Below are 57,671 nucleotides of genomic sequence, written 5' to 3'. Positions count from 1 at the left end.
GGTTATCATTTCCGCCTTGGTTGTCGTTTCCGCCTTGGTTGTCGTTTCCACCTTGGTTGTCGTTTCCGCCTTGGTTGTCGTTTCCACCTTGGTTGTCGTTTCCGCCTTGGTTATCTAACGGTTTAATGCTATCTTTATCAAATGCAAATTGAATATCATAGAAATGATGGTAATTCATTGAATCGATATCGACTTTTACTTTTGCGTTCAATTTTTTCGATAAATCTGCTACTTCCACTTCCACTACACGCGTATCAGCTTTCGTATCTTCACTCAATACACTCGCATCAACAAACGAACCATTTTTATCAAATTCAAACTTTGTAATCCAAGCGCTATTCGTTAATGTGAATGATACATATTTTTTACCATCTTTCACTTTTAACACGCCTGGACTCTTTGTATACGTGTTCATCATTGAAATTTCTTCTGTTTGATCTTTTAAAGCTTTGAAATTGATACTGTATTCACCATCTTTAATTGTTTCAGCATCTGGATTTTTGTTTCCATCTGGTTTTTCTACTTCTGATTTTTCTACTTCCGGTTTCTCTACTTCTGGCTTCTCTACTTCTGGTTTCTCTACTTCTGGTTTCTCTACTTCTGGTTTCTCTACTTCTGGTTTCTCTACTTCTGGTTTCTCTACTTCTGGTTTCTCTACTTCTGGTTTCTCTACTTCTGGTTTCTCTACTTCTGGTTTCTCTACTTCTGGTTTCTCTACTTCTGGTTTCTCTACTTCTGGTTTCTCTACTTCTGGTTTCTCTACTTCTGGTTTCTCTACTTCTGGTTTTTCTACTTCTGGTTTCTCTTCATTTTTAATTTGTTCAAGCTTATCTTGTTCAAATAAAAGTTGCACATCATGTGTTTGCTTATAGTTTCTTGATGCCATTTCGATAAATACTTTTGTATTTAGTTTTTTAGATAAATCGTTTACTTCAAACTCTACTACTCTTGTATCTTTTTCTTTATCTTCACTCACTACTTTTGCATCAACAAACGCACCATCTTTTTCCGTTTGGAAATTTTTAATTAATGAGCTACTTTTTAGTGTTACAATTGCTTTTTTCTTACCATTTTCTACTTTTAATACCCCTGGATTTACCATGTAAGTATTCATCTTAGATTCTTCATCTGTTTGATCTTTTAACACTTTAAACGGAACGCTGTACTCACCATCTTTAATTGTTTCAGTATCTGGTTTTTCTACTTCCGGTTGTTTCTCTTCATTTTTAATTTGTTCAAGTTTATCTTGTTCAAATAAAAGTTGTACATTATGTGTTTGCTTGTAACCTTGTGATGCCACTTCAATAAATACTTTTGTATTTAGTTTTTTAGATAAATCGTCTACTTCAAATTCTACTACTCTTGTATCTTTTTCTTTATCTTCACTCACTACTTTTGCATCAGCAAATGCGCCATCTTTTTCCGTTTGGAAATTTTTAATTAATGAGCTATTTTTTAACGTTACAATTGCTTTTTTCTTACCGTTTTCTACTTTTAATACCCCTGGATTTACCATGTAAGTATTCATCTTAGATTCTTCATCTGTTTGATCTTTTAACACTTTAAATGGAATGCTGTACTCTCCATCTTTAATTGTGTTAGAATTTGGTTGTTGATCTGGGTCAGGCTTTTGGTCGGGCTTCTGACTCGGATCCGGATTTTCATTTGGATCTGGCTTATTAGCTGGGTCCTCTTTTTCATTTGGTTGTTCTACATGAATCGGTGTAATACTATTTTGATCAAATGCAATACGCACATCATAGTCATGATGATAATTTAAAAAATCAATGTCTACTTTTACTTTCGCATTTAATACCTTCTCTACATCGTCCACATCGAATTCTACGACTCTTGTATCTTTTTCTTGATCTTCACTAATTACATTTGTCGCAACAAACTGACCACTTTTTTCCGTTTCAAACTTTGTAATCCATGAACTATGTTCTAACGTAAAGGATACTTTCTTTTTCCCATTCTTCACTTTTAAAGTTCCTGGACTTACAGAGTATTGATTCATCATGGATTCTTCATCTGATGTGTCTTTAAGAACTTTGAAACCGATTGAATATTCACCGTCAGCTAGTTGACTAGCAGCTTGAACTGCAAGGGGTTGTAATGTTGATGCGAATGTAAATACCATTAAAAACATCGCAACAACAATTTTAAGATATTTATTCAATAGAATACCGCTCCTTTATTTAGTTTTGACGTACTTTACGAATTAAGAAAACACCTGAAATAAGAAGTAATGCTGCAAATAATCCGATACGTGCTTCATCACTTGTTTTTGGGTTATCTGTTTTTTCAGCTTTCCCACTTTCATTTGTTCCTTTATTTACATCTTTATTTACATCTTTGTTTGTTTCTTTGTTTGTTTCTTTGCTCTCTTCTTTCTTCACTTCTTCTTTTACTTGTGTATTTTTTTGAGTTTGATCTTCATTTTTTGTTGCAGCAGTTGCCTTATTCTCTCCACCTACCGCTTTTACATTTGCATCAAACGCAAAGCGAATTGTGTAGTTATGGTCATAATTTACGTTCGGTACAACAACATGAATTTTTACAGCTGCTGGTTTAGATAAGTCGTCTATTTTAAACTCTACAGTTCTTTTATCTGCAGATTCATCTTTACTAACAACTTTTGCATCAACAAAGTTCCCGTTCTCTGGTGCTTTAAATTCTGTAATCCAAGCACTATGATTCATAGGAATTTGTACTCTCATCTCACCATTTTTTACAATTAACTTAGCTGGTTTTTCAAAATAATCATTTGCCATTGAAGCTGAATCATTTTCTGCTTTTTGTATGACATAGTTAATATCGTAAGTACCGTCAGCTACATTTGCCGAAGCTTGTCCGAATGGTACTACGAGAAAAGCTAGCATACATACGAATGTCATAATAAAAGCGGGTAATACCGAAAACTTTCTCATTTACCTTACTGCCTCCTTGTTTTTCTTTTTGAAAATGATAATTATTCTCAATATATAAGAAAAAAATAATCTTTCTATCTCTATTTTATAATGAGTAACACTATGTAGTTAGAAATGTATTGATTATCATTCTCATTGATAGACAAAAAAATAATCCCACCAATTTTTCCTATAAGAATAAACATAAAACTCTTTCATCATTTTATTGATTATCATTCTCAACGAATTTCAAAAAAAATAAACCGCCTAATTCTATCGTTTTATCACCTCTTCTTACAAAAATGATATAGTCATAGAAAACCTCTTCCCTTCCAATATTTCCACAACTAAGTCAATCTTAGCCTACTGGTAATTTTTTTGTCAACTATATTACGTATAAAATTTTTAATATCTGAATTCTTCTATATATGATTTTTCTACAAAAAAAGAGGCTTTCTTTTAAAGAAAGCCTCTTTCCCTTATTTTTCTACAGCAATTTCTTGCTTTTGAAATAAAGAAACTACATATCCAATTGCAATTCCAATGATACCCGGAACTAACCAACCAATCCCTACACTATATAATGGAATTTTATCTAAAATAGGAGCAAGGGCCGCTACTTGAAGATTGGCATTATGCAATCCATCAAAGAAGCTAATTGCAAATGCGCCTACAATACCGCCTACATACATAGCTAATGGAAGACGAATATAGTTTTCAACAAGTGATAATACGATCAGTACGATACCAATTGGGTAAATTGCAATTAAGATTGGTAATGCTAATGCGTTTAACTGAGTTAAACCAAGATTTGCTACCATAAATGCTAATAAAGAGAAAATGAAAATGACTTTTTGATAAGAAAGCTTTGGTAATAACGAAGAAAAATATTCTCCACAAGCTGCAACAATACCGACAGAAGTTGTTAAGCATGCTGCTGTAATTGCGATCCCTAGTAATAATGTTCCGTAGCTACCAAATAAATGATTCACGACGTTTGTTAAAATAATTCCGCCGTTTGCTCCCATTCCAAGTGAAACACTAGAAGCTCCAAGGTAAGCAAGTGCTAAATAAACAAGAAGTAAGCCAAGTGCTGCAATAAATCCTGCAAAGATTGTTACTTTTGCAATACTGTTCTTATTTGTAATGCCTTTTGCTTTTAAAGCATTGATCACAACATTTCCGAAAACAAGTGCTGCAAGTCCATCTAAAGTTAAATATCCATCAATAAAACCTTTAAAGAGCGGGGCACTATACGCTTCTGTAGGGGCACCAAACTCCCCCATTGGAGTCATAATTGCTTTCGCTACAATAATTGCAATAACAGCTAATAAAATTGGAGTTAACACTTTACCAATGCGCCCCACTAATTTCGATGGGTTTAATGCTAAATAGAAAGTTACTGCAAAGAAAATAAATGTAAAGATAACAAGTGGATACGATTGACCAGCTATCTCACTTGGTAAAAACGGTGCAACACTCATTTCATAAGCAACAGTCCCTGTACGTGGCACACTAACAAATACGCCTAAACATAAATAAATTGCAGTAATGAAAATTAGCGCGAATACAGGATGTACACGTCCTGCTAATTCATTAATATCTCCCTTTAGAGCTATAACAATAACTCCTAATAAAGGCAGTCCTACACCTGTTACGATAAAGCCAAATAACGCGATCCATACATCTGTTCCAGCACCTTGCCCTAACGCTGGTGGGAAAATCATATTACCGGCACCGAAAAACAGTGCAAATAACATTAAGCTTATTGCAAACATCTCAGAAAACTTTAAAGATGACTTCATTTCTACTACCTCCTAATTATTTTATTGACAAAATATTCTGAATTAAAATCCGTCACATATCCTCTTTCAAGCATACTTCCCCGTAAAAGAACGCAAAAAACACCCGTCCCTAACAAAGGGACGAGTGTTGAAATCGTGGTTCCACCCTTATTCTAATAAAATGAATTTATAACGAAATAAGCTCATTTTATAGCTCGTGTAAATTGATAACGGTTTTATCCGCCAAGAATTACAATGCATCTGCAGTTCACTCTTGAAGTTTAGAGGTGGTAAGTTTGTCTTTCCGTATTAGGAAGCTCACAGCCTAAGGCTTCCCTCTCTGAGAATCGTCAAAAACAACTCATGTCCTCATCATTACTTTTATAAAATATGTTGTCGAAACTTGTTGTTTTTTATTATATGGGCTATTTTTTAAAAAATCAATAGTTTTATTTTTTCTGACAAAAAAATATAGGGAGAAAACTTTCCTCCCTATAACTGCCCTATTAATATTTCTAATTCCTTAGGTGTAATGTCTCGCCATTTTCCAGCTTCAAGCTCATTTAGCTCTATATTCATAATGCGTACTCGCTTTAGCTTTGTTACAGTAAATCCGAAAGCACGACTCATTCTACGAATTTGCCTATTCATTCCTTGCGTTAAAACGATGCGGAATGTAGACTGATTAACTCTCGTCACTTTACATGGCTTCGTCATTCCATCTTTAATCTTTACACCGCTGGACATCTCATCAATAAACCAATCTGTAAACGGCTTATCAACAGCGACAACATATTCTTTCTCATGCTCATGATCACCGTGCAAAATTTGATTCGCAATCGCACCGTCATTCGTTAATAAGATGAGTCCTTCCGATGCTTTATCTAATCGTCCAACAGGAAAGATTCGTTCTGGATAATCGATATAATCAATAATATTATCTTCAATATGTTTGGCTGCTGTACAAGTAATTCCGACTGGTTTATGGAAGGCAATATACACCTTTTCTTTCTCTTCTTTTGCAATAACTTGCCCATCAATTGTTACAATATCACCTTCATTAACGAGTGCACCGTGCGTACATACTTCACCGTTAATACAGGCACGTCCTGCTTTAATGAGACGGTCTGTTTCACGTCTTGAGCAGGATTTTGCTTCGCTTATGTATTGGTTGATTTTCATGTTTTGTTCCTTTTCTTATAGATTAAAAGCGTCAATCCATGGCAATATCATTATGCCAAGATTGACGCTCCTTTACTTCGCAAAAACAACTAAATAAATAACCCCAATTACCAAAAATATTCCGCAACAAGCTAACAATACTTTTGCAAGTTTGTCCATAAACATATAATGGTTTCCCCTTTTGTTTGGTTGTTTGCTATTTTAATTCGACAACTGTTACGCCTAGGCCTCCCTCGCCCATGTCACCGTAGCGGTAGGTTTTCACACCGCGATGTTTCTTCAAGTAATCTTGTACACCTTGGCGAAGCGCTCCTGTTCCTTTACCGTGAATAATTGATACACGAGGATAGCTTGCAAGCTGTGCATCGTCTAAATATTTTTCAACGCGCATCATTGCATCTTCATAACGTTCGCCGCGAAGGTCTAGCTCTAACGACACGTGATAATCTCTACCCTTCACACTTGCGACTGCTTTTTTCTCAGTTTGCTTCGGTGTATTAATGTATTCCATATTGGATTCTTTCACTTTCATCTTCAGAATACCAATTTGTACGCTCCACTCTGTATCACTTACTTTTTCAAGCAATTGACCTTTTTGACCGAACGTTAACACTTTTACTTCATCACCTGATCGTAACTGTTGTTTTGGCGCTGTGTTTTTCACGTTTACTTTTTGTTTCTTCACAAGCTCTGGCGCCGCACCTTCTAGACGGCTCTTCGCTTCAATAAGCTCATGGTCTTTCACGTTTATAAGCTGTGCTTTACGCAATTGACGAAGTTCTTGAATAATGCCTTCTGCTTCTTGCTTTGCAGCTTCGACTTTTTCTTCCCCTTCTTTTTGCGCTTTTAATAATTTTTCATCGCGCTCATCGTTAAATTCAATAATTTGACGTTGTAATTCACGATGAAGTTTTTCAGATTGCTTACGATGTTCTTCCGCTTCTTTTCGTTCGCTCTCTGCATTTTTTTGGCTTTCTTCTAGCTTTGCAATCATATTTTCGATTTTGTTCGTATCTGTACTAATATGGTTACGAGCGCGATCAATAACGCGATCAGACAAACCAAGACGCTTCGAAATTTCAAAGGCGTTACTACGTCCTGGTACACCGATTAATAATTTGTACGTTGGGCTTAATGTATTCACATCGAACTCAACGCTCGCATTAATAACTTGCTCACGATTGTATCCATATGCTTTTAATTCTGGGTAATGCGTCGTTGCAACAACGCGAGCACCACGGTTACATACTTCATCTAAAATAGAAATCGCTAGTGCAGCCCCTTCTTGCGGATCTGTCCCAGCACCTAATTCATCAAATAGAACTAAACTTTCAAAATCAGCTTTTTCTAAAATATCTACAATGTTTACCATATGAGAAGAGAATGTACTTAAATTTTGTTCAATCGATTGCTCATCACCGATATCAGCAAATATGTTTTTAAATACACATATCTCTGATTCATCCATTACTGGAATATGAAGACCAGATTGCGCCATTAAGACACAAATACCGACTGTTTTCAGTGTAACTGTTTTACCACCTGTATTCGGTCCTGTAATAACGATTGTTGTAAAGTCTTTACCAAGCATAATGTTATTTGGCACGATAATTTCCGGATCAATAAGCGGATGGCGTGCTTGTTTTAAATCCATGTAGCGTTCATTATTTACGATTGGCTTCGTCGCTTTAATTCGCTTCGCATAAAGAGCTTTCGCAAAAATAAAATCAAGATTTGCAACTACTTCTACGTTTGATAAAACAATATCAGCTTCCACTGCTACTTCTTCCGTTAACATCATTAAAATGCGTTCTACTTCTTGTTTTTCTTTCACACGTGCTTCTTGAAGTGCGTTATTTAATTCCACGATTACTTGCGGTTCGATAAATAATGTTTGTCCAGAAGCAGATTGATCGTGAACAATACCACCATATACGCCGCGGTATTCTTGTTTTACCGGGATTACGTAGCGTTCGTTACGAATCGTTACAATTGCATCTGATAACATTTTTTGCGCGTTTGAAGAACGCGTCATGTTTTCTAATTTCTCACGAATACGGCTTTCCGCAGTACGAATTTGATTACGAATACCACGCAATTTGTCACTTGCGCTATCGACTACTTCACCGCCGTCACCAATACAATTTGTAATCTTCTTTTCTAAATCATATAAAGACACAATTTGTGCGACATGTGTTTCTAAAATTGGAAGCTCAACACCGTTGTCAATCATATCGTCAATGAAACGTTTCATTTGGCGACTACCGTACATCGTACTTGCGATTTCAATTAATTCATGAGGACTTAACATACTTCCAATTTTCGCACGCTTAATATTTGCACGAATATCAGAAATCCCTCCAAGTGGTGCATGTCCTTTTAAACGGATGACTTTCGCTGCCTCATCCGTTGTTTCTTGCAATTCCACAATTTCTTCAAAATCTGTGCTTGGCACTAAATTCTTCACTTTATCACGACCAAGTGAAGATGCTGTATGTTCAAGTAATTGTTCTTTTACTTTATTGTATTCTAATACACGCAACGTTCGTTCTAACATGTTGCAGGTCCCCCCTGTATTACTTATTACGTTTAATATAGTCTAATAAACGTTCAATATCCCATGTGTTAATCACGTTATCTTTTTGAATCCAACCTTTACGCGCTGCTGCTACACCTGTTTCCATATCTTCTAACATTTCAAGTGTATGGGCATCCGTATTAATCGCTACTTTTACACCAGCATCTTGTGCTTGTTTTAGTAATTTCGCGCTTAAATCTAGACGGTTTGGATTTGCATTTAATTCTAAAACTGTATTTGTTTCTTTTGCGAGCTGGATTAATAAATCTGTATCTACATCGTAACCCTCACGGCGCCCAAGAAGACGTCCTGTCGGATGAGCAATCATTGTGACATGCTTATTCTCAAGTGCAGTGCGAAGACGCTTCATAATCGTTTCACGGTCTTGTGAGAAGCTAGAGTGAATGGCTCCAATGACATAATCTAGTTCTGCTAATACTTCATCGTCAAAATCAAGTGTCGCATCTGGTAAAATGTCCATTTCAATCCCGCGCAAAATTGTAATGTCTGGATACTTTTCATTCATACGTTCAATTTCTTTCGCTTGTTCACGAAGACGCTCTTTCGTTAAACCGTTTGCTACTTTCAAGTATTGCGAGTGATCAGTAATTGCCATAAATTTATATCCACGAGCGCGGCACGCTTGCACCATTTCTTCAATTGAAAAAGCACCGTCACTCCACGTTGTATGCATATGTAAATCACCCTGTATATCAGAGAACTGAATTAAGTTCGGATACTCTTTAATTAATTCAATTTCTTTTCCATCTTCACGCACTTCTGGTGGGATGAATGGAAGGCCAAAGTGGGCGAAGAATGCTTCTTCTGTTTCGAATGTTTTCACTTCACCTGTCTCTAAGATTTCCACACCGTATTCACTAATTTTCTCGCCTCTATCTTTCGCAATTTGGCGCATTTTTACGTTATGGTCTTTTGATCCTGTGAAATGGTGAAGAGTTGTAATAAATTCTTCTGGTTTTACTAAGCGGAAGTCAATTGAAATATCATATTCATATTGAAGACGAACAGATACTTTCGTATCTCCACTTGCAATCACTTCAATCATATTATCAAATTGTAGTAAATGTTCACGCACTACTGCTGGCTCTGTCGTTGCAATGATGAAATCTAAGTCCTTCACTGTCTCACGAACACGGCGTAAACTACCAGCGCGTGAGAAACGAATTATTTCAGCAACATTCGACAATTTCTCCTCTATTTCCCCGGCAATAGGCAATACCATCGCAATTGGTAAACGCTCTGGACGAGAGCCTACTTGATCAATTGCTTCTAATATTTTCTCTTCTGTTTTCTTACCGAAACCTGCTAAAGCTTGTACTTTATTTTCCTCACAAACCGCTTTTAGCGATTCCATATCAACAACACCAAGTTCTTTATATAACTTAGCTACCTTTTTACCACCAAGGCCTGGTAATTTTAATAACGGTAATAAGCTACTTGGCACTTCTTTCTCAAGCTCTTGTAATACTTCAGATGTTCCCGATTCTATATATTCTTGAATAACTGCTGCTGTTCCTTTTCCAATGCCCGGAATCTTCGTGAAATCTTCAATCTCAGAAAGACTACGATCGTCACTTTCTAATGCTGCCGCCGCTTTACGGAATGCAGATATTTTAAATGGATTCGCGCCCTTTAGTTCCATAAATAGGCCGATTGTCTCTAGTAATTTGATAACTTGTTTTTTATTCACTTTCATCATTGCCCCGCCTTTCTTTCATAGAAAAAAACTTCTCTTTCCGAAAAAAGAGAAGTTACACTCTGCTACCTGTCTGCCATAGTTCCTTCACCTTTTCAGAAAGAATCGGTGTATCGTCTACAATTATTTTGCTAATTGATGATTTTTGTAATGGTGTTTGTATTTGTTCAATTGGAAGAATTGTTCCAACAATAATTAAGACAAACAGAATGATATACACTTCTAAAAAGCCAAGAAGTGCCCCAGCAACCGCATTGACTTGCTTTAAAACTGGGATTTCTGCAAACATATTCAGTAAATTACCAAGTAGTGAAAGTGCGATTTTTGTAATAATAAATAATACAATAAACGCAATTGCTTGATAGAAGACACCCTCAATATTATTCGCATCTATCCATTCTGGAACAGATACATTCTTATCGAATGGATACGGAATAAATTTCGCAAGCGTTGGCGCTAAATCTTTACAGTACCAGTATGCAACGAGGTATGCGATAATAAAGCTTGTTAACTTTACAAGTTGCAAAATAAATCCTCTGCGTAAACCGAGGAAAAATCCCATAACAAGCAATAAAATGATAATAATATCAATCATGTTTATTCCATTCCTTTTTGTGTCATACTTTCTTTCAACTTCTCATGTTCTTCTTTTAATTTTATGTAATCGTGTATGACGTTTACCGCCGTCAATACCGCTAGTCTACTCGTATCAAGCGAAGGATTCTTGGCATTGAGTTCGCGCATTTTATCATCCACAATCGCTGCTACCATGCGGATATGACTTGTACTTTCATCGCCAACAACTGAATACTGTTGGCCATATATTTCTACATTAATTCGACTTTTATTTCCCTTTTGTTGTGACAACTCACCGGCCTCCAATCACGTACAGAATCCTAAAGTTTATCATACCATGAACCATCATAATATGGAAACAGAAAGAACAATCCGATATGATAAAAATAACAACATAAAAAAGGAGCGACCATTTTGTCAAATTCTATCGTAATACAAACAAGTTCTACAGTAATTGAAGACATGAAACAACAATACAAACAAGCACTTAGCCCCAAAATTCCGCAAGGCGGTATCTTTATGGCAAAGGTTCCATCTTGCACAATTACAGCCTATAAATCAGGGAAAGTAATGTTTCAAGGTGGACGTGCTGAAGCAGAGGCTTCTCGTTGGCAAACTGTCTCTCAAACACCAAAATCCGCTGTAAAAAAATCGGTCAATTCGCATCAATATGCACCACCTTCTTCTATTGGTACAATGTCGATTTTAGGGTCCGATGAAGTAGGTACTGGTGATTACTTCGGACCGATGACAGTTGTTGCTGTATATGTGGATGCGAAGCAAATTCCACTTTTAAAAGAACTCGGTGTAAAAGACTCCAAAAACTTAAATGATGCTCAAATTGCTGAGATTGCAAAACAACTCCTTCACGTTGTTCCTTACAGCTCCCTCGTTCTTCATAATGAAAAATATAACGAGCTATTTGATAAAGGAAACAACCAAGGTAAACTAAAAGCTTTACTACATAACAAAGCCATCACAAACTTATTGGCTAAAATTGCACCTACAACACCTGAGGGTATCTTAATCGACCAATTTACACAGCCTGATACATACTATAAATATTTAGCGAAACAAAAACAGGTACAGCGTGAAAATGTTTACTTCGCTACAAAAGGTGAAAGTGTCCATTTAGCAGTAGCCGCCGCTTCCATTTTAGCTCGTTACTCATTCGTAAAACAATTTGACGAACTAAGCAAAAAAGCTGGTATGCAACTTCCGAAAGGTGCTGGTAAACAAGTTGATATTGCCGCTGCTAAATTAATTCAAAAAGTCGGTAAAGAAAGACTACCTGAATTTGTGAAAGTGCATTTTGCTAATACAGAGAAGGCGTTTCGCTTATTGAAAAAATAACTACTTTTTAGTATCGACAGGATATGGATGAACTAAACAAGGCGAAAAGAATTGAATTCTTTTCGCCTTTTATGAATGAAAAATGGATAAATAGGATCTCACACGTTCCTATTTTTGTCGCACTTCTTCGTTATATCGATATATATTTAAATTTAGGACAATATATTCACTATTCAACTAAAAAAAGAGAGTCTCCATGACTCCCTTTTTATGTTTAACTTCGTTTCTGCTTCTTATTTGATGAAGGTACTTTATAAGAACCCGTTTCATGCGTAGTCGTTCCTTGTCCTTCCACTTCCGGAGAACCTAAGCTTGATCTAGAATGGTCTGTTTTCACTTTCTTACTCATTACAATCACCCCCAAGATTACTTTTCACTTAAGAGTAAAAAACTATTCAGCATAGCCATCTGAACATATACTGGCTACTCTTTTATCCTCCTGTCTGTTTTTCACTAATGTCCCATAGACGTTTTGCGGCATCCTTATCTAAGGCAGCTTCAGACATTTTTCCTATTTGCTTATCGGCATAGTAATAACCACTATGATCAGTAAATTCAGTTGATTCTGCTAGCCATATTAGAGTTTTAGCACCTTCCTCGGGTGTACGAGAGAAAGGTTTCATTGCTGCCATAGTTAAGCGAGCAACCAGACCATTGTCCTGGTTAAAATTCGTATCCACTAGCCCTGGATCAAAGCTATAGGCACTAACACTCGTTCCCTCCAACCGCTGTGCCAATTCAGAGGTGAATAAAATGTTAGCCAGTTTTGTTTGCGCATAACGCATTGTGGGACCGCCCATGAACTTCTTAACACCGCGATAAAGTTGTTCTGCATCTAGATCACCGAAGTCAATTCCCTTTTTAGCCATTTTGTGACCGTGAGATGCAGTGGTAATGACACGAGCAGGAGCACTTTCTTTTAAACGCTCCAACAACAAATTAGTGAGTAAGAATGGACCTAAATGGTTTACCGCCCAGGTCATCTCCAAACCGTCCTTCGTAAGCTGCCTTGTTTGAAATAAAGCACCAGCATTATTCACTAATATATCTATTCTCGGACACCTTTCTAAAATATTAGTAGCTACCCGGCGTATAGATTGTTGGGAAGCCATATCAGCTAAAAATATATCTACCACTGCATTCCCATTCGTTACATTTTTAATTCGAGTCATAACATCATTCGCTTTTGCTTCGTTACGTGCAATGATTCCTAGTTTGGCACCGCGTTCTGCAAATACCTTAGCTGCCGCTAATCCAATACCACTTGTTGCACCAGTGATTACTATATACTTGTCACGCAATGTCCACTTTGTATGACTTGGAATTTCTCCCATTGTACAAAAACCCCTTCCCTATAAATGTCGCATTCGTTTTACTTATATATGAAGTGGGAAGGGAACTATGAACAACATCTTTTCCAATCGTGAAATACTTTATAAAATTCGGCTTGTAGTTACACCCTTTCCAATAAAAAAAGCGAGAGGAAACCCTCTCGCTTTTTTCATATTTTAGAACTCAGAAGAACCTGGAGTTCTTGGGAATGGAATTACGTCACGGATGTTAGCCATGCCAGTAATGTACATTAGGAAGCGCTCGAAACCTAGACCGAATCCAGCGTGTTTTGTACCGCCGTATTTTCTAAGTTCTAAGTACCACCAGTAGTCCTCTTCGTTCATACCTAATTCTTTAATTCTGTCTACTAAAACGTCCATTCTTTCTTCACGTTGGCTACCGCCGATTAATTCGCCGATGCCAGGAACTAGAAGGTCAGTAGCAGCTACTGTTTTACCATCTTCGTTCATACGCATGTAGAATGCTTTAATGTCTTTCGGATAGTCAGTTACGAATACAGGGCGTTTGAAGATTTCTTCTGATAAGTATCTTTCGTGCTCTGTTTGTAAGTCAATACCCCATTCTACTGGGTATTTAAATTCAGCACCTGATTCTTGAAGTACTTTAATTGCTTCTGTATAAGTGATGCGACCGAAGTCAGAGTTGATCACGTTGTTCATACGCTCTAGAACTGTTTTATCAACGAAGCTGTTGAAGAAGTCCATTTCTTCTGGTGCATGCTCTAGTACGTATTTCATTGCATATTTCAGCATATCTTCTGTAAGATCCATTACATCGCCTAACTCAGCGAATGCAATCTCAGGCTCAACCATCCAGAACTCAGCTGCGTGGCGAGTTGTGTTTGAGTTTTCTGCACGGAATGTAGGACCGAATGTGTACACATCACGGAATGCTAACGCATAAGCTTCAGCATTAAGCTGTCCACTTACTGTTAAGTTTGTTTCTTTACCGAAGAAGTCTTTTGATTCGTCAACTTGTCCGTCTTCACCTTTAGGTACGTTGTTTAAATCTTGCGTTGTTACGCGGAACATTTCGCCTGCACCTTCTGTATCACTACCAGTGATGATTGGTGTGTGAACATGTACGAATCCACGCTCTTGGAAGAACTGGTGAATCGCAAATGCTGCGATAGAACGCACACGGAACGTTGCAGAGAATGCATTTGTTCTTGGACGTAAGTGAGCGATTGTACGTAAGTATTCAAACGTATGACGCTTCTTTTGAAGTGGGTAATCAGAATCTGATAAGCCCTCGATATCAATTTTTTCTGCTTTAATTTCAAATGGTTGCTTCGCTCCAGGCGTTGCAATTACTTTACCTTCTACTTTAACTGAAGAGCTTAGTGGAAGCTTTGCAATTTCTTTGAAGTTCTCTAATTCTGTATCGAAAACGATTTGAACACCTTTGAAGAAGCTACCGTCGTTTAATTCGATGAAACCAAATGCTTTTGAATCACGTAAGTTACGAATCCAACCCGATACTTGTACTGTTTGATCTGCGTATTTATCTGTATCTCTATACAGACTTTTTACTAATGTGTTTTCCATAGTAAAATTCTCCTTTACTCATATATTTAAATACAAAAAAACCTTTCATCCATAAAGGGACGAAAGGTTAAACTTCGCGGTACCACCCAATTTGTCATAAAGACCAACTTTAACTCGTATGTAATACATACTTCCCGGTTTGTAACAGGCCGGATTCCCGTCTAAGTCTACTCTTGAATACAAGTTTCAATTTCGGTTAGCAACTCCAAGGTGTTCTTCACATATACCGCCTCATCAGGCTCTCACCGTCCCTGACTCGCTTTGGATTATAGTATATACTACTTTTCCTTATCATCGTCTTTCGTTTTGTTAAACTAAAATTAATGTACTACATTCGAGAGAAAGATGCAAGATGCCAGAAAATATATCAGCGATTTTTATAATATATCGACTTACCGACATTTTCCGACAATCGTGCCATAAAAAAAATTGCCGGACTTAATCCGGCAATTTTTTATTACTTACGTAACTCCGCACCAAATTTCTCTTCTACCACTGTTAATACACGGTTATGTGCTTCTGTTACTTCTTCGTCTGTTAATGTACGTTCTGCATCGAAGTAGTTCATAGAGAATGCAAGTGATTTCTTGCCTTCTTCCATTTTTTCACCTTCGTATAAGTCGAATAGTGCTACGTCTTTCAGAAGTTCTCCGCCAGCTTCAGCAATGACTTGCTTCATTTCACCAGCTTTTGTTTCTGTTGTTACTACAACAGCCATATCACGTGTCATAGATGGGAAACGTGGAATTGCTGAGTAGTAAGTTTCCTCAGCGTCTGCACCGAATACTTTTGCAAGAGATAATTCGAATACGAATGTATTTTTCACATCTAATTGTTTTTCTGTTTCCGGGTGCAATTGACCGATGAATCCGATTGCTTCACCATCTAATACGATGTCAGCTGTACGGCCTGGGTGCATACCTTCACGTTTTGCTGGTGCATAAGTGATTTGATTTGCCACGCCAAGTACGTCGAATAATCCTTCTAATACACCTTTAACAACGAAGAAGTCTACAACTTTCTTCTCACCTTGCCATGCATGGTGAAGAGCAAGACCTGTCATAACACCTGCAAGATGTTGTTCTTCTTTCGGAAGTTCTCCTGCTTCTGTTGGTAAGAAGATAGAACCTACTTCATATAATGCAACGCTGTCGTTTTTACGTGCAACATTGTATGAAACTGCTTCTAACAATTGTGGCACTAAGCTTAAACGAAGTTGGCTACGCTCTTCGCTCATTGGAAGCGCAAGATTTACAGGAGCTTTTTCGTTCGGCTCAACCATATATTGTTTCGCCTTGTCAGCGCTTGTTAATGAATATGTGATTGCTTCATATAAACCAGCACCTTCTAGGAAGCGGCGTACTTTACGACGTTTCGTTTGTGCTGATGTTAATTTACCACGTGTCATTGTTCCAGATGGTAATGTAACTGGAATGTGATCATAACCATACAGACGACCTACTTCTTCTACTAAGTCTTCTGAAATTGTAATGTCAGGACGACGTGCTGGTACATTTACATGGAATGTTCCTTCTACTTCTGTGAATGGGAATTTTAAGTTTGTGAACATTGTACCCATTTCACTCGCAGAAATATCTGTACCTAATACACGGTTTACTTTTTCAGCTGTAACAGATACTGTACGTTCTTGTACTTGTAAGTTATCAGCTTCTACTACACCTTCCAGTGCTTCTCCACCAGCGTATTTTGCCATTAAAGCAGCTGCATGTTGAATTGCTTCAAATGTACGTGTTGGGTCGATTCCTTTTTCAAAACGTGCACTTGATTCGCTACGAAGACCTAAGTCTTTTGATGTACGACGCACTGTTTGACCTGCAAAGTATGCAGACTCAATTAGAACGTTTACTGTCTCGCTATCAACTTCAGAATCCGCTCCGCCCATTACACCAGCAACAGCTAACGCTTTTGTGCCGTTTGTAATTACAAGATGGTGGCTTTGTAACGTACGTTCTTGAGCATCTAATGTTTGAATCTTTTCGCCTTCTTTTGCAAGACGAACAACGATTTCTTTTGAACCTAATTTATCGTAATCGAATGCATGTAACGGTTGACCGTATTCCATTAAAATGTAGTTTGTAATATCAACTACATTACTAATTGGACGAATGCCAGCTGCCATAAGACGAGTTTGCATCCACATTGGTGATGGACCAATCTTTACGTTCTTCACCATTTTTGCAATATATAATGGGTTTTCTTCTTTCGCTTCTACACTTACAGAAATGTAATCAGAAGTTTTTTCTGCTGTTTCTTGTAAGTCGATAGCTGGAAGTTTTACTTCACGGCCGTAAATAGCAGCTACTTCATATGCAACACCTAACATGTTTAAGCAATCTGCACGGTTTGGTGTTAAACCAAGCTCAAGTACTTCATCATGTAAATTTAAAATTTCAAGTGCATCTGCACCAACTTCAGCATCACTTGGGAAGATGAAGATACCGTCTGCATATTCTTTCGCAACGAATTTCCCATCAATACCAAGCTCTTGAAGAGCACAAACCATACCGTGAGAAGCTTCCCCGCGTAGTTTTGCTTTTTTAATTTTGAAGTTACCAGGAAGTACAGCGCCAACTTTTGCAACTGGTACTTTTAAACCTTTTGCAATGTTAGCAGCTCCACAAATAATTTGAACCGGCTCTTCTTCACCGATATCGATTAAGCATTTGCTTAATTTATCAGCTTCTGGGTGTTTTTCACATTCTAATACGTGACCAACTACAACACCCTTTACACCTTTATTTAATACTTCAACACCTTCTACTTCAATACCACTTTTCGTGATTTTGTCTGCTAGTTCTTGTGCTGTTACATCTTTAATATCTACATACTCTTGTAACCAACGATATGATACGAACATATTTATCCTCTCCTTCCCTTACGCTCGTTTGAATTGTTGTAAGAAACGTACATCATTTGTATAGAAATGACGAATGTCATCTACGCCGTATTTCAACATTGCGATACGCTCTGCGCCCATACCGAATGCGAAACCTTGATATTCTTTTGAATCATAACCAGCCATTTCAAGTACGTTCGGGTGAACCATACCTGCTCCTAAAATTTCGATCCAACCAGTCCCTTTACAAGTGCCACAACCTTTACCGTGACACATCATACAAGAAATATCCATCTCTACAGACGGCTCTGTGAATGGGAAGAAACTTGGACGAAGACGGATTTCACGATCTTCACCGAACATCTTTTTCACGAATACTTGCAGTGTACCTTTTAAGTCACTCATGCGAATGTTTTTATCAATCACAAGACCTTCAATTTGCATGAATTGGTGTGAATGCGTTGCATCATCGTCATCGCGGCGATACACTTTACCAGGACAAATAATTTTAATCGGTCCTTTTTCTTTATTCTTTTCCATCGTACGTGCTTGCACAGAAGATGTATGTGTACGTAGTAACGTTTCTTCTGTAATGTAGAATGTATCTTGCATATCACGCGCTGGGTGATCTTTCGGTAAGTTTAATGCTTCGAAGTTGTAGTAGTCTTTTTCTACTTCTGTTCCTTCAGCTACTTCATAACCCATACCGATGAATACATCTTCAATTTGTTCAACAACTGCTGTTAACGGATGGTGACAACCTGTTTCAACAGGACGACCTGGCAGTGTAACATCAATTGTTTCAGTAGCTAATTTCGCCTCAATTACTGCTTTTTCTAAGTTACCAATTTTGTCTTCTAGACGCGTTTGAATCGCTTCACGTACTTCATTTACTAATGCTCCCATACGTGGACGCTCTTCTGCTGATAATTTTCCCATGCCGCGTAATACTTCTGTAATTGGACCTTTTTTCCCTAAATACGCTACGCGTACGTCGTTTAAGCCCTTTAGCTCTTTCGCTTCTTCAATAAGCTCTAACGCTTTTTGCTTTAGCTCTTTTAAACGTGCTTCCATTTGGAACCCTCCTAATTTTAAAAATAAAAAAACCCCGCTCCCAAAAAGGGACGAGGTAAATTCGCGGTACCACCCTAAATTGACAGAACAAGTCTGCCCACTCATTAGTTATAACGATCAATTCTGACCGGAACGCCTTTACATATAAATGGTCCTGGCGCCAACTCCAGAGGTGAATTCACTTCCATCTACCATAAGAATGCTTTCAGTCTACGGCACTCTCTCCCTATATGGCGATTTTGTAAGCTACTCTTCTCTATCAACGTTTTTCATTAATATACTTTTATTATATGTTCAAAAAAGTTCGATACTCATTTCACCACTTTTTTATGAACATGCACTTCAACTTATTATAAGAAGTTTTTTATCGATTCGCAACTGGGCTTTGTAAATAATACGTTAAAATCCCTGCTGCAACCGCAACATTTAATGATTCTGCCCCGCCGTAAATCGGAATATACAAGTTTTGATCACTTTTCGCAAGAATTTCTTGGCGTACGCCGCTTCCTTCATTCCCTACAATTAATGCAAAACTTCCAGCCGGGGTTACTTCACCAAATGGAACTCCATTTTCAAGAGCTGTTCCATATACAGGGACGTTATTTTCTTTTAACTTGTCTACCCATTCTTCTAAGTTCCCTTTTACAACCGGTAAGTGGAAAATAGAACCTTGTGTAGATCGTAGTACTTTACTATTATAAACATCAACGCACCCTTCTCCAAGCACAACGGCATGAATACCAGCTGCATCCGCTGTACGAATAATCGTTCCCAAATTACCTGGGTCTTGAAGGCCGTCTAATAAAAGAAATTTCCCATCAGTAAGAGCTACTTCTTTCTCATGTTTCTCACAAACAGCAAATACACCTTGCGTTGTTTCTGTTTCGCGAAGTACTTTTACAATTGCTTCAGGCACAATATACATTTCAACATCATTAACTGTCCAATCTTTCGGAAGATCTGTCTGATCTGAAACGATAAGTTCTGTTACAACTCCTGCCTTTAACGCTTCCTCTACTAAATGGAATCCTTCTACAAAAAATAAAGCTTTGTTATCGCGCTCTTTTTTCGTCTGCAGCTTTTTCCACTGCTTCACACGCGGGTTTTGTACTGAATCAATGTTTTTCATAATATGTATTTCCCTCTCTTCTTGTCTTATCATTATAGCCTATTTTTCATACATATTTACATAAAAAAGAACAAAAACTAACGTCAGTTTCAATTCTGAAGAAGAGGTGAAGATAATGAGTTTTAATTTACGCGGCGCGGTATTAGCGAATGTATCTGGAAATTCACAAGATCAATTACAAGAAACGATTGTCGATGCAATTCAAAGCGGTGAAGAAAAAATGCTTCCAGGTCTTGGCGTTTTATTCGAAGTCATTTGGAAAAATGCTGATGAAAATGAAAAACACGAAATGTTAGGAACACTGGAGCAAGGATTAAAAAAATAAGCAATAAAAGGTCACCTTAGAAAAAAACTAAGGTGACCTTTTATGTCTATAAAATTTTTCTTCTCCTAAACATTTCTACTTTACTAACGCTACCCCGATGGAGTACAATGTTCAAAATACATTTAAACCGATCGATTTTTCTTCATGTACATCATTAGATAAAAGGAGTGAATGTTTTATGCAACGTATTACGCTTGAACAAGTTTTTAAACATCACATTACACAAAAATATGTAAACTGTTCTGGAATGGTCCACGCGATTGCTGTCGCTTACCATGCGTTTCACTTAGCCAAAAAGCATCACGCCTCAGTCGATGCTGCGACAAAGGCTGGCTTCCTTCATGATATCGGACATCATACGTGGTACACAGGCGGCGAATGGGACTATGACTTGTATAAAAAGAATGATATACATGCGATTAAAGGGGCAGAAAGATCTCATAAATTGCTTATTAGATTAGGAGAACATCCTAAACTAGCAAAAGAAATTTCTATTGCGATTCTTCTTCATACAGATTCTTTCTTAGTACAGCAAGAAATTGAAAGAACATCTCTTCAAAACATTATTAAATGGGCAGACGAAGCAGATGAAGAACCGGGCGGAGCGCACCATTATAGAACGATTTCTTATGAAAAAGCACTTAAAGCTATTCAGCAATTAGACCGATTGGTAGAGCGTGAATTACAAATAGAGCAAAAGAAATTGAATGACAAGGCAGAACATAGTTATCAATGAGAAAGAGGCATCACTATAGGGTGATACCTCTTTTATTATTTTGCGAAAAATACACCTTTGTATGTAATATTTAAATGTTACACTCAAAAGCAAAATACTTTATAATTAAATATACAAATATAAAGAGGTGATTTTACAAATGCAACCCGCTACACAACTTTCTAATGAACAGAAATACTCTATGTCATGGGGACAATTTATTAGCTCCGTTTTATTCGCTTTTTTCGGAACCGGACTTATTACTGTGTTCCTCGCAATGCCCTTAACAATTTATACAGCCGGTCTTACAGATAAAAAACAAATTGCCCTGTATGAATCTATTGCAAATACTGCAAGTATCGTATTACAACTAGCCGTGTTGTTATTCTTCATTTTTAAATTCGAACCCGCAAAAAAATTACTACTAAAATCTTTTAACTTTAAAGTACTTAAAGAATGGCGTACATACGTATACTTACTTCTTTTCTTCGCTATAAACATTATACTCAATTACATCTTGTTAAATTATGTGTTCCAAGACGCAACAAAGCAGCAATCTTCCGCACTAAACTTAGACGTTTTTAAGCAGTATCAAATATTATTACTTCTCGGCTTCGCTATACTCACACCAATTTTTGAAGAGCTTATTTTCCGTGGTTTTATACTTCGCTTCTTCTCAGAACGCTTTCCATTTTGGATTGCAGCCATCATAACAAGCTTCTTCTTCGGTATCGCTCATACATACTCACTTGGAGTAATGGTAATTACTTTCTTCATGGGATTATTAATGGCTATTTTATGTAAAAAAACAAAATCCATTATTCCAGCTATGTTATTTCATATTATGAATAATATGTTAGCATTCTTGAGTTAGAAAGAGGTGTCATCGCGATACCTCTTTTATTAATTCGTATCATCACTTCTCATTTCTATCAATTTATACATATTTATTAATAATATCCAAAATAAACCTCATGTAGTAAAATATAACTCATCACCATAGAAGGAGATTATTTATGTCGAGCTTACTTTGGATTTTTTATATGCCACTTCTTGTTTTATGCGGATTTTTCGGTGGTATTTTTTTAATTATTACTAGCATTAAACATCTTAAATTATTTGTGGGTTTAATGGGGCTACTTAGCCTATCTTTTGTCACACTACCTTTTGTTTTTTGGGGCATGGGGGTGAATAGCGATACGATCCTCCCTATTTCAACTACTTTATATTGGATACTGTTTTCTTTAACTGGATTATTGGCAGGATTAAATGGATTACAGGCAAAGATTAAAAGTATACGTAATATGGGATTCATTATTTTTATCGCTGGCATATTAGGGGTTATTTTCTGGGTACTTATGTCTGTAGGGGATTCATTCTATATATAATATTTTATCGGAGGTAATACAGAAGTGTTTGGAATATTAACTTGGATGATTTTGGCTCTTACTTTGATGTTATGCCAATTCATCGTTGGCATTTTTTTAATTATTGCTGGCATTAAATATCGTAAATCACTTACTATTATAGCTGGTTTGATTAGCATATCGCTTATCGTTGTTCCTATCATTTGTATAAGTTTTGGAATAGATTTAGAGGGGGTGGTTCCAATTTCAGGAACTTTATATTGGTGTTTCTTCTCTTTAGCTGGACTATTAGCTATTATAAGCGGAGGGCAAATATCGAGTATTCGTTCTATGGGGACAATTTTGTTTATAACAGGGCTGTGCTCCGTAACTGGTTATCATTTTTTATATCTCACTCTTTAAAAAGACAAAAAAGCAGGGAAATTAATTCCCTGCTTTTCTATTTGGTTTATTGCCTGATGGTAAGAAGAACGATAACACCCAAGCAATACCGGCTAATATAGTTGCAATTAAGAAGGCATCGTTAATACCGTTAATTGCAGATAGCTTTGAAATTTGTCCGAATAATAGTTGTGTACTCATCGCATCTCCTGCTTGAGCTGATCCGGCTAATGCCGCTAAGCTTTGGCCCATACCGTGTACTTTATCAACTAAAATCGGGTTTGACGTTGTTAACATATTGCCGTAATCCGCTACGTGAGCAGTAGTTTGTTGCGTCATAAGCGTGATTAATATCGCTGTTCCAATTGAACCAGCTACTTGTCTTGACGTATTTTGCGTTGCTGTACCGTGAGAAATTAATTTCATCGGCAGTGCATTCATACCAGCTGTCATAATTGGCATCATAATGAATGACATACCAATTGAGCGTATAATATAATCCGTCATAATAACGCTATACGGTGTATCCATCGATAACGTTGTAAATTTATATGTCGCAAATGTTGTAATGGCTAATCCGACAATTGCTAACGGACGAATACCATACTTATCAAATAGTTTACCTGCAACTGGTCCCATGATCCCCATAATTAATGATCCTGGAAGTAATAATAAACCAGATTCCATCGGTGTAAAACCGCGAATGTTTTGCAAGTATACTGGAAGTAATAACATACCTCCGAATAAGGCCATCGTTACAATCGCGTTAATTACTAATGTGAAAGTGAACGTCGGATATTTAAACACTTGTAAATCAAGCATTTTATTGTCTGTTGTTAACTCTCTCCAAATAAATACAGCTAAACCAATGACACCGATGATAAGTGTTATAACAACTTCTGCACTAGTCCAGCCATTATTTCCAGCTTCACTAAATCCGTACAGTAAGCTACCTAGTCCAATACTTGAACTAATAACACCGAATACATCTAACTTTGTTTTGGACACGGGCTGAGCTAGTGTAAAGAATTTAAAAGATAAGAACGTAATAATTAAACCGATAACAAACATCCCATAGAACATTAAGTTCCAGCTATAGTTTTCAATTACCCAACCTGTTACAGTTGGTCCGATAGCTGGTGCTAAAATCATCGCTACCCCAAGTAACCCCATAGCTGCTCCGCGTTTATTAGGCGGGAATAATGTCATGAAGATATTCATACCAACTGGCATTAAAATACCTGCGCCAACCGCTTGAACAACACGGCCTGTCATCATCATTGTAAAGTTTCCTGATGTAGCACAAATGATAGATCCTACAGTGAAGAATAACATTGCTGCTATGAATAATTTACGATACGTAAATCGTGAAACTAAAAATGCACTGATTGGTACTAAAATTCCGTTTACAAGCATGAAGCCTGTAATTAACCATTGTGCTGTTGAAGTTGATACGTTAAATTCATTCATTAATGGAGGCAGTGCAACATTAATGATCGTTTGGTTTAAAATAGAAACGAACATACCGAGAATTAATACAGCTACAACTGCCTTTACATTCACATTCTCTACCGGCAATTGTCTCTTCAGCATTTCTTTTTCCTGTTTTACTTGCTCTTGCTTCCCTGTTTCTAATTCCACTACGTTAGAAGCTTCTGTTTCTTGTTTTTGTTCAAGTTCTTTCTCTACTGTTTCTGCTTGACTTACTTCTATCTTACTTACGGCTGGGACTTGTTCTTCTCCCACATTCGTTTTTTTCTTTCGTAAAAGACGATTTACAAGGAAGAAGACGATTATACAAAATAGTGCATATCCTACAATTGCAATTGAGGACATCTCATCTCCCCCTTACTTATGAATACGAACTGACACATTCATTCCAGGAACAATATTTACTGATTTACTATGATCTAAAGAAACTTTAACTGGTACAACTTGCTTTACTTTCGTATAGTTCGCTGTTGCGTTACTTGATGGTAACATCGAGAATGTATTCGCTGTTGTTAATCCAACTTGTTCTACTTTTCCCGTTAACGTTGTATCTGGGTATGCGTCTACATACACATCTACTGTTTGGCCTTTTTGAACATCATCAATATTTGTTTCTTCAATATTTGCTGTTACCCATAAATTGCTCATATCAAATGCATAAGCAATTGGGCTACCTGCCCCAACGAACGCATTAGTTGTTGCATTTGATTGTACAACTGTTGCATTTTGCGGAATTGTTACATCTACTGTTTGCTCACCATTTGCTCCTGCTACAGTAACCGCACCTAATTTATCGTTCTCATTGTAATTTTTTCCGACTTCAGCTTTCCAGTCTGTTAATTTACCTGCTACTGGTGATGCAATTGGGATTACTTTCCCGTCAATCTTTGCATTTTCTGTTTTTAAATAGTTTTCCGCTTGATTGTAATAGTAATAACCGCCAATACCGCCGCCAACTAATACAATTAATGTGATAATGTTGATAATTACCATTCTTCGAAACTGATTCATTGCATTCCTCTCCTTATATCGCATATAATTTTTTTCTAAACTATTTACATCCTTAGTGTTTATATTGTTTAATTGTTAATTATATTAACCTTTAAACAAAAAAAGCACACCTTTTACGACGCAAACTATGTTTTGTCTGCATCCTAGCGGTGCTGATTTCTAAAGGACTATCGTTTATAATTATAAATAATTATCCCGAATCTACAACCAACAATTTAAACCTATATGTTGTTTAAACAACATCACACTATACATGTGTTGTTTAAGGTTAAAAAATTAAACGAGGTGAAGTAAAAATGTCTATTAAAAATACAAATGATCCACGTGTAAAACGAACAAGACAACTCATACAGGATGCTTTTGTCGCTTTAGTAGGCGAAAAGGGCTTCGAAAATGTAACTGTGCAACATATCGCGGAACGCGCTCCTGTAAATCGTGCTACATTTTATAGCCATTACCATGATAAATATGATTTATTAGAAAAAAGCATAGAAGAAATGTTAGAAAAACTAGCTGCAGTAATTAAACCACAAAATCGAAATAAAGAAGATTTTCAGCTCACTTTTGATTCACCGCATCCAACTTTTTTAGCTTTGTTTGAGCATATCGCAGACAATACTAATTTCTATAACGTTATGCTCGGCGATAAGGCAGCTGGAAACTATTCTTATAAAATGATGAAAACAATTCAAACACATTTAACATTAAGCCTATCTATTTCCCAGCCAGATGATGAAGACCTTATGGTCCCTCGTGATATTCTTATTAGTTATGTTACAGGCGCTCATATCGGAATGATTATGTCATGGTTAAAAAGAGGCATGATTTATACCCCACATTTCATGGCAATGCAATTAACTCGCTTAATTATTTTAGGAGCTCATACTGCAGCAGGATTAGAAAGACCGTTTTAAAAATGAAAAAAGCGAAGGAGGTTATCCTTCGCTTCTTTCTATTAATTAAATGTAATGTTATGTACAGCCTCTTTATCAAGACGTTTAATAACTTCTACAATTAACTTCACTGCGTTTTCATAATCATCACGATGTAACATCGCTGCATGAGAATGAATGTAGCGTGTCGCAATCGTAATTGCCATAGATGGGATACCATTTACAGAAATGTGAATTGCTCCTGCGTCCGTTCCCCCGCCCGCTACAGAATCATACTGATATGGAATTTGTAATTCATCCGCAACATCAACAACGAAATCACGTAAACCTGTATGACCAATAACCGAAGCATCATATAGAATGATCTGCGGACCATCACCCATTTTACTTTGTGCTTCTTTTGCCGTTACACCTGGTGTATCACCAGCAATACCTACATCTACTGCGAATGCGATATCTGGCTTAATATAGTTTGCAGATGTTTTCGCACCACGAAGACCAACTTCTTCTTGTACAGTCCCAACGCCGTATACAACGTTTGGATGCTTTTCATCTTTTAATTGTTTTAATACGTCAATTGCAATTGCACAACCAATTCGGTTATCCCATGCTTTTGCAAGTAACATCTTTTCATTCTTCATCACTTGGAATTCGAAGTACGGTACAACTTGATCTCCTGGTCGTATGCCCCACTCCATCGCTTCTTCTTGGCTAGAAGCACCAATATCGATGAACATGTCTTTAATTTCAACTGGCTTTTTACGAGCTTCTGGAGGTAAAATGTGCGGTGGTTTTGAACCAATTACACCTGTTACATCTCCTTTACGCGTTACAATCGTTACGCGCTGTGCAAGCATAACCTGCGACCACCAGCCACCCACCGTTTGGAAACGAAGGAAGCCTTTGTCATCAATTTGCGTAATCATAAATCCGACTTCATCTAAATGACCTGCAACCATAATTTTCGGGCCGTTTTCTTCCCCAACTTTTTTCGCAACTAAACTTCCTAAATTGTCAGTAGAAAGTTCATCTGCAAACGGCTCAATATATTTCTTCATTACTTCACGTGGTTCGCGCTCGTTACCCGCAATACCGCGTGCGTCTGTTAATTCTTTTAGCATTGTCAATGTCTCGTCTAATTTTATCATTGCCAACACCCTCCTTTTTCTTCAGTCACTTTATTATACAAAAGGAAATTGAAATATTCAAAAATTAAATTAGTATCCTTGTGTTTGACGCTGATGATTTACTTCATTTTTATCTAAATATGCTTTTTCAATTTCATCTTGTTCAAATTCAAGCGCTTGTCCAAGGCGAAGATAGCTTGTAAATAGTTCAATATAGTTCGTAATAGAAGGTTGATCTGTAAAACGAATTACTTTCGCATATGTGTCTAAGAAAATTTCCACTTGTGTTTTATTCGTTTGCGCACATTTATAGAATAAGAAGTTTTTATCAATTCCTAAATCGATTCCGATTGATAAAATAAAATGTAAACCATCTACGTATTCTTCTAATATTACTTCACGTTCTGAAGCTGGTTTATTGCTCCAATATTTAAAACAACGTGTTTCATTTGCAAGTTCTCCAATTTCTACAAGAAGAGCTAACATTTTTTCTTTTAACAATTTTTTCGGTTGTAAGTCATGTTCTTTCACAATACGGTCATCTAATTCTTTTTGTAATTTAAATAGTTGTAGTAAGTCCATTCTATTGTCCTCCTCCAACATCGCATTTTCCGCAACAATGTTGTTTCATCTCAAAGTTCATTATTATTTTTCGTTTCTTATTAACAAGTCAGCTACCTACATCTTTATAAAGATAGCTTGTCCTTAATTTGCAAATACGTTTCAATCATCACTCATAGATTGTTCACTTGATGAAAGCTCCATATCATCTTTCCATTATAGCAGTGTCGTTTCTGCTAGGAAAGATGCACTTCTCACGAATGAGTTCAAATAAAAAAAGTCAGGAGGATTCTCCTGACTTTATATATATATTCTTTTATATCGCTATAGCTTTTATATTGATTTTGTCATATCGATAACGACACATCCGTTAATCTTTCCTACTTTCATGTAAAAGTCTCCTCGTTATCGTTACAAAATTTCTTACAAGCACATCTTAATATACTTGAGCAAGAAATAACGATAATAAGTGGAGGATTTTACAATAAATGCAAATAAAAAAACCTTAGAAGAAAATCTTCTAAGGTTTTAAACAATTAGTTAATGTTGTTTTTTGCAACTGTTGCTAATTCAGCGAAAGCTTTTTCGTCATGAACAGCTAAGTCAGCAAGCATCTTGCGGTTAACTTCGATGCCAGCATTTTTTAAACCGTGCATTAAGCGGCTGTAAGAAAGACCATTCATACGAGCTGCTGCGTTGATACGTGTAATCCATAATTTACGGAAGTCACGTTTCTTTTGACGACGGTCACGGAATGCATACATTAGAGATTTCATAACCTGTTGGTTAGCAACCTTAAATAATGTACTCTTAGAACCGTAGTAACCTTTTGCTAATTTTATAACTTTTTTACGACGTTGACGAGTAACTGTACCACCTTTTACTCTTGGCATAATATTACCTCCTAGTTTGTTCTATATATCAGCCGAACTTATTTTAAGTTGTCAAGCATTTGACGAATGCGTTTGAAGTCACCAGCGCTAACTACACCAGCTTTACGTAGTTTACGTTTAGCTTTTGTAGATTTGTTAGCGAATAAATGGCTTGTGTAAGCGTGAGAACGCTTCAGTTTACCAGATCCAGTCTTTTTGAAACGCTTTGCAGCGCCGCGATGAGTTTTTTGTTTAGGCATAGGTATTTCCTCCTCTATCTATTACTTATCGTTTTTCGGTGCTAAAACTAAGAACATACTACGTCCTTCCATTTTAGGCTTAGATTCAATTGTACTAACTTCAGCACAAGCTTCTGAGAAGCGATCTAAAACACGTTGACCGATTTCTTTATGAGTAATGGCACGTCCTTTAAAGCGAATTGACGCTTTAACCTTGTCGCCTTTCTCTAAAAACTTGACAGCATTACGAAGTTTTGTGTTAAAGTCATGTTCATCAATTGTTGGACTTAAACGAACTTCTTTCATGCTAATTACTTTTTGATTTTTGCGCTGTTCTTTTTCTTTCTTCTGTTGCTCAAAGCGGAATTTACCGTAGTCCATAATGCGGCATACTGGTGGTTTCGCATTTGGAGCAACCAATACTAAATCAAGATTAAGACCTGCAGCTAAGTCTAAAGCGTCATTACGAGACTTGATTCCAAGTTGATCGCCGTTTGCGCCAACTAAGCGTACTTCACGTGCACGAATTTGCTCGTTAATCATCATATCCTTGCTAATAGTAAGCCACCTCCAAGGTTTTCTTAGAATACGTTTTGCAATTGTAGAACCCGAACAAAAAAAGTGCGGGCACACGGCACCCACACTTGTAATATCTTTAGTAAGAAATACATTTACCTGCTAACTGCGAATGCGTCCATCAGGTGAGAAGCGGGTGCTTCTACTTGTCAAAACCATATTCTATTATCCTTGATGAGTTTATCATAGGACATGACGTCTGTCAAGAAGACGCGATGTGTTTTACTAACAACAAGAAATATTGTAACAAACAACCAGCATACTTGCAATACTTTTTTATGATAAGTATTGTTTGGTTATTTTTTCTAGATTTTCTTTTTTATAATACATAAAAAAGCCGCGGTATACCGCGGCTCTTTCTTATCGTTTTCCTTCTACCTTAATCATGTCAACAAACGCATCTAATGCGATTGTTTCTGATTTTTGTTCACCATATTTACGTACGTTAACGCCATTTTCAGTAACTTCATTGTCACCTACTACAAGCATGTACGGAATCTTTTGCATTTGTGCTTCACGGATTTTGTAACCAATTTTCTCTTCACGAGTGTCTAATTCAACACGGATACCAGCACGTCGTAATTCATCTTGTACTTTCTTCGCATAGTCTAAATGTACTTGCGGAGAAACTGGAATTACTTGCGCCTGAACTGGAGCTAACCAAGTTGGGAATGCGCCTTTGTATTCTTCAATTAAGAAGGCTACGAAACGTTCCATAGTTGATACAACACCACGGTGAATTACAACTGGACGATGTTGTTTACCGTCTTCACCAACGTAAGTTAATTCAAAGCGTTCTGGAAGTAAGAAGTCTAATTGTACAGTTGAAAGTGTTTCGTCTTTTCCAAGAGCAGTACGAACTTGAACGTCAAGTTTCGGACCATAGAATGCCGCTTCACCTTCAGCTTCATAGTAATCAAGACCCATTTCATCCATAGCTTCTTTTAACATACCTTGTGCTTTTTCCCACATCTCATCATCAGCATAATACTTTTTAGTATCTGCTGGGTCACGATAAGATAGACGGAATGAATAGTTTTCTAAACCGAAATCTTTGTACACTTCTAACGTTAAGTTTACAACACGTTTTAATTCTTCTTTAATTTGATCTGGACGAACGAAAATGTGCGCATCATTTAAAGTCATTCCGCGTACACGTTGTAATCCAGATAATGCTCCAGACATTTCATAGCGGTGCATTGTTCCAAGTTCCGCAATACGGATTGGTAATTCACGGTAGCTGTGAATATCGTTTTTATAAACCATCATATGGTGAGGGCAGTTCATTGGACGAAGAACTAACTCTTCATTATCCATTTCCATTGATGGGAACATGCCATCACGGTAATGGTTCCAGTGACCAGAAGTTTCATAAAGCTCTCTACTTCCTAATACTGGAGTGTATACGTGATCATAGCCTAAGCTTGCTTCTTTATCAACGATGTAACGCTCGATAATACGGCGAATTGTTGCACCTTTTGGTAACCAAAGTGGTAAACCTTGTCCTACTTTTTGGCTATTAGTAAATAGTTTTAACTCTTTACCTAATTTACGGTGATCGCGCTCTTTCGCTTCTTCAAGCATACGTAAGTGCTCATCTAATTCTGCTTTCTTAACGAATCCAGTACCGTAAATACGTTGTAACATTTTATTATTGCTATCGCCGCGCCAGTAAGCACCAGCAACACTTAATAATTTAAACACTTTAATCTTCCCTGTAGATGGAAGGTGAACACCACGGCAAAGGTCGAAGAATTCGCCTTGCTCATAGATTGAAATAACTGCATCTTCTGGAAGATCGTTAATTAAATCTAATTTTAACTCATCGCCGATTTCCTCAAAGCGACGAAGTGCTTCTGCACGTGGTACTTCATGACGAACGATTTCTAAGTTTTCGTTCACGATTTTTTGCATTTCTTTTTCGATTTTCTTGAAGTCTTCAACTGTAATTGCTTCTTCCATATCAATATCGTAGTAGAAGCCATTTTCGATTACTGGACCAATGCCAAGCTCAAGCTTAACATCTTTATATAAACGTTTTAACGCTTGTGCTAAAAGGTGAGCTGTTGAGTGGCGTAAAATATATAAGCCATCTTCAGAATCTAATGTAATAATAGAAACTGCACCATCTTCTTCGATTGGTGTAACAAGATCGATCATCTCATCGTTTAATTTTCCAGCCACAGCTTTTTTCTTTAAGCCTGGGCTAATAGAAGCTGCGATTTCTTCAGTTGTTACTCCTTTTGGAAACTCCTTCACAGCTCCATCAGGGAAAGTAATTTTAACTACATCTGCCATCACTGGTCACTCCTCTTTTTTTTCAAAATAAAAAACACTCATCCCATAAAAAGGGACGAGTGTTGAATTCGTGGTTCCACCCTTGTTCCAATTAACCTTATTGTTAATTGCTCAAGTTCAACATAACGGTGTTGTCCGTTAGCAATTACTAGAAAAACGTTCACTGCTAAAGTTTAGAGGTGGTAAGTAATAATCCCGTACTAGGAAGCTCGCACCCTAAGGCTTCCCTCTCTGAAAATCGTAGATAACTACTCATGTCCTCATCATGACATTTCAATATATTTCATTTATGTAGGTAATTATATGCTCAAAAACTTAGAAAATCAAGGGCGTTACCTTTATTTTTTAAATTTTTCACATTGCGCTCAAACTCATGTAATCCATGTAGTTGCACTCGTTCCTGAAATACATTTCGCAAAGTAATAATCATATTATGATCTTGTTCTTTCGTATATAAATAAATCTTTTTCGGCGAAATAGAAAGAAGTGGTGCAATTACTTTCGTATCGATATATACATCTTGTTTCTTTAATAATTCTTCATCTATATATTGAACCAATTTCTCCTGTTTTAAACGCCTACCTTTATCATCATAGAAAATAAAACTTTCATCAAAAATAAGATGTACACAGGACAAACGTGATTTCCGGCTACTTACTTGTTGGCGAAGTGTCTCAATGAATATTTGGTATTCCTGCTCCATCTTATACTCATCAATTGCAACTTCAGCAAGCTTAGTTACCATTTCCCTATATGTACGAAGACGAAAACGAACGTATGATGAAAACGAGAATGAGAGCGGATCACAAAGCCAATCATTCAAAGACGACGCAATATAAGATTCAAATTTTTGACGTGTTAAATCACTAGATACTCCTTTTCTTCTTTCCTTTAAAATCTCATGTGCCATATGCAATATTTGATGACACTCTTCTTGTTCTTCATAAAAAAACTTTTCCTTTAAAATGGTATGAATCCATTCATTTTGTTTCACATTCATAATGAAATATAGTAATACTGGCAATAAAATCTTTTCAATATAATTTGATTCACATAATGGTATATGAATAACAACCTTTTGTTCGTTTAAATATACACTTGTTTCCTTATATAAGGATTCTGTTCTTTTCGTTAGTTGTCTGTATACGTACACAGCATCATTTTTTTCTTCGAAGCAAATTTCAATCACTTTTGTCCCCCCTTTTATCCCCGCTCTAAAGGATTGCATCTATACGTTACAAATCCTATAAGAGTCCGATCTATGGAAGTTCACTCTTAGTAGAAACCTATCTCCCATTGTTAGAACATCCACTCGATATGGCTTGCTAATTTTATATATATTAAGGGAGGGAGAAAAAAATGATACAAGCTACTCTGAAAAAATGATTAAAATAAAGTGAAACTTTAATCAGTGGAGGTTTTGTCCATCGTTCACTGATTATTAGCCCGCACCAATCGGGCTTTTACGGGCAGCAGGGCTCCCACCTAACTTCTTTGCTTTACAGCCGAATTTTGAGGTGGGAGTCTTACTGCCCGCCAATAGCGGGATAAAAAAGAGCAAGCTTCTCAGCTCGCTCTTTACTTATTACGACGATTCTTCCCGCCAATTGGGATTGGCTTCGCTAAATATTTAATTCGTTCCATAATACGGGCCGCTTTCATCTCTTCTGCTTCACCGCGCTGTGTATACGTTAAATGATGTTCCAACTGTTTGAAATCAAAGTTAGATGTAAAGAACGTCGGTAAGTTTTCCAACATACGGAATTGCAAGATTGCACCGAGTACATCATCACGTACAAAACTTGACATCGCTTCTGCCCCGATATCATCTAACATTAATACTTGTACACGTTTGACAGCATCAATCTTTCCGCTAATCGAATTATCTTGAATCGAACTTTTGATTTCACGTAAAAATTCAGGGAAGTATACGAGCATCGAACTAATTTTCTTTCGCGCAAGCTCATTTGCAATTGCCCCTAAAAGATATGTTTTCCCTACACCAAATTTACCGTACAAATATAAACCTTGTGCTTTTTTACCTGGTTCATATGTGTTTAAAAATTCATTCGTTGCACCTATTGCATCAATACGTGCATCTAAATCTGAAGGGTCTAAATTTTCCATAGTTGCCTGCAAAATGTCAACTGGCATATATACACTTTGAACGAGTTTTTCATATTTTTTTCTCTCATCATATGCTACTTTTCTAATACAACGATCGTATTGAATATCAATCATCTTACCTTGAATGACGAGCTTCGGCTCATATCCTTGTAGCATATTTTTACATGACCCTAAATCTGGACAATCCGCACACCCTACACTTTGTCCAATATATTCATATAACTTCACAAGACTTCGTTCAATCATAGAAGTCGTTACTTCACCTTTATGTTCGTCTATAAATTCTTTCACACGAGGGTGCGCCATCACTTCTGCCTTTAAGACTTCATATCTATTTTTAAAGTTTTTATTTTCCATTAATTTCGTAAATGAATTTTGAATATGCTCCATTTTCTCACCTCAAAGAGCGTTCATTTTCTTTTATTAATCACGCTTATATTTTTTCAATACTTCTTCTAATCGTTTCCGTTCATCTTCTAACGTACTTGCATCTTTTTTCGCACTTACGTCATTTTTCACAGGTTCTTTCTCTTCTTCTTTCGACTCTTCTTTAAGCCAATCTGGTACCATTTCTTTTCGCACTGTTTTCTTCGCTGTACGACCTTTTTTCTTCGTCTCAGCCCACTCTTGATATTGACGATTCTCTTCTTTCGCTAGCGCCATCGCCTCGCCTACTGTACCAACCTTTTTTCGCGCCCAATGTCCAGCAATCTTCTCGACATACGTTTTAGCAAGCTTCATATCTGAGCGTAGCATAACGTAATAAATAAGTACATTCACAACCCCTGGCGTTAACTTTTGATTTATCATTACATCCTCAACGATTTGCAAGTCCGCTTTCGTCGCCTCTGCACCGCCTGAAATCTCTTTCAATAGTTGTTTTGGCGAGATTTCCTCTAACTGTTTCATTAGCATCTCTTCTTGCGTAGATGGCTCTTTCTCTTTCATTGTACGAGCAGCATGAGGTTGCACTCTTTCACTTAATACAGGTAACGCTTGACCATTTTCGAATTGATACCAATCGCGTGCTCCCTTCCGAAGCCTTTCGATATCAATTGTTTGCACTTCTGTCACTGCGCCAAGAACGATATTTTGCATCGATAACACATCCACACCGTACACATAAGCGAGTGTAATAACACATTCTCTCACTTGATCTGTAATCGCCTTTTTAGGAACAAGGGCTGATAGTCCGTCTACAAATAAAGAGAAATCAAAGAAATCGTTCCAAACTTTCGGAGCATCCCCATTCTCGTTACTTGGCATAATTGTCGTTTTCGGGATACGCAGTTCTTCTTGCGCATATTCAAACTGACCTGGGTTAAACGAATCAAATATATCGTTGAAGGAGCGCGTAACATTTTCATAAGAAGCAAAATCGAATTCTTCTTCTAAGAAATATTGCTTTACTTGGTTGTATTTTGTCCGACTCAAGCGATTATATAAAAAGATACTTAAAACAATATCATCAAAAAACTGCTTCGGAGATAAAGGTGGTTGCAATTCATATATAAACATCCGAATATCTTTTTCTTTCTTAATATATACATTTAAAAGACCAATCGCTTCTAACTTTACTCGTTCCCCATATATTTCAGGAAGTTGCATTTGCATAGTCACCATAAGGGAGTGATGTGTATTCTCTTTTCCAAACACACGATCTTGCTCTAACTCTCCCCATAGTGTCATGTACAAGCTAAAAGCTCTACTACCTATTAACGGCTGATACAACATCGTTAATACTTTCCGGTCGTAATTATGTAACAACCCTTTCGCACTTACTTTATAACGATCAATCGGCAATAGCTCCATCCATGACTGTTTTTCCATTCTTGCTTTTCCTTTCTCTCATCCAATCTAGCCTACATTTCACTCGTTCTATCTTTATTATATAATTTATTAGCGAAAAAGAGCTATTAGCTTCCGCTTCTAGCTCTCTTATCTCGTTTACTTACAGTATATAAAGAGATTCCTTCTACTCTCTCTCTTTTTGCAGTATATCTTTTAATTCTTCAATAAATACATTTAAATCTTTAAATTGACGATACACAGAAGCAAAACGTACGTAAGCAACATCATCAATATCACGAAGTTCTTCCATAACAATTTCACCAATCATATCACTTTTCACTTCTGATATACCTAAGTTACGAAGTTCACGCTCCACACTTTGTGTTACTTCCTCTAACTGCCTTAAAGATACAGGTCTTTTTTCACACGCTTTAATTAAACCGCGTAAAATTTTCTCTTTATTAAACTCTTCTCGTGTTCCTTCTTTTTTAACAACGATAAGAGGTGATTCTTCTACTCTTTCAAATGTCGTAAAGCGACTTAAACAACTTTCACACTCTCTTCTTCTTCGAATAGAGCGCCCCTCGTCTACCGGACGCGAATCTAACACTCTTGTTCCATTATGAAAACAGGATGGACAACGCAATTCATTCACTCCTTTACACTATAATCTTTATTCTTTCGCTACTCACCTACATGTGAAAATATATATACAATATTATATAACTCATTCTTCTATAATGACCACTCTAAGTTATTACATATCGTGATCCTATTTTATATAAACTAAAAAAGAGGTGCATTATACACCTCTTTACATTTTAAATCAATTATGTTCTTTTTTAAAGAGCTTTTGTTTCTCTCTGCTTAATTTCGAAGCTACCAGTGCCTCGAGGAAGCTCGATGCTCTCACGCGTTTTCGCGTTTAAACCTTCTGCAATATATTCTGCAGCAACATTTGGATCAATACGATCCCCACAAGTATAAACATCAATACTTGCGTAACCGTGCTCCGGAAAGCTATGAATTGTTAAATGTGATTCCGAGATAATTACTACTCCACTTACACCTTGTGGTGCAAATTTATGAAAAGCAACCTCACGTACTTCAGCACCAGCTCTTAGTGCTGCATCCACAAATAATTGTTCAATATACGGCATGTCATTAAGCTTGTCGAAATCGCAATCCCAAAGTTCAGCAATCACGTGACGACCCATCGTATCCATAGTATCCATTCTACAGTTCCCCCTTGTAAATTTATTCTAACTGTTCGAATTGAAAACTAATTTGCAATTTGGCTTGCTCCACTACCACGGGGGAAAGTTAGTCCAGAGAGGTCCTAACCCTTTAAGTAGTGACTACGTACCTCAGCTCTTAAGTTTACGAGTGTTAGTATACTTTGTTTATTTTCATTTTGCAACAACAGTTTTTTCGATTTTCTGTCATATTTTCCTCTTTACTTTTCCCTAAAAAAAATTAATGATTCACGAATACAGTAATCCCAACGTTTCGTGGTATGTCCACTATTTAAAAATATACTTATATAATTTTTTTCCTTTTCAGAAAAAAATAAAAAAGAGGGCAAATTTTCACTTGCCCTCTCTCGTTCACTTAAATATGTTGCACATTTTTTTGTTTCGCTAATTCATCAACAACTAACGTTACAAGATCTACAACACGACGAGAGTAGCCCCACTCGTTATCATACCAAGCAAGTACTTTCACTTTACGATCACCCATTACCATTGTAGACAAACCATCAATAATAGCTGAGTGTGTATTTGTATTAAAATCGATAGACACTAAAGGCTCTTCGCAGAATTCTACAATTCCTTTTAATGCACCGTTTGCAACAGTTTTGAACGCTTCATTAATATCTTCAACTGTTACATCACGTTTTACGTCTACTACTAAATCAACAAGAGACACGTTTGGTGTTGGTACACGAAGGGCCATACCATGAAGTTTTCCGTTTAAGTGTGGAAGAACTTTTGCTAGCGCTTTTGCAGCACCCGTCGTTGTTGGAATGATAGACTGTCCGCAAGCACGCGCTCTTCTTAAATCTTTATGTGGGTTATCAATATTTTTTTGGTCATTTGTATAAGCATGAACAGTTGTCATTAAACCGTTTTCAATTCCGAACTGCTCATCTAACACCTTTACAACAGGCGCTAAACAGTTTGTTGTACAAGATGCATTTGAAATAACAGTATGCTTTGTAATATCTAATTGGTCTTCGTTCACACCAACTACGATTGTTATATCTTCATTTTTACCAGGTGCTGTTAAAATAACTTTTTTCGCTCCAGCTTCAACATGAAGAATTGCTTTTTCTTTCGAGTTAAATTTACCAGTTGCTTCAATTACAACTTCAACACCTAGATCTTTCCAAGGCAACTCCTTTGGATCGCGGTTGTTTAAAAGGCGAATCATTTTCCCATCAACTAGTAAGTGATCTTCAAATGCTTCCACTGTTCCGTCAAACTTTCCATGAACTGTATCATATTTAATTAAATGCGCTAACGTTTCTGATGGATAGCTTGCATTTATTGCTACAATTTTGAATACGCTTTCTTTTATTGCTTGACGAAATACCATTCTCCCGATACGTCCAAATCCATTAATTGCCACACGAGTCATAATATGTTATCCCCCTTGAATGCGTTATACTATTTATCTCCAATCCCAATAATAGTATAACACAAAAAGGAGATATGTCACTAAGCATTTTCATTAATTTCACAATTTTTTAATCAATAATGTTCCATTCTTTCAAAATAGAGGCTAATTGTGTTTTCGTTCCAGTAATTGTGCCATCATTATAAATTACTTCATCTGCCTTCTTTACTTTTTCTTCTAATGGCATTTGAGATTGAATACGAGCCTTTGCTTCTTCTTCTGAAAAGTTATTTCGTTTCATTAAACGTTCCAATTGCGTATTCGGTGTGACTGCTACAACTAAAACACGATCAACGAGATTTGTTAATTTACTTTCAAACAAAAGAGGGATATCTAACACAACCGCTTGCATATCTTCTTTTATGTACATCTCCTTTTGTGCATTCATTTCTTCACGCACTGCAGGATGAACAATTTCGTTTAACTGCAATCGTTTTTCTTCATTATAAAAAACGACACTCCCAAGCTTTGGTCGATCAAGCTCTCCATCTTTTTGTAACACTTCCGTTCCAAACACCTCTACAATTTTGTTATATGCCGGTTTTCCTCGTTCTACAACTTCTCGCGCAATAATATCTGCATCAATAACCGGTATACTCATTTCACGAAACATTTCTGATACCGTACTTTTTCCGCTTGCAATGCCTCCTGTTAATCCAATTACTACTGTCATAATAATCCTCCTCACAATATTAAAGGCGCGAAACTAATGTTCCACGCCCATACTTACATTTTCCAAATTCCAATAATAATGAGTAATACCCCAGGCAGGAATGTAAATTTTTGTAACCATTTCATATTTGATAAAATCGTACCGAGCTTCATTCCAATAAATAAAAATAAAGAACTCATAACCGCGACTAATACCGCCATCATCGCGGGTGCATAACCTAATAAAGATGCACCAATTCCAGCACCAAACGAATCTATAGAAAGAGCGATACCGAGAAGTAACGCTTCTCCTGCAGAGATAGTTCCTGATTTATCAAAATCCGCAACTGTCGGCTTCCGCAAAATTTGAATCACTAGCCCGAGTGAAGCAATTTCTAATTTCCAAACCTTCTCCTCTTGCTTCGGTTCTTCTTTTTTATCACTTCGAAAAAATTGATATAATACCCAAATACCAATTCCAATAAGAACAAGCCCACCGATACGCGTTGCGATAACAGGTGAAAATATTTTCGCGATCATATGTCCAATTCCCATGGAAACGAGCATTACAGCTGCTGAACAGATCCCGATAATTATAATTGATCTTAGTGGAATTCTTACGCTTCTTAAACCATATGTTAGCCCTACACTACAGCTATCTAAGCTTAATGTAAAAGCTAATAAAATAAGAGATAAATAAAGGTACATCGGTAAGCTCCTCCCTTATACATAGCCCTGCTGTATGTATATGACAAATGCCTATCCGATGTTATCTCTTTTCTATATTCTCGGCTGACAAATCGGGCAGTAATGCGTTCCTCTTCCGCCAACAACTGTTTTCTCTAATATCGTACCGCAAGTAACACACGGTTCTCCTTTTTTCCCATATACATTTAGAAGTTCTTGGAACGAACCAATTTGTCCTTGTGAATTAATATACGTTCTAATTGTACTTCCGCCTCGCTTAACAGCTTCGCCCAGCGTTGTAACAATCGCCTCGTAAATTCTTTCTATTTCTTCTTCTGTTAAAGATGCAGCTTCTCGTTCTGGATGAATTTGCGAACGGAATAACACTTCATCTACATATATATTTCCAAGCCCTACTAAAAGACGCTGATCTAATAATACGACTTTTATTTTACGATTTGTTTTTTGCAATCTTTCTTGTAAATACTGCGGTGTCAATTCAGCATCAAATGGCTCCGGGCCTAAGTCAGCAAGAGGCATTTGATTCAACTCTTCACCTTTCTTAAAGAGATGCATCGTACCAAACTTTCTCACATCTTTATAATGTAATTCAGTTCCATCTGTAAATAAGAACCGGACGTGCGTATGTTTATCAATCGGCTCATCCTCTTGATGAAGTAAAAACTTACCTTCCATGCGCAAATGTGAAACAATTACATAGTTCGTTACATACAAAAGCAAAAACTTACCTCTTCGCTTTATATTTTCAATTGTCTCGCCTCTTAGCATTTCTTTAAAAATTTCTGCATCATCCGGTCGTTTTACTATTTTGGGATAAGTAATAACGACATCTTCAATCGTTTTTCCTGTTACAAGATTTTCAAGCGTCCGTCTAACGTTTTCAACCTCTGGTAATTCCGGCATTTCATCACGTCCTTATTTCGCATCGTACCAAGTTGGACCGTAAGAATAATCAACTTTCAATGGAACGGCTAGTTCAATTGCATGCTCCATTACTTCAGGTACAAGCTTCTCTAATTTTTCAATTTCTTCTTTTGGTGCTTCAAATATCAATTCATCGTGTACTTGCAGAAGAAGACGTGCTTGTAATCCTTCTTCTTCTAGACGATCTGCCATAATAATCATCGCTTTTTTAATAATATCAGCCGCACTACCTTGAATTGGTGTATTCATAGCTGTACGCTCAGCAAAGCTACGTAAATTGAAATTACGACTCGTAATTTCCGGAATATAACGGCGACGATTTAATAATGTAACCACATATCCTTTTTGTTTCGCATCTTTTACGATTTCATCCATGTATTCTTGTACACCAGGGAAACTTTCTAAATACTTTTCAATAAATTCCGCTGCTGCTTTTCTTGTAATTCCTAAGTTTTGCGAAAGACCATAATCACTAATACCATACACAATTCCGAAGTTAACAGCTTTTGCTTGTCGTCTCATGTTAGATGTTACTTCATCTTTCCCAACACCAAATACATCCATAGCTGTTTTCGTATGAATATCCATGTCATGTTGGAACGCTTCAACTAACCCTGGATCTTTTGCAATGTGAGCAAGCACACGAAGTTCGATTTGTGAATAATCAGCCGCGTACATGATCCATCCTTCTTCTGATGGAACGAATGCCTGACGAATCTTTCTTCCTTCTTCTAAGCGAATCGGGATATTTTGTAAGTTCGGATCTGTTGAACTTAATCGACCTGTTTGCGTTAACACTTGATTAAAACGAGTATGGATTTTAGATGAATCTTCATGTACAACTTTCAATAAACCTTCAATGTAAGTTGAATTTAGCTTTCCTAATTGACGGTAATGTAAAATATTCGGAATAATTTCATGACGATCCATAAGTTTATCTAATACATCCGCCGACGTAGAATAACCTGTTTTCGTCTTTTTAATAACTGGTAAGTTTAAATTCTCAAACAGAATAACCCCAAGTTGCTTCGGTGAATTAATATTAAATTCTGTTCCCGCAAGCTTATAAATTTCCTGTTCCATTTCCTTTAATCTACCTGCAAGTTCTTCTCCCATATTACGAAGACGCTCCGTATCAACTTTTACACCTTTCACTTCCATATCAGCTAATACACGTGCAAGTGGTAATTCTAATTCCGTAAATAATTCATATTGCTCGTTCTTTTTTAATTCTTCTAAGAACGTTTGCTTTACATCATATAATACATGCACTTTACGAGCTACATGCTCCGCTACTACCTCTAGCTCCGGAACAGCACGCTTCGCACCTTTCCCGTAAACTTCTTCGTCAGATTTTACGGCATGCGTTTCTTTCATTTTCGCTACAGTACGGAAATCTTTATCTGTATCGGCTGGATCAAGTAAATAAGCGGCAATTAATAAATCAAAGTCAATCCCTTGAATATCTACACCTTTCCACTTGAGAGCAACGATAGCACGCTTCGCATCAAATGTATGTTTTCTCATTTCTCCATTTGCAAGCCACTCTTTAAAAGCATCCGATTTAAGAGCAACATCGGCCGGAATGAAGTAACAACCATTTTCATTTTGAATACCAAAACCTTGAATATCGGCTTTATGATAATTATCTTCTTGCACTTCAACAATAAGCGCACTATCTTGCTGAAGCATTTCTTCTGCAACTTCTTCTACAATATCAAATGTAATATCATCTAATTCAGCTGGAGCCGTTTCCTCCGGCGTAACACCTAACTTATTTAAAAGGGATGTAAACCCTAAATTCTCGAACATTGGAATCAAATCGCTTGTTTCATACCCTTTATATTCCATATCATCTACATGCACAGTAATCGGTGCGTCTGTAATAATAGTCGCAAGTTCTTTACTCATAAGAGCTTGTTCTTTATTCGCTTCTAACTTTTCTTTTAATTTCTTTCCACTCACTTGATCTAAGTTTTCATATACTGCTTCTACCGTTTCAAATTGCGTTAATAATTTAATTGCTGTCTTCTCACCAACACCTGGTACACCTGGAATGTTATCCGATTGGTCTCCCATTAAACCTTTCATATCGATAATTTGCTTTGGTGATAAGCTATATTTCTCAAATAAAGCTTCTTTCGTATATTCATCTACTTCCGTAATCCCTTTGCGAGGAATACATACGAGTGTATTATCTGAAACAAGTTGCAGTAAATCTTTATCTCCTGAAATAACTTTAACATGAAACCCTTGCTCACTCGCTTCTTTCGCTAACGTTCCCATAATGTCATCCGCTTCATAATTTTCCAGCTCATAACGCGGTACATTGAATGCATCAAGCACCTCACGAATAAACGGGAATTGCTCTGATAACTCAGGTGGAGTCTTTTGACGCCCTCCCTTGTAATCACTATACGTTTTATGACGGAATGTTGTTTTCCCCGCATCAAACGCCACAAGCATATGCGTCGGTTTTTCTTCCTCTAGTATCCTCATTAACATCATTGTAAAACCATAAATTGCGTTCGTATGTATACCTTTGTCGTTATTTAAAAGCGGTAGTGCAAAGAAAGCACGATACGCGATATTATTACCATCTACTAATACGACTTTTTTTTCCAAACTACAAACCTCCCCATACATATTTGAAACAATTTTTTCCACAGAAAAAAACCGTTCCTGTCCTCTCTCTATATTAACATGACTAATAGAGAGAAGAAAAATAACGGTTTTTTTCTATCATATATAAACAGACTTACATTGGCATAAAGGGAAGTGACGAGAATAGCATAACTACTCTCGTCCAAAATTACTCCTTGGATGAAGGGGTTTTCATATATTATATTAACAGAGCTTTATTAATATTTAATTAAGCCATTGTTAATATATTGTAAATATCCTTCATCCTATTTTTCAGTAGCTGATTTTGGTAAAACAACTGTAAATGTTGTTCCTTCCCCAACCTCACTATCCACCGTAATCGTACCTTGATGCGCTTCAACTAAATGTTTTACAATTGATAAACCAAGACCCGTTCCACCCGTATTTCTACTTCTTGCTTTATCCACTCGGTAAAAGCGTTCAAAAATACGTGGGATTTCCTCTTTACTAATACCAATTCCAGTATCAGATACTTTTATATAAGCATTATATTTATCTTCTGCCAATTCAACAGAAACAACGCCTCCAGCCGGTGTATATACAATCGCGTTATTAATTAAATTAATAAAGATTTGTTTCAAGCGGCCTGGATCTCCAATAACGGAAACTCGTTTCAATGCATTCACTTGTAAAGAGATTTCTTTTTCTCCCGCTTTATTATCAAGCACCATATGAATATCTTCAAGAAGTTCCTTCATATCAACGGTCCCCATATTTAGTTTAAACCCTTGTTGCTCGATCTTTGACAAGTCTAATAAATCTTCAATTAATCCTTGCATGCGTTCACTTTCTTTTAAAATAATATGTAAGAAATGTTCGCAGAATTTTTTATTATCCATAGCCCCATCCAAGAGCGTTTCGGAAAAACCTTTAATAGAAGTAATTGGCGTCTTTAGTTCATGAGAAACATTCGCTAAAAAGTCTTTTCTCATTTGTTCTAATTTCTTTAACTCTGTTATGTCATGGAACACAAGAACGATACCTTTCCATTCATGGTTCGTCCCGATAATCGGCGCTCCATATACTTCAAAATGCTTTCGCTCAATTCCAAGCGGCAATAACATTTGTTTACGCACTTTCACTTCTGTCATAAAGATTTCTTCCACAAGCTCAATAATTTCTGTATGATGAAACGATTCATAATATAAGCGATCTAAATATTCTTCATCTGTTACGTGGAAAGTTTCCTTATAAGAACGGTTTACAAGGTTTATATAACCGCGGCTATCAATTAAAATCATTCCACTTCCCATGTTTTCAATTAACGTATGCAGACGATCCTGTTGCATTTCCTGCTCAAGAGTCATCTCTTGTAAATTACGAGCTAAAATATTAATCGCTTTACTCAGCATCCCTGTTTCATCCGAATGACTTTCATAAGCGCGTGCTTTATAATTTCCCTTCGCTAATTCAATGGCAACTTTCGTAACCGATTCAATCGGCCTAATATATTGCCCCGTAATTTTCATACCTAAAAATACGACTACGAGACAAGCGATAACAAATCCTATAATTAATAATCCCCACGTTTTTTGATGTACGTCTTTCAATGGCTCAATTGTACTTTTCACCAAAATATATCCTTGTTTTCCTGCTAGATCTTGAACGAACACCGCATGATAAAATTCATTCTTTTGATCTGTTTCTTGCGTAATCACTTTACTTCGTTGTTTTGCTGCTTCAGAAGAAAGTTCTTTAATCATCTCTTGATTAAATGCAGATGGTTGCCCTCCGCTATATTGAACTTTCTTTTTTTCATCAAAAAATATAATAGAAGCTGGTATTTTTTCTTCTAACTTTTCAAATACATAAGGCTTTTTTAAAACAGCATCAAACCCTTGCTCTTCTGCTAATACCGCAACGTACTGTGTCTCTTTTATCATTCTCTCTTTAGCATGATCTATATAGTAGTTTTCAAATACAGTTTCTAATAATACACCTAGTCCAACTAAAATAAAAACGATAAGAGAAACAAATGTAAAAAGAAGCCTGGAACGAAACTTATTCATCCACTTTTGGCTCCTCTAATTTATAACCTAAACCACGTATCGTTTTAATGTACGTCGGTTTTTTCGTATTTTGTTCAATTTTATCGCGCAAATGGCTAATATGGACATCAACAATTCTTGTATCACCGGCAAAATCATAATTCCATACAGCACTTAATAATTGGTCACGAGTTAATACACGACTTTTATTTTTCGCAAGATAAACAAGTAACTCAAATTCTTTCGGTGTTAATTCCAGTTTCCTTCCTTGGAAGTACGCTTCATAAAACTCCGGTAAAATTTTAAGCTCTGCAATTTTGATGCTCTCTTCATCTGGCGATTCTGAAACTTGTTCTTCCTGCTGTAATTTCGTACGGCGCAAAATCGCCTTCACACGAGCAACAACTTCCCTTGGACTAAATGGCTTCGTCATATAATCATCAGCCCCAAGCTCAAGACCTAGCACCTTATCAAATTCATCATCTTTTGCTGTTAACATTAAAATCGGCGTCATAATACGCTGCAATCGTAATTCTTTACAAACTTCCATACCATCCATTTTTGGAAGCATTAAATCTAATATAATTAAATCTGGGCGTTCTGTAGTCGCTTTTTGAAGCGCCATTTCTCCATCCATTGCTGTAATAACTTCAAACCCAGCTTGTTGTAAATTAAATTCAATTAAAGTTAAGATAAATTCCTCATCATCAACTACTAAAATACGATTGTTCATTCTTTTCCTCCAAGTTATAGACTTGAAACCTTCTTCATCCTAGTATTTTCCCCGTTATTCTCATCATACTAGAAAACAAGGTCTCCCTCAATATAATTGTCTATTCATGGAGCTCGTTTGTACTAGAGTTTCGGAAAATAAAAGCAATCGTAACTTCATTCCCTCTATCCGGTCGCTATCCAAACTTTATAGATGAATCTATCTTTTTTAAACTCTTTTTCCGTATGAACTATAAACTCTCGATTTTGCGCTAGGAAAAACGAAAGAGCATACGCTATTTTATAATCTGGTGTTTCATATCCATCAAATACTTTCCCATACATTTCATTCGCAATTGAATCGGCCCATACTTCAGCTTCTCTTATCTTTTCAAAAATAATGTCTTCCCTCTCCCATTTCACAGTTATATCACCCTTTCCAAACAAAAAGTAGCGCTAGCATACCCTTAATAAGAATATGACTAACGCTACTTTTATATCATTCTAACTTTCATTTTTTAAAAATTATCTAATGCTTTTTCCATAATGGAAACAGATTTAAAAGGTGGTGTTACTGTTAATGAACCTTTTACAACAGTTTCTCCTTTTTCATCATGAGCAAATACAATCATATCAATTGTATGTTCCTCCTCTGAAACAGCCACAACTTCAAAGTGGATTTGTAACGTTTCATAATGGTGAACATGTTTCACGAACGTAAGGTCCTTCCTAGTAATATGACTACCTGGACCTGGTAAATATTTCGTAACCGCCGTTGTAATCAGTCCCGTTAGCATAATGCTTGGGACAATCGGCTTTTCATACGGAGTTTGGGATGCGTAATCATGCTGAATATATAATGGATTGGCATCATTCGTTAACCCTAAGTACAATAACAAATCTTTATCCTCAATTTTTTCAGTGATAGATAATTTCTCTCCTACTGTAATTTCATCCATTCTACGACCAATTTGAACTTTTTTCTTTAACATGTTACAACCCCCTCCGATTTTTTCACCTTATTATCCTACTAAAAGCGATACCTTATCTGAAATTTACTGTGATGAGGGCAATGTATAGTATAAGTCTATAGTTTCATTATAGGATACACCAAATGATAGCGTTTTCATATTATTTCAAAAAAACATTTCAATATATAGTAGAAAAAGATTCGGGGCCCCGAATCTTTTTCCACTTATATTTAATTATTAAACAAGAACTTTCATAACGTTACGTACAGATTCTACAGAGCGATCTAACGCTTCTTTCTCATCTGCAAGAAGTTCTAATTCAATAATTTTTTCAATTCCGTTACCACCTAGAATTACTGGTACCCCTAAGTAAAGGTCACTATAACCATATTCACCTTCAAGGTACGCAATAGCTGGTAATACACGGCGTTGATCTTTCAAGATCGCTTCTGTCATTTCAACTAAAGAAGCTGCTGGCGCGTAATATGCACTACCGTTTCCTAATAAGCCTACAATCTCACCGCCACCTTTACGTGTACGTTCTACGATTGCTTCTAAACGCTCTTTTGGAATTAATGTTTCTAACGGAATGCCACCTGCATAGGAATAGCGTACAAGAGGTACCATATCGTCACCATGTCCACCAAGAACAAATCCTGTAATGTCTTTCACAGAAAGGTTTAACTCTTGTGAAATAAATGTACGGAAACGAGCTGTATCTAATACGCCCGATTGACCGATAACACGCTCTTTCGGGAATCCTGCTTCTTTAAATACAGAATATGTCATTGCATCAACTGGATTTGTTAATACAAGAATAATCGCATTTGGTGAATGTTTTGCAATGTCGCGCGTAATACTTTTCATAATTTTAGAGTTTGTTGCTACTAAGTCATCACGGCTCATACCAGGCTTACGCGCAATACCTGCTGTAATAACGACAACGTCAGAATCAGCAGTATCTGCGTAATCAGATGTACCAATAATGTTAGCATCAAAACCTTGTACTGGGCTCGCTTCTAACATATCTAACGCTTTCCCTTTTGTTGGATTTTCCAGCTGTGGAATGTCCACTAATACAACATCTGCAAGTTCTTTTTGTGCTAATAAGAATGCTGTTGTTGCTCCTGTAAATCCTGCACCGATGACTGAAACTTTCTTGCGTTTGATTGTCATAATTTACCCCCCGCTTTAATTATGCGTTTTTGATTATCGCTACATCCATGTTTTTAATAAGTTCATTAGCGAACTCAGAACATTTCACTTCTGTTGCACCTTCCATTAAGCGTGCGAAATCATAAGTTACTACTTTTGATTCAATTGTTTTCTCAACTGAATCAGTTACTAAATTCGCAGCTTCGTTCCATCCTAAGTGCTCTAATAATAATACACCTGAAAGAAGAACTGAAGATGGGTTTACTTTATCTAAACCTGCATATTTTGGAGCTGTACCATGTGTAGCTTCAAAGATAGCATGTCCAGTCACATAGTTAATGTTTGCACCAGGTGCAATACCAATTCCACCTACTTGTGCAGCAAGTGCATCAGAGATGTAGTCTCCGTTTAAGTTCATTGTTGCAACAACATCAAACTCACGTGGACGAGTTAAAATTTGTTGTAAGAAGATGTCTGCAATAGAATCTTTTACGATGATTTTCCCAGCCACTTCTGCGTCTGCCATCGCTTTATTCGCTGCATCTTTTCCATCTTTTTCAACAATGCGATCATATTCAGCCCAAGTAAATACTTTGTCGCCAAATTCTTGTTCCGCTACTTCGTAACCCCAGTTTTTGAAAGCACCTTCTGTAAATTTCATAATGTTTCCTTTATGAACTAATGTAACAGAAGAGCGTTTTTCGTTAATTGCATATTGAATTGCAGCGCGAACAAGACGCTTTGTCCCTTCCTCTGAAATTGGTTTAATACCAATCCCTGATGTTTCTGGGAAGCGGATTTTATTAACACCCATTGCTTCTTTTAAGAAAGCAAGAACTTTTTCTGCTTCTGGAGAACCTTGTGCATATTCAATTCCAGCGTAAATGTCTTCTGTATTTTCACGGAAAATAACCATATCAGTATCTTCCGGACGTTTTACAGGTGAAGGAACACCTTCAAAGTAACGAACTGGACGTAGACATACATATAAATCTAATTCTTGACGAAGCGCAACGTTTAGAGAACGAATACCACCACCAACTGGAGTTGTAAGTGGACCTTTAATTGCGATTAAATATTCACGAATTAAATTTAAAGTCTCTTCTGGTAACCACTCGCCTGTTTGGTTGAATGCTTTTTCCCCTGCAAGCACTTCTTTCCAAACGATTTTCTTCTCACCATCATAAGCTTTTTCAACTGCTGCTTCTATTACGCGAGATGCTGCAGCCCAAATATCAGGACCAATTCCATCTCCTTCGATAAATGGAATAATCGGATTGTTTGGTACATTCATAACACCATTAGTTACAGTAATTTTTTCACCTGTCGTCAATGTGATAACCCCCATGTTTGAAATTTCATATGTATGAAACTGAGGGAATAACCCCTCAGTTCAAACCGTTATTCAAATTTAAATATTCTAATCATTATATCTTCCCAAAAAAATCAGACTTTTGAAAGCGTATTTTCACTATCAAAATAGTGTTTTTCGCTTATCGTTGCGCTAGCGGAACGTACACTTGATGTGTCGGTCCATCATAATCAGCACGCGGACGGATTAAACGGTTGTTTTCATATTGTTCTAGAATATGAGCTAACCAGCCTGACATACGGCTAATTGCAAAGATAGGTGTAAATAAGTCATGGTCAATTCCTAAACAATGGTATACAGAAGCTGAATAGAAATCAACATTTGGTGGAAGACCTTTTTCTTTTGTTACAATGTCTTCAATTTTGATAGACATATTATACCATTTGTCTTCTCCTAAAAGCACGCATAATCTCTTAGACATTTCGCGTAAGTGTTTCGCGCGTGGATCACCATGCTCATATACGCGATGACCAAATCCCATAATTTTCACTTTATTTTGAAGAGCATTATGAATATATGATTCTACATTTTCTTCTTCGCCAATTTCAGTTAACATCTTCATTACATTTTCATTTGCCCCGCCGTGAAGAGGACCTTTTAATGCACCGATTGCTGCTGTAATACCAGAATACACATCTGAAAGTGTAGCTACGCAAACACGTGCAGTAAATGTAGAAGCGTTTAACTCATGATCGGCATGAAGTACAAGTGCCTTATCAAAAGCCTCAATTTCAACTTCATTTGGCTCACGATCATTTAACATGTACAAGAAGTTTGCAGCTAATGATAGATCTTTTCTTGGCTCAACAACATCTAACCCTTTACGAATTCTTGCATAAGCCGCAATTAAAGTTCCGACTTGAGCCTGTAATTTAACCGCTTTCAAATAATTAGACTTTCCATCCATTATTTCAGCGCTCTCATCATATAATGATAGCATGGAAATCGCAGTTCGTAAAACCGACATCGGGTGCGCGATTTTTAAATCTACTTGTTTCAAATATGTTAAAATCTCACCTGGTACTTTATAGTATTCAGATACTGTTCCACTAAATTCCGCTAGTTCTTTTTCATTAGGAAGCTTGCGGTGCCATAATAAGTACACTACTTCTTCGAACGTAGCATTCTCAGCTAAATCATCAATATTATACCCAACATAAGTTAATGTATCATCAATAATAGAGCTCACAGATGATGTTGTTGCTACTACCCCTTCTAAACCTCGAATAACAGTCATGACATTCTCTCCTTTTCCTGAAAATTCTCCCAACCTTGCTCCTTATATCTATTTGCTCCCCTTATAAATTATGAACGCTCGTTCACTCTTTAGGCAAGCAAAATGCACGTTCATGCAAATTTATTGCGATGTTCCCCTCTTATTGTCCATTACTTACATGGAAAGCATGAGCGTGAATGTCTCCCCGAATCCTCACGCTCAGAACAACAAGTTAGTGAGGAAAATAAATTCCGAAGAGTTTATGATAAAAACAACATAAAACAATATCATTATAAAATTGTTTTATGTTGTTTTTATTTTATCTGGTGTAAAGTCTCTGCTGTTATGTAACTTTTCAAAGTTTCTAATCCTATTATAAACAATTATCTGACTTTTGTGAACAGAAAGAATTCAAAAATTTTATATTACTATAAAATTCCTTATTTAAACATCTGTATAATACTCATAACTGCGTAGGCAATTCCAGCCCCAATTAATGGACCTACAGCGACTCCATTAAATAAAGCTACAGCTATAATTGTCCCAAAAACAAGTGCGGTTGTAATATGTGGGTCCGTCGTCAATAATTGTACGCCGCCTTTCGCTAACAAAGCGACCGCCACACCTGAGGCTAAAGCAATCCATGCATAATACGATTTCGCTGCTTCTCCGAGTTGTTTAAAGCCTATTTCCCCTGTCGCAATCGGTACGAGCACTGCTATTGTAATGACTGTTACACCAAGGTTAATCCCTTTCGTTTGTAGATAAGGAAAGACTTTATCTCCTAAAAACGTAAATTTCAATAAGAATAACACTCCAATAGCTACAGTAAGCGATTGGTTTTTAGCAATAAGTCCTATAATAAGTAGTATGAATAAAAATAACGTTGACTGACTAATCATGTTTGCACTTCCTTTCTGAAAATAATGAACTCGCTTCCAAACAAAAATACCTTTAAACCTATCGTTATACATGCTATATCGATGTATATGCAACAATAACCACTTCATTTTTTTCATATTTTAAAATGACAAACTGAAACTCTAACCATCAAAAATTTAAGCATGTATACATTTTTAAAAACGGTCGTCTCTCCTTTCTTTTCTATTAAGAAACAGGTAAAATAAAAAGAAGAGAAAATGAAGTTTTTACCATATAGTAGAAGCATCAACACCAAGCTTTTCCGGTCACTCATATATTGAAAAAGCAGGAAAAATCCATCATTCCACTATAACATAAAGTGAAACTTTGATCAGTGAATCTCACTAGTTATAAGTTGAACGAATTAGGATAATCCAAATTGGAATGGGAGGTATACATCTTTGAACCGAAACTTACTATATATGATATTACGACTCATGTTTGTCATTGTAGCAACAGTAGTTGGGTTCTATGCATTGCTGTACATGTCAGGCCTTATCTACCCTTTTATTATCGCTTTTGCATTCGCTTATTTGATTAATCCTGTCGTCAATTTCCTTAATCAAAAACTACAATTCCCTCGCGCATTAGCGGTACTCGTTAGCTTAATTCTCGTATTCGGAGCTATCGTTGGACTTGTTACATACCTTGTAACTGAAGCAATATCTGCCACAACGTACTTACTACAAATTGTTACAGTTAAGTTTCCAGATATCGTTGCATTCGCCCAACAATTTGCACTTAATCATATTATGCCTCTCTATGATGATTTAATCTCTAAATTTAATCATCTCGGAGAACCACAGCGATACACTATTACACAAAACATTCAAAACTTAGGCACCGAAGCAACGACACAAATGAAAGAACTTTTAACCGCCATTATAAGTGGGTTAACAAATTTCATTAGTGCATTACCAACAACTTTAACTGTCCTTGTCTTCGTCTTATTAGCCACCTTCTTCATTAGTTACGATTGGCACCGTCTTGCTCATAAAGTAAGAAAACTTCTACCTAATCGTTTGCATGGATACGGAAAAACTATTTTTGTCGATTTAAGAAAAGCTTTGTTTGGTTTTGTTAAAGCGCAACTTACACTCGTATCTATGACAACTATCATTGTACTAATCGGCCTTTTAATATTACGCGTGCCATACGCAATTACTATCGCGATTATTACAGGGGTTGTCGATTTACTCCCGTATTTAGGAACTGGAGCCGTCTTCGTTCCTTGGGTTATATACGTATTTTTCACAGGCGATACTGCATTCGCCATCGGTCTTCTCATCCTATACATCGTCGTGATTGTCCAAAGACAAATCATGGAGCCAAAAGTACTTTCATCTAATATTGGACTAGATCCATTAGCGACACTCATCGCTCTATTTGTCGGCTTTAAGCTCTTTGGTTTTTTAGGATTAATCATCGGTCCAGTCATATTAGTACTACTTAATACATTACACAAAGCTCATGTATTCCACGACTTATGGAAATTCATTAAGGGTTCGCCATCAAAATAATATTTCCTAATTCATACACAATAAAAAATTAACTGTAATCAGTGGGAAATTCCCACTGATTATTCACTGTACTTTTTTGTACTACCTACATCTATAAGAGAATTTCCTAAAAAAGGATAATCCTCTTATTTTTTTGCATAAAAACGCATATTTTAGGACAAAAATACATTTTTATTCTATATATTTTATAATTATTACTTACATCTATTACTTTTTATGTAAATGAATAAATATACAAAACAAGGCAGATGAACCCTTTAATCAGTAATTTTTCTTTTCCTGTCTAACTTCTGCTCACTAGTCGAATCTTACTACAAGCAAAAAACATCATCCTAACGTAACACTTTTCATTCACAAGAACCCTCTGCATCCTATCGTTTAATAACTAACAAAAATCCAACCCGATCAGGAAGCTAACAATTGACTATAAGTGGCAAATAAAAAAATAACGCGTAGATCGCTATAATCTACGCGTTATTTCTGAACAATAATAATAGTTCTCTTTCTAAATTTCCAATCAATCCACTTCATAACAGCCGGCTTCAATAAAGCCCTCGTTATAGGAACAACAAAGATAAAACCTATTATATCCGTCACATATCCAGGCAGTACTAAAAGAATACCTCCTACGAATATAAAAATACCATCTAGAACCGCATCACCCGGCATTTCTCCTCTATTTAGCCTAAATTGAATCTCTCTAAGTACTTTAAACCCTTGTCGTTTCGCCAAATATACACCCACAATACCCGTAAATACAATCATAGCGAACGTAGAGCATAAACCTATTACATGACTCGACCCTATTAACACCGTAATCTCAATCGCCGGCACTAAAATAAGTAAGAACAGTAACCACTTCATAGCTCGCACTCCTTCATATTTCATTTAAAAGGTTTGAAAGTACCACCCTTACAAAACTCCTTATAAGCCCCTTAAAACACTCATACAAGCTTTACAAAGGACAAATAACCCTCTCCCACTAAACATTATAATAAACGTTTTTCAAAGCGATTTCAGGTATTTAAAGCTATCTCTATCCTTTTTTGTGTAAAAAAAAGAGAAGGACTCCGATCCTTCTCTCCGTATTACTTCTTATAGCACTTCCGCATGTCCATTATAAACAATTCCGCGTGCTGCATCAACTGTTACTTCTTGGCCATTTTTTAAAGTTGTTGTTACGCCGTTTACACCAACGATAACAGGAATACCGATTGATACACCTACAACAGCTGCATGGCTTGTTAGACCGCCTTCTTCTACAACTAGAGCAGCAGCTTTTTCAATTGCAGGAATCATATCTTTATCTGTGCTTGTTGTAACAAGGATATCACCTTTATTTACGTTCGCTACAGCTTCAGCAGCTGTTTTCGCTACAACTACTTTACCTTTTGCAGATTTACGACCGATTCCTTGCCCTTTAGCAACTTTTTCACCAACAACGTGGATTTTCATTAAGTTTGTTGTACCAGTTTCAGCAACTGGAACACCAGCAGTGATTACTACAGTATCTCCAAGTCCGATTAGACCCGCATCCATACCTGTTTGAATTGCTGTATCTAACATTTCGTCAGTAGAAGCTGCACGTTTCTCAGACATAAATGCTTGAACACCCCAAACAAGTGCAAGACGACGTCCTACTTGCTCGTCAGATGTTACAGCTACGATTGGAGATTTCGGACGGTATTTAGAGATCATTTTCGCAGTATGTCCACTTTCTGTTGGAGCTACGATTGCAGCTACATCAAGAGCAAGTGCTGTGTGCGCAACAGATTGGCTAATTGCATCTGTAATTGTTGGCGTGAACTCTTTAATACGTTTTTTGAACATATCTTCATATTGTAATGATTTTTCAACACGTACCGCAATGTTAGCCATCATTGTTACAGCTTCTACAGGGTATTGACCCGCAGCAGTTTCACCTGAAAGCATGATTGCATCTGTTCCATCGAAGATTGCGTTTGCTACGTCACTTGCTTCCGCACGAGTTGGACGTGGGTTACGTTGCATAGAATCTAACATTTGTGTTGCAGTAATAACTGGTTTGCCTAATACGTTACATTTTTTGATTAGACGTTTTTGTACTAATGGTACTTCTTCTGGTGGAATTTCTACACCCATATCACCACGAGCAACCATTAAACCGTCAGAAACTTCTAAGATTGAATCGATGTTGTCGATACCTTCTTGGTTTTCGATTTTTGGTACGATTTGGATGTATTGAGCGTTATGCCCTTCTAATAATTCACGAATTTCTAATACGTCAGATGCTTTACGTACGAAAGATGCTGCGATGAAATCAACTTTTTGCTCGATACCGAAAACGATATCTTGCACGTCTTTTTCAGTGATACCAGGAAGCTTAATGCTTACGTTTGGTACGTTAACACCTTTTTTATTTTTTACAGTTCCGCTGTTTAATACTTTTGTACGGATGTTTCCGTCAGCTTTCTCGATTACTTCTAGTTCGATAAGACCGTCATCGATTAGAATACGAGAGCCTGGATCAACATCATCATAAAGGCCAGCATAAGATACAGAGAACTTCTCTGCAGTTCCTAATACTTGTTCAGTAGAAAGAATTACTTCTGCACCTGTTACAAGCTCAGCTTGTCCGTCTACGAAGTCATGTGTACGGATTTCTGGACCTTTTGTATCAAGTAAGATACCAACTGTTTTACCAGTTTTCTTTGAAGCTTCACGAATATTTTTAATACGAGCTCCATGCTCTTCATGGCTACCATGAGAGAAGTTTAAACGAGCAACGTTCATACCCGCTTCCATTAATTGTTCTAATTTCTCAATACTTTCACTAGCAGGACCTATAGTACATACAATTTTAGTTTTACGCATATTGCACCTCCGAAAATTATGAAACCGTTCCCAAATACAAGGCATTAAGCCGATTAGATAGATAATTCTTTAGATAATTGATACATATCTTTATCGATTGTATGCTTTTGAGCTAACGCTTCGATAATGTCATGATCAACAAGTTTATTATTTTGAATACCAACACAACGTCCGCCATTACCAGCAATTAATAATTCAACTGCTCTTGCGCCAAGACGACTAGCTAATACACGGTCTTGTGCACTTGGTGATCCACCACGTTGTACGTGACCTAATACAGTTACACGAGTATCAAAGCTTGTTGCTTCTTCAATGTGCTTACCGATGTCAATTGCACTTCCAACACCTTCAGCTACAACGATAATACTGTGCTTTTTACCACGTTCACTACCGCGTTTCAGACGAGCGATAACATCTTCCATGTCATACTTTTCTTCTGGAATTAAGATAGTTTCTGCACCATCAGCTAAACCAGCCCATAATGCGATATCTCCAGCGTGACGTCCCATTACTTCGATAACATATGTACGTTCATGAGATGTAGCTGTATCACGGATTTTATCAATTGCATCAATAACAGTGTTTAAAGCTGTATCAAAACCAATTGTGAAGTCTGTTCCAGGGATATCATTGTCGATTGTACCTGGTACACCTACACATGGGAATCCTTGCTCAGTTAATTTTTTTGCGCCTTGGTACGAACCATCTCCACCAATAACGACAAGTCCTTCAATACCATGTTTCTTTAATTGCTCGATTCCTTTTAGTCGTACTTCTGGGTCTTTAAACTCAGGACATCTTGCTGTATATAATTTTGTACCACCACGGTGGATAATATCGCCAACAGAACCAAGTTCTAATTTTTCAATATGACCAGAAATTAAACCAGCGTATCCATGGTAAATACCATATACTTCAATATCATGGAAAATCGCTTTACGAACAACTGCACGAATGGCAGCATTCATACCAGGTGAATCTCCACCACTTGTTAATACACCAATACGTTTCATTTGTACTCACCTCATAAAGATTATTTGCCTTATAATAAAATAACACGAAAAAATACAAAAACACAATGGAGAAGATGTGTCTTTTCATAATAAAAACGTGCATTCGCGAAGAGGAACGCACGCTTTTCTTATTTTATCCCAATGGAAGCGTTTGAAAACGAAACTTGCCCAATTTTCATATATTTTTCATAACGTTTTTCGATTAATTCATCTTTCGAAATTCCGCTTAATTGTTCAAAAGTTTTCTTAAGCATTAAATCTATATTTTCTGATTGTTTCAAAACATTACGATGTGCTCCGCCTTTTGCCTCTGGAATAATTTCGTCAATTACACCTAATTCTTTCAAATCTAATGCTGTAATTTTCATCGCTTCTGCAGCTTCTTTTGCTTTACCAGCATCTTTCCAAAGAATCGCCGCCGCACCCTCTGGTGTAATAACAGAATAAGTGGAATTTTCCAGCATATGAATGTAATCTCCTACTCCAAGACCT

The 57,671-nt window shown here is 36.7% G+C and carries 52 protein-coding genes and 5 other annotated features (2 of these 57 only partly in view); of the genes, 8 read left to right on the top strand and 44 right to left on the bottom strand.

Annotated features, from left to right (window positions below; genetic code table 11):
- From MKX66_RS24515 to zapA, 8 genes are all read right to left on the bottom strand, one after another.
- Window positions 1-2,179, bottom strand: partial view of an NEAT domain-containing protein gene (locus MKX66_RS24515; protein ID WP_341087293.1) — the 5' portion only. 1,247 nt of this gene lie to the left of the window's left edge; the window shows 2,179 of its 3,426 coding nt (coding positions 1-2,179); the start codon lies at window positions 2,177-2,179; its stop codon lies beyond the left edge, outside the window.
- Window positions 2,180-2,198: 19 nt separating this feature from the next.
- The gene (gene isdC / locus MKX66_RS24510) at window positions 2,199-2,930 is read right to left on the bottom strand and encodes a heme uptake protein IsdC (protein ID WP_002034251.1); all 732 of its coding nucleotides are present in this window, start codon (window positions 2,928-2,930) and stop codon (window positions 2,199-2,201) included.
- 458 nt (window positions 2,931-3,388) lie between these two features.
- Complete coding sequence (gene brnQ6, locus MKX66_RS24505) at window positions 3,389-4,714, bottom strand: branched-chain amino acid transport system II carrier protein BrnQ6 (RefSeq protein ID WP_033709474.1); 1,326 nt, start codon at window positions 4,712-4,714, stop codon at window positions 3,389-3,391.
- 113 nt (window positions 4,715-4,827) lie between these two features.
- Window positions 4,828-5,078 (bottom strand) — a binding site (T-box leader).
- 107 nt (window positions 5,079-5,185) lie between these two features.
- A complete protein-coding gene (locus tag MKX66_RS24500; RefSeq protein WP_215590238.1) occupies window positions 5,186-5,875 on the bottom strand; it encodes a 23S rRNA pseudouridine(2604) synthase RluF in 690 nt (229 codons plus the stop codon).
- A gap of 196 nt (window positions 5,876-6,071) precedes the next feature.
- Entirely contained in the window at window positions 6,072-8,432 is a 2,361-nt protein-coding gene (locus MKX66_RS24495; protein WP_341087288.1) for an endonuclease MutS2, read from the bottom strand.
- 19 nt (window positions 8,433-8,451) lie between these two features.
- Window positions 8,452-10,170 (bottom strand): DNA polymerase/3'-5' exonuclease PolX, encoded by a 1,719-nt coding sequence (polX, locus tag MKX66_RS24490; RefSeq protein ID WP_033709473.1) that lies wholly within the window; start codon window positions 10,168-10,170, stop codon window positions 8,452-8,454.
- A 55-nt stretch (window positions 10,171-10,225) separates the two neighbouring features.
- Window positions 10,226-10,765, bottom strand: a complete 540-nt coding sequence (locus MKX66_RS24485) for a CvpA family protein (RefSeq protein WP_002034246.1) — start codon at window positions 10,763-10,765, stop codon at window positions 10,226-10,228.
- A 2-nt stretch (window positions 10,766-10,767) separates the two neighbouring features.
- Window positions 10,768-11,037, bottom strand: a complete 270-nt coding sequence (zapA, locus tag MKX66_RS24480; protein WP_002088902.1) for a cell division protein ZapA — start codon at window positions 11,035-11,037, stop codon at window positions 10,768-10,770.
- 123 nt (window positions 11,038-11,160) lie between these two features.
- Here zapA and rnhC point away from each other — a divergent pair, with 123 nt between their 5' ends.
- Window positions 11,161-12,099, top strand: coding sequence for a ribonuclease HIII (gene rnhC / locus MKX66_RS24475; protein ID WP_214932259.1), 939 nt, complete (start codon window positions 11,161-11,163; stop codon window positions 12,097-12,099).
- Between the two features lie 214 nt (window positions 12,100-12,313).
- Here the strand turns inward: rnhC and MKX66_RS24470 are convergent, their stop codons facing one another.
- The 6 genes from MKX66_RS24470 to MKX66_RS24445 form a co-directional block, all read right to left on the bottom strand.
- Window positions 12,314-12,448, bottom strand: a complete 135-nt coding sequence (locus MKX66_RS24470; RefSeq protein WP_002112167.1) for a YuzL family protein — start codon at window positions 12,446-12,448, stop codon at window positions 12,314-12,316.
- 82 nt (window positions 12,449-12,530) lie between these two features.
- Window positions 12,531-13,433 carry an SDR family oxidoreductase gene (locus MKX66_RS24465; RefSeq protein WP_326997486.1) on the bottom strand — a complete coding sequence of 301 codons (903 nt, stop codon included), beginning with the start codon at window positions 13,431-13,433 and terminating at the stop codon, window positions 12,531-12,533.
- A gap of 174 nt (window positions 13,434-13,607) precedes the next feature.
- Window positions 13,608-14,999, bottom strand: coding sequence for an asparagine--tRNA ligase (gene asnS, locus MKX66_RS24460; RefSeq protein WP_002034242.1), 1,392 nt, complete (start codon window positions 14,997-14,999; stop codon window positions 13,608-13,610).
- A 52-nt stretch (window positions 15,000-15,051) separates the two neighbouring features.
- Window positions 15,052-15,303, bottom strand: a binding site (T-box leader).
- A gap of 153 nt (window positions 15,304-15,456) precedes the next feature.
- Complete coding sequence (gene pheT / locus MKX66_RS24455; RefSeq protein WP_341087282.1) at window positions 15,457-17,877, bottom strand: phenylalanine--tRNA ligase subunit beta; 2,421 nt, start codon at window positions 17,875-17,877, stop codon at window positions 15,457-15,459.
- A gap of 18 nt (window positions 17,878-17,895) precedes the next feature.
- On the bottom strand, window positions 17,896-18,930 hold the full coding sequence (gene pheS, locus MKX66_RS24450; protein WP_002015457.1) for a phenylalanine--tRNA ligase subunit alpha: 1,035 nt from the start codon (window positions 18,928-18,930) through the stop codon (window positions 17,896-17,898).
- A gap of 43 nt (window positions 18,931-18,973) precedes the next feature.
- Window positions 18,974-19,202: a binding site (T-box leader), on the bottom strand.
- Window positions 19,203-19,294: 92 nt separating this feature from the next.
- Window positions 19,295-20,092 carry a TrmH family RNA methyltransferase gene (locus tag MKX66_RS24445; RefSeq protein WP_002015458.1) on the bottom strand — a complete coding sequence of 266 codons (798 nt, stop codon included), beginning with the start codon at window positions 20,090-20,092 and terminating at the stop codon, window positions 19,295-19,297.
- Between the two features lie 82 nt (window positions 20,093-20,174).
- On the opposite strand from MKX66_RS24445, the gene sspI reads away from it, so the two are divergent.
- The 5 genes from sspI (at window position 20,175) to MKX66_RS24420 (ending at window position 22,868) form a co-directional block, all read left to right on the top strand.
- Window positions 20,175-20,384, top strand: coding sequence for a small acid-soluble spore protein SspI (gene sspI, locus MKX66_RS24440; RefSeq protein WP_000009511.1), 210 nt, complete (start codon window positions 20,175-20,177; stop codon window positions 20,382-20,384).
- A gap of 178 nt (window positions 20,385-20,562) precedes the next feature.
- The gene (locus tag MKX66_RS24435) at window positions 20,563-21,120 is read left to right on the top strand and encodes an HD domain-containing protein (RefSeq protein ID WP_341087281.1); all 558 of its coding nucleotides are present in this window, start codon (window positions 20,563-20,565) and stop codon (window positions 21,118-21,120) included.
- A 139-nt stretch (window positions 21,121-21,259) separates the two neighbouring features.
- Window positions 21,260-21,973: a CPBP family intramembrane glutamic endopeptidase gene (locus tag MKX66_RS24430; protein WP_002167594.1), complete on the top strand. Its 714-nt coding sequence runs from the start codon at window positions 21,260-21,262 to the stop codon at window positions 21,971-21,973.
- Between the two features lie 142 nt (window positions 21,974-22,115).
- Window positions 22,116-22,487: a hypothetical protein gene (locus tag MKX66_RS24425; RefSeq protein WP_002165001.1), complete on the top strand. Its 372-nt coding sequence runs from the start codon at window positions 22,116-22,118 to the stop codon at window positions 22,485-22,487.
- Window positions 22,488-22,511: 24 nt separating this feature from the next.
- A complete protein-coding gene (locus tag MKX66_RS24420; protein ID WP_341087279.1) occupies window positions 22,512-22,868 on the top strand; it encodes an ammonia permease in 357 nt (118 codons plus the stop codon).
- 21 nt (window positions 22,869-22,889) lie between these two features.
- Here the strand turns inward: MKX66_RS24420 and MKX66_RS24415 are convergent, their stop codons facing one another.
- Both MKX66_RS24415 and MKX66_RS24410 read right to left on the bottom strand, forming a co-directional pair.
- Window positions 22,890-24,683, bottom strand: a complete 1,794-nt coding sequence (locus tag MKX66_RS24415; protein WP_002143335.1) for a DHA2 family efflux MFS transporter permease subunit — start codon at window positions 24,681-24,683, stop codon at window positions 22,890-22,892.
- Window positions 24,684-24,695: 12 nt separating this feature from the next.
- Entirely contained in the window at window positions 24,696-25,349 is a 654-nt protein-coding gene (locus MKX66_RS24410; protein ID WP_002190842.1) for an HlyD family secretion protein, read from the bottom strand.
- Window positions 25,350-25,645: 296 nt separating this feature from the next.
- On the opposite strand from MKX66_RS24410, the gene MKX66_RS24405 reads away from it, so the two are divergent.
- The gene (locus MKX66_RS24405) at window positions 25,646-26,263 is read left to right on the top strand and encodes a TetR/AcrR family transcriptional regulator (protein WP_002015467.1); all 618 of its coding nucleotides are present in this window, start codon (window positions 25,646-25,648) and stop codon (window positions 26,261-26,263) included.
- Window positions 26,264-26,304: 41 nt separating this feature from the next.
- On the opposite strand, the gene MKX66_RS24400 is transcribed toward MKX66_RS24405, so the two are convergent.
- The 24 genes from MKX66_RS24400 to MKX66_RS24285 form a co-directional block, all read right to left on the bottom strand.
- Entirely contained in the window at window positions 26,305-27,390 is a 1,086-nt protein-coding gene (locus MKX66_RS24400) for a M42 family metallopeptidase (protein ID WP_002088917.1), read from the bottom strand.
- Between the two features lie 69 nt (window positions 27,391-27,459).
- Window positions 27,460-27,951, bottom strand: a complete 492-nt coding sequence (locus MKX66_RS24395) for a dUTP diphosphatase (protein ID WP_002015469.1) — start codon at window positions 27,949-27,951, stop codon at window positions 27,460-27,462.
- 515 nt (window positions 27,952-28,466) lie between these two features.
- Complete coding sequence (gene rplT, locus MKX66_RS24390; RefSeq protein WP_001138364.1) at window positions 28,467-28,823, bottom strand: 50S ribosomal protein L20; 357 nt, start codon at window positions 28,821-28,823, stop codon at window positions 28,467-28,469.
- Window positions 28,824-28,861: 38 nt separating this feature from the next.
- Entirely contained in the window at window positions 28,862-29,062 is a 201-nt protein-coding gene (gene rpmI / locus MKX66_RS24385) for a 50S ribosomal protein L35 (RefSeq protein ID WP_001125945.1), read from the bottom strand.
- Window positions 29,063-29,083: 21 nt separating this feature from the next.
- Complete coding sequence (gene infC, locus MKX66_RS24380; RefSeq protein ID WP_002015470.1) at window positions 29,084-29,587, bottom strand: translation initiation factor IF-3; 504 nt, start codon at window positions 29,585-29,587, stop codon at window positions 29,084-29,086.
- Between the two features lie 63 nt (window positions 29,588-29,650).
- Window positions 29,651-29,771 (bottom strand) — a sequence feature (ribosomal protein L20 leader region).
- 206 nt (window positions 29,772-29,977) lie between these two features.
- Window positions 29,978-31,915, bottom strand: coding sequence for a threonine--tRNA ligase (gene thrS, locus MKX66_RS24375; protein WP_002034275.1), 1,938 nt, complete (start codon window positions 31,913-31,915; stop codon window positions 29,978-29,980).
- 48 nt (window positions 31,916-31,963) lie between these two features.
- Window positions 31,964-32,191: a binding site (T-box leader), on the bottom strand.
- Window positions 32,192-32,222: 31 nt separating this feature from the next.
- Window positions 32,223-33,104 (bottom strand): putative sporulation protein YtxC, encoded by an 882-nt coding sequence (gene ytxC, locus MKX66_RS24370; protein ID WP_061673936.1) that lies wholly within the window; start codon window positions 33,102-33,104, stop codon window positions 32,223-32,225.
- Between the two features lie 389 nt (window positions 33,105-33,493).
- Window positions 33,494-34,432 carry a primosomal protein DnaI gene (gene dnaI, locus MKX66_RS24365; RefSeq protein WP_002015473.1) on the bottom strand — a complete coding sequence of 313 codons (939 nt, stop codon included), beginning with the start codon at window positions 34,430-34,432 and terminating at the stop codon, window positions 33,494-33,496.
- Window positions 34,433-34,465: 33 nt separating this feature from the next.
- Window positions 34,466-35,872, bottom strand: coding sequence for a replication initiation and membrane attachment family protein (locus tag MKX66_RS24360; RefSeq protein ID WP_002015474.1), 1,407 nt, complete (start codon window positions 35,870-35,872; stop codon window positions 34,466-34,468).
- A gap of 145 nt (window positions 35,873-36,017) precedes the next feature.
- On the bottom strand, window positions 36,018-36,479 hold the full coding sequence (gene nrdR / locus MKX66_RS24355) for a transcriptional regulator NrdR (RefSeq protein ID WP_001203686.1): 462 nt from the start codon (window positions 36,477-36,479) through the stop codon (window positions 36,018-36,020).
- Between the two features lie 196 nt (window positions 36,480-36,675).
- Window positions 36,676-37,059, bottom strand: coding sequence for an adenosylmethionine decarboxylase (gene speD, locus MKX66_RS24350; protein WP_002003660.1), 384 nt, complete (start codon window positions 37,057-37,059; stop codon window positions 36,676-36,678).
- 385 nt (window positions 37,060-37,444) lie between these two features.
- Entirely contained in the window at window positions 37,445-38,473 is a 1,029-nt protein-coding gene (locus MKX66_RS24345) for a glyceraldehyde-3-phosphate dehydrogenase (protein ID WP_341087278.1), read from the bottom strand.
- A gap of 109 nt (window positions 38,474-38,582) precedes the next feature.
- Window positions 38,583-39,185, bottom strand: a complete 603-nt coding sequence (coaE, locus tag MKX66_RS24340; RefSeq protein WP_002034278.1) for a dephospho-CoA kinase — start codon at window positions 39,183-39,185, stop codon at window positions 38,583-38,585.
- 53 nt (window positions 39,186-39,238) lie between these two features.
- Entirely contained in the window at window positions 39,239-39,871 is a 633-nt protein-coding gene (gene ytaF, locus MKX66_RS24335) for a sporulation membrane protein YtaF (protein WP_002034279.1), read from the bottom strand.
- 72 nt (window positions 39,872-39,943) lie between these two features.
- A complete protein-coding gene (mutM, locus tag MKX66_RS24330) occupies window positions 39,944-40,774 on the bottom strand; it encodes a DNA-formamidopyrimidine glycosylase (RefSeq protein ID WP_341087276.1) in 831 nt (276 codons plus the stop codon).
- A 12-nt stretch (window positions 40,775-40,786) separates the two neighbouring features.
- Window positions 40,787-43,420 carry a DNA polymerase I gene (gene polA, locus MKX66_RS24325; protein ID WP_341087274.1) on the bottom strand — a complete coding sequence of 878 codons (2,634 nt, stop codon included), beginning with the start codon at window positions 43,418-43,420 and terminating at the stop codon, window positions 40,787-40,789.
- A 284-nt stretch (window positions 43,421-43,704) separates the two neighbouring features.
- Window positions 43,705-45,468 carry a sensory box histidine kinase PhoR gene (gene phoR / locus MKX66_RS24320; protein WP_002129354.1) on the bottom strand — a complete coding sequence of 588 codons (1,764 nt, stop codon included), beginning with the start codon at window positions 45,466-45,468 and terminating at the stop codon, window positions 43,705-43,707.
- On the bottom strand, window positions 45,461-46,180 hold the full coding sequence (gene phoP / locus MKX66_RS24315; RefSeq protein WP_002015484.1) for a two-component system response regulator PhoP: 720 nt from the start codon (window positions 46,178-46,180) through the stop codon (window positions 45,461-45,463). The genes phoR and phoP overlap by 8 nt, the downstream gene beginning before the upstream one ends.
- 164 nt (window positions 46,181-46,344) lie before the next feature.
- The gene (locus MKX66_RS24310) at window positions 46,345-46,581 is read right to left on the bottom strand and encodes a hypothetical protein (RefSeq protein ID WP_341087273.1); all 237 of its coding nucleotides are present in this window, start codon (window positions 46,579-46,581) and stop codon (window positions 46,345-46,347) included.
- A 95-nt stretch (window positions 46,582-46,676) separates the two neighbouring features.
- Entirely contained in the window at window positions 46,677-47,150 is a 474-nt protein-coding gene (locus MKX66_RS24305; RefSeq protein WP_002143344.1) for a MaoC family dehydratase, read from the bottom strand.
- A 216-nt stretch (window positions 47,151-47,366) separates the two neighbouring features.
- Window positions 47,367-48,305 (bottom strand): malate dehydrogenase, encoded by a 939-nt coding sequence (mdh, locus tag MKX66_RS24300; protein ID WP_002034284.1) that lies wholly within the window; start codon window positions 48,303-48,305, stop codon window positions 47,367-47,369.
- Between the two features lie 19 nt (window positions 48,306-48,324).
- Window positions 48,325-49,617, bottom strand: a complete 1,293-nt coding sequence (gene icd, locus MKX66_RS24295; RefSeq protein WP_002088934.1) for an NADP-dependent isocitrate dehydrogenase — start codon at window positions 49,615-49,617, stop codon at window positions 48,325-48,327.
- A 160-nt stretch (window positions 49,618-49,777) separates the two neighbouring features.
- Window positions 49,778-50,926: a citrate synthase gene (gene citZ / locus MKX66_RS24290; protein ID WP_002015492.1), complete on the bottom strand. Its 1,149-nt coding sequence runs from the start codon at window positions 50,924-50,926 to the stop codon at window positions 49,778-49,780.
- A 386-nt stretch (window positions 50,927-51,312) separates the two neighbouring features.
- Window positions 51,313-51,774 carry a DUF441 domain-containing protein gene (locus tag MKX66_RS24285; protein ID WP_000625507.1) on the bottom strand — a complete coding sequence of 154 codons (462 nt, stop codon included), beginning with the start codon at window positions 51,772-51,774 and terminating at the stop codon, window positions 51,313-51,315.
- Window positions 51,775-52,194: 420 nt separating this feature from the next.
- Here MKX66_RS24285 and ytvI point away from each other — a divergent pair, with 420 nt between their 5' ends.
- Entirely contained in the window at window positions 52,195-53,313 is a 1,119-nt protein-coding gene (gene ytvI, locus MKX66_RS24280; protein ID WP_002143350.1) for a sporulation integral membrane protein YtvI, read from the top strand.
- Between the two features lie 474 nt (window positions 53,314-53,787).
- Here the strand turns inward: ytvI and MKX66_RS24275 are convergent, their stop codons facing one another.
- From MKX66_RS24275 to accA, 4 genes are all read right to left on the bottom strand, one after another.
- A complete protein-coding gene (locus tag MKX66_RS24275) occupies window positions 53,788-54,177 on the bottom strand; it encodes an FxsA family protein (protein WP_341087272.1) in 390 nt (129 codons plus the stop codon).
- A gap of 231 nt (window positions 54,178-54,408) precedes the next feature.
- Window positions 54,409-56,166: a pyruvate kinase gene (gene pyk / locus MKX66_RS24270; protein WP_002015497.1), complete on the bottom strand. Its 1,758-nt coding sequence runs from the start codon at window positions 56,164-56,166 to the stop codon at window positions 54,409-54,411.
- A 53-nt stretch (window positions 56,167-56,219) separates the two neighbouring features.
- Window positions 56,220-57,179, bottom strand: a complete 960-nt coding sequence (pfkA, locus tag MKX66_RS24265) for a 6-phosphofructokinase (RefSeq protein WP_002034288.1) — start codon at window positions 57,177-57,179, stop codon at window positions 56,220-56,222.
- Between the two features lie 128 nt (window positions 57,180-57,307).
- Window positions 57,308-57,671: the 3' portion of an acetyl-CoA carboxylase carboxyl transferase subunit alpha gene (accA, locus tag MKX66_RS24260; protein WP_000818787.1), read on the bottom strand. The gene runs 611 nt beyond the window's last position; the window shows 364 of its 975 coding nt (coding positions 612-975); its start codon lies off the right edge, out of view — the gene reads right to left on this strand; it ends in the stop codon at window positions 57,308-57,310.

The sequence above is a fragment of the Bacillus sp. FSL R9-9530 genome (genome assembly GCF_038008145.1).
GTDB lineage: Bacteria > Bacillota > Bacilli > Bacillales > Bacillaceae_G > Bacillus_A > Bacillus_A mycoides.
The sequence above is the reverse complement of the archived record's forward strand: the minus strand, read 5'-3'. Positions and strand labels throughout refer to the sequence as shown.

Excerpts from the sequence above, each read along its gene's own strand:
- isdC (WP_002034251.1), bottom strand. The coding sequence starts at position 2,930 with ATGAGAAAGTTTTCGGTATTACCCGCTTTTATTATGACATTCGTATGT.
- brnQ6 (WP_033709474.1), bottom strand. The coding sequence starts at position 4,714 with ATGAAGTCATCTTTAAAGTTTTCTGAGATGTTTGCAATAAGCTTAATG.
- MKX66_RS24500 (WP_215590238.1), bottom strand. The coding sequence starts at position 5,875 with ATGAAAATCAACCAATACATAAGCGAAGCAAAATCCTGCTCAAGACGT.
- MKX66_RS24495 (WP_341087288.1), bottom strand. The coding sequence starts at position 8,432 with ATGTTAGAACGAACGTTGCGTGTATTAGAATACAATAAAGTAAAAGAA.
- polX (WP_033709473.1), bottom strand. The coding sequence starts at position 10,170 with ATGAAAGTGAATAAAAAACAAGTTATCAAATTACTAGAGACAATCGGC.
- MKX66_RS24485 (WP_002034246.1), bottom strand. The coding sequence starts at position 10,765 with ATGATTGATATTATTATCATTTTATTGCTTGTTATGGGATTTTTCCTC.
- MKX66_RS24470 (WP_002112167.1), bottom strand. The coding sequence starts at position 12,448 with ATGAGTAAGAAAGTGAAAACAGACCATTCTAGATCAAGCTTAGGTTCT.
- MKX66_RS24465 (WP_326997486.1), bottom strand. The coding sequence starts at position 13,433 with ATGGGAGAAATTCCAAGTCATACAAAGTGGACATTGCGTGACAAGTAT.
- asnS (WP_002034242.1), bottom strand. The coding sequence starts at position 14,999 with ATGGAAAACACATTAGTAAAAAGTCTGTATAGAGATACAGATAAATAC.
- pheT (WP_341087282.1), bottom strand. The coding sequence starts at position 17,877 with ATGTTCGTATCATATCGTTGGTTACAAGAGTATGTAGATATTAAAGAT.
- pheS (WP_002015457.1), bottom strand. The coding sequence starts at position 18,930 with ATGGAAGCACGTTTAAAAGAGCTAAAGCAAAAAGCGTTAGAGCTTATT.
- MKX66_RS24445 (WP_002015458.1), bottom strand. The coding sequence starts at position 20,092 with ATGATAAGACAAGAAGAGAGGGAAATACATATTATGAAAAACATTGAT.
- sspI (WP_000009511.1), top strand. The coding sequence starts at position 20,175 with ATGAGTTTTAATTTACGCGGCGCGGTATTAGCGAATGTATCTGGAAAT.
- MKX66_RS24435 (WP_341087281.1), top strand. The coding sequence starts at position 20,563 with ATGCAACGTATTACGCTTGAACAAGTTTTTAAACATCACATTACACAA.
- MKX66_RS24430 (WP_002167594.1), top strand. The coding sequence starts at position 21,260 with ATGCAACCCGCTACACAACTTTCTAATGAACAGAAATACTCTATGTCA.
- MKX66_RS24425 (WP_002165001.1), top strand. The coding sequence starts at position 22,116 with ATGTCGAGCTTACTTTGGATTTTTTATATGCCACTTCTTGTTTTATGC.
- MKX66_RS24415 (WP_002143335.1), bottom strand. The coding sequence starts at position 24,683 with ATGTCCTCAATTGCAATTGTAGGATATGCACTATTTTGTATAATCGTC.
- MKX66_RS24410 (WP_002190842.1), bottom strand. The coding sequence starts at position 25,349 with ATGAATCAGTTTCGAAGAATGGTAATTATCAACATTATCACATTAATT.
- MKX66_RS24405 (WP_002015467.1), top strand. The coding sequence starts at position 25,646 with ATGTCTATTAAAAATACAAATGATCCACGTGTAAAACGAACAAGACAA.
- MKX66_RS24400 (WP_002088917.1), bottom strand. The coding sequence starts at position 27,390 with ATGATAAAATTAGACGAGACATTGACAATGCTAAAAGAATTAACAGAC.
- MKX66_RS24395 (WP_002015469.1), bottom strand. The coding sequence starts at position 27,951 with ATGGACTTACTACAACTATTTAAATTACAAAAAGAATTAGATGACCGT.
- rplT (WP_001138364.1), bottom strand. The coding sequence starts at position 28,823 with ATGCCAAGAGTAAAAGGTGGTACAGTTACTCGTCAACGTCGTAAAAAA.
- rpmI (WP_001125945.1), bottom strand. The coding sequence starts at position 29,062 with ATGCCTAAACAAAAAACTCATCGCGGCGCTGCAAAGCGTTTCAAAAAG.
- infC (WP_002015470.1), bottom strand. The coding sequence starts at position 29,587 with ATGATGATTAACGAGCAAATTCGTGCACGTGAAGTACGCTTAGTTGGC.
- thrS (WP_002034275.1), bottom strand. The coding sequence starts at position 31,915 with ATGGCAGATGTAGTTAAAATTACTTTCCCTGATGGAGCTGTGAAGGAG.
- dnaI (WP_002015473.1), bottom strand. The coding sequence starts at position 34,432 with ATGGAGCATATTCAAAATTCATTTACGAAATTAATGGAAAATAAAAAC.
- MKX66_RS24360 (WP_002015474.1), bottom strand. The coding sequence starts at position 35,872 with ATGGAAAAACAGTCATGGATGGAGCTATTGCCGATTGATCGTTATAAA.
- speD (WP_002003660.1), bottom strand. The coding sequence starts at position 37,059 with ATGGATACGATGGGTCGTCACGTGATTGCTGAACTTTGGGATTGCGAT.
- MKX66_RS24345 (WP_341087278.1), bottom strand. The coding sequence starts at position 38,473 with ATGACTCGTGTGGCAATTAATGGATTTGGACGTATCGGGAGAATGGTA.
- coaE (WP_002034278.1), bottom strand. The coding sequence starts at position 39,185 with ATGACAGTAGTAATTGGATTAACAGGAGGCATTGCAAGCGGAAAAAGT.
- ytaF (WP_002034279.1), bottom strand. The coding sequence starts at position 39,871 with ATGTACCTTTATTTATCTCTTATTTTATTAGCTTTTACATTAAGCTTA.
- mutM (WP_341087276.1), bottom strand. The coding sequence starts at position 40,774 with ATGCCGGAATTACCAGAGGTTGAAAACGTTAGACGGACGCTTGAAAAT.
- phoR (WP_002129354.1), bottom strand. The coding sequence starts at position 45,468 with ATGAATAAGTTTCGTTCCAGGCTTCTTTTTACATTTGTTTCTCTTATC.
- phoP (WP_002015484.1), bottom strand. The coding sequence starts at position 46,180 with ATGAACAATCGTATTTTAGTAGTTGATGATGAGGAATTTATCTTAACT.
- MKX66_RS24305 (WP_002143344.1), bottom strand. The coding sequence starts at position 47,150 with ATGTTAAAGAAAAAAGTTCAAATTGGTCGTAGAATGGATGAAATTACA.
- mdh (WP_002034284.1), bottom strand. The coding sequence starts at position 48,305 with ATGACAATCAAACGCAAGAAAGTTTCAGTCATCGGTGCAGGATTTACA.
- MKX66_RS24285 (WP_000625507.1), bottom strand. The coding sequence starts at position 51,774 with ATGATTAGTCAGTCAACGTTATTTTTATTCATACTACTTATTATAGGA.
- MKX66_RS24275 (WP_341087272.1), bottom strand. The coding sequence starts at position 54,177 with ATGAAGTGGTTACTGTTCTTACTTATTTTAGTGCCGGCGATTGAGATT.
- pyk (WP_002015497.1), bottom strand. The coding sequence starts at position 56,166 with ATGCGTAAAACTAAAATTGTATGTACTATAGGTCCTGCTAGTGAAAGT.
- pfkA (WP_002034288.1), bottom strand. The coding sequence starts at position 57,179 with ATGAAACGTATTGGTGTATTAACAAGTGGTGGAGATTCACCTGGTATG.